We start from the raw sequence: 57,671 nt of genomic DNA, 5'->3' as shown, positions 1-57,671 counted from the left end.
GTTCTGACGGTGCCAATGAAATTGAAAACATCGACGTGGGTTAACAACTCCGTCGGGATCGAACGCGGTCCACTCGTGTTCTCTCTTCAAGTGGAAGAAGATTGGCAAGTACAATCGAATCCGATTGCAGCCGTGCCAGGATTGAATAGCACAGCGCTTGGGTTCAGCCAGTTCCGTGTGCTTTCCAAAACACCGTGGAACTACGGGTTATTGATTGACCGTGAACATCCGGAGGAATCCATTGAGGTTGTGCAGGGGCCAATGCCTGAGAATCCTTTCATCCAGGCGACTAGTCCAGTCAAGCTGATTGCCAAAGCGAAGAAGATTCCTGCATGGGGCAAATCGGCCAACAATGTAGAAGCCTCCGAACCGCCAATCGGGCCGCTGCTTTCGACAGAGCCGACGGAGAACATTACGCTGGTTCCATATGGGGCGGAGAACTTGCGGGTCAGTTATTTCCCGGAGTTGACCGAGAATCCGGACGCCGTCGCTTCCATTAAATATGAGGCTGAACAAGCCGAGTTGTTCAAAGCAAAAGTGAATACAAACAACAATTATGCATCCGGTAAAAGCTATGTAGGTGAAATTGACTACGCGGATAGCTATGTGAAGTTTGGGGATATTCAGGCCGCAGCAGCCGGTACGTATACGGTTGATGTCTGGTTTGCCAATGGCAGTGATTTTACAGCTGCGACAGGTAAAATGCTCGTGAACGGCAAGGAACAGTCGTTCAAGCTCCAAGGTACTCAAAACTGGGGCAGGTTTATGGCGATCCCTGTGAAAGTCGAGCTGAACGAGGGCTCCAACACGATCACGTTCATGAAAGGCACTGGTTTCTATGAGTTGGATTATATTGTCGTTAGACCGCTGCAAGCCGCTGTAACCGAACCATCTACTCCAGCTTCTGCGACTTTGACGGGACCTGCCGAAGTTCAGGCGAGTGATCCGTTTGACGTTGAATTAGGATTCACAAGCGTTACTGAGCGTGTTTATGCCGAGGATTTAAACATTAGCTACGACCCTAATCTAGTGGAATATGTAGGTGTAGATGAGCTGAAGGAAGGATTTAAAGTTGTAGATCAATTACAAACTCCTGGTAAGGTACGTATCATTATGGTTAATTTGGGAGCAGGTAATATCAATGATCACTTGTTGAAGCTGAAGTGGAAAGCCAAATCCATTGCCCAACCGAGCAGCACGAACATCACGTTAACGAAAGCTGTTATTGCTGATGCCAACGGCATAGAAACACAGCTCGATAGTGTTACGCACAGCTTGCAAATCGCAACTGTCGTTGACAAAGCAGCCTTGAACAATTTGATTGCTCAGGCACAAGATAAGCATCAAACCGCAACCGAAGGCTCAAGTCCAGGCAACTATCCTGTTGGCTCGAAGGCTGCTCTCTGGTCTGCGATTAGTCAAGCCAAAGCCGTCGCTGATAACACAGCATCGACACAAGGTGAAGTCGAGCAAGCGATCGTGGCATTGCGTGAAGCTTTGAACAGCTTCTTGAATTCAGTCCTAACGGCCAGCCCTGGAGATACGAATGGAGACGGCAAATATTCCATCGCGGATCTAGGCATATTAGCGGCCGCCTACGGGAAGTCTTCCAAGGACGCGGACTGGGAGAAATACAAACAATTTGATTTGTTTAACGATGATCAAATTGACATTAAAGATTTAGCGATCATGGCGCAAAAAATTCTGCAATAGGTGTAAGAGGGACGTTCCGGACAGACCACGAGGTGGATCTGTGCGGAGCGTCTTTCTTTGAATCGGATGGATAGATTGCGCTGAATCGGATTCTTGTCTGAAAAGTATAAAGGAAAACCAAATAATCTAAATACAAAAAGTGCTGTATCCATCATGATGAAGATAACCACAGCATGGTTACATAGGTGATTTAAGGGGGAGGATTTCGTTTGAACAGAGTATTTGCTTTTCAACACAAACAGATTCGACAAGTATGGGCGTATATGCTGCTCTTATGCATGGCAGTCACGTATTTGCCTGTTGCCTCGGTTTCGGCGGCAGCAGGAGATCCATTGCCTGTATTTCGAGAGGATTTCAGTGATGGCAATGCAGATGGTTGGACAACCTATGGGTCGGCGGATGCCGGGAACAGAGGAAGTTGGACGGTTAATGCGGCCAAGCAGTATAAATCGACTGGCGCACCTGGCTTAAAGACGGTGTATGAAAGCACAAATTTTAAAGATCTGGTCTATGAAGCGGATCTTCAAGTTGCCGGGATCAATGATGATCAATCGGGGCTTTTGTTCCGGGTCACAACGCTAACAGGTAACGTGCCGGATGGGTATAATGGTTACTTCGCAGCTCTGCGTGTGGACAAGACCCTTATGCTTTCGAGGGTAACCGGGGCGGGTGGCAATGAATATAAGGAATTGCAGAAAGTGCCGTATCCTTATGCGAGCGGCCATATGAAAGTCGTCGCGGTAGGCAATCACATTCAGATCTTCGTTGAGGATATGAATACGCCTAAGATTGACTTCATCGATAATGACGGCAAGCAGATTACATCCTCCGGTTCCATTGGTCTTCGAACATGGTGGGGCGGGGCGACCTTCGATAATCTTGAAGCAAAAGCGTATAGCGCTGCAGCGACGTTTGCGCCTGAGTTTAGCGTAACGTCCGGGGTTTACGACAGTGCGCAGCACGTTGCCATGACTTCGGCGACAGACGGGGCGACGATTCGGTACACGCTTGACGGCACACTGCCGAATGCGACTTCTCCCATCTACACGTCACCGATTGGGGTAACATCGGATACGATCCTTAAAGCCTATGCGGAAAAAGCAGGGGAAATGGTCTCGGATGTGGTGACAGCCTCGTACATCATTGCGCAGAGTGAGCAAGTCTTCGCGGATGATTTCAGCGATGGCGTTGCGGACGGCTGGACGAATTATATGGGTGCGGCAGTAGGTACCCCGACATCCTGGTCAGTAACACAAGGCGTTTACAGCTATATGGCTGTGAATCCAAGAGGTGCAAAGTCGGTCGTGGATGCGGTTTATCAAAATTTCGTGTTTGAAGTGGATGTGAATCCGCAGGATGCGATCGCGAATAATAGCGGAGTCATTTTCCGGGCGACGGCGCCGGCTGACGGCGTAGATAAAGTTAATGCATACTACGCTGGTATGAACGCTGCTGGAAAGCTTCAAGTCGGCAAAATGAGCACAGCGGGTGCGTCCGGCACCTGGACGGAAATCGCGTCAACGGTTGTGAGCGGTGTCAACCCGAATGCCTACAATCATCTGAAAGTGATTGGTGTTGGGACGCATTTCTACATCTATGTGAATGATAAGCTTGCATTTGATTTTATAGACGCAACGTACGCATCAGGTACTGTTGGGCTGAGAGCTTGGAACGATGATAAAGCGGTTACCTACGACAATGTCTCTTTGCAGCGCTTGACGGCGGTTGTGCTGCCAGTTGCAGCGCCGGCCATTAGTCCAGCATCGGGTACGTTCCCTAATACGCAAATCGTCACATTAACGAGCTCGACCGCAGATGCCGATATCCACTTCACTTTAGACGGCAGTTTCCCTACCGCTGCATCGCCTGTTTACAGTGGACCTATCACTTTGACGGCAACTACGACGGTGAAAGCTTACGCGACCAAAAGCGGCATGCTCGATTCAGCGGAGCAAAGCGCTACGTTTACGTTAGTCAGCCGTACTTTCTCGGATGATTTCGACGACGACAATGCGAACGGCTGGAAGACGTACCAAGGCACATGGAATGTATCCGGCAAAGCCTATCAAATAACGGATAAAGGCCCAGGATACAAATCCGTAGCGGATGGCACTTCGTTCAGCAACTTTGAATACGAAGCGGATATCACAATGAAAGACGGCGTAAATAACGATAATGCCGGTTTAATCTTCCGTGTTACGGATCCTAGCAATGGCGGAGATAATTTGAAGGGCTATTATGCAGGAATCACTTCTAATGGCCGTGTTCAATTGGGCAAATTCAACAACAACTGGAAAGAGCTGGCCTCCATTTTATATCCGATCCAGCAAAATAGAGCCTATCATATGAAGGTGACGGCAGTAGGCAGCCATATCGATATTTATATCGATGGTGAGCATATTGTAAGTGCGGTAGATACCTCCTATACGACGGGAGCTATCGGTGTCAGAGCGCACTATGTTGCGACCAGCTATGACAATCTATTTGTCAAAGACCTGGGCGAAGTTCAGATGCCGACCTATGACTGGTCTTGGGTAAAAGGCGCGGTTTTCGTGCCAACCAATGTGGTGAACCAGATTCAACAATGGAATGAGTACGATCATGACATCAACGATCGTGAATTAGGATATGCGCAAATGTATGGCATCAATTTTGTGCGGGTATTCGTGCATAACTTGTTGTGGAAAGATAACAGCGCCAAGCTGCTTGCCAATCTGGAAGATTTCTTGGCACTTGCCGACAAACATGGCATTAAGGTCGAGCTTGCTTTCTTCGACGATTGTTGGGATGACTATCCGGTCATGGGGCCTCAGTTGCCACCTAGATACGGTGCGCATAACAGCCGTTGGGTAGAAGGTCCGGGCGATGCAGTGAAAGCGAACTATGAGGCTAACAAGCAAGACTTGAAGGAGTATGTACAAGGTGTCGTAACAGCGCATAAAAACGATCCGAGAATTGCTTTTTGGAACATTTATAATGAACCAAGCAATGGCGAGACCGGTCTTATGGACCAAATCACGAAGCAAATTATGAACGATGCGCGGATTTGGATCAAAGAAATCGACACCGTGCACCCGGTGTCTTCAACAGCCGGCCAATTTAGCGGTGAAGCTACTTCGGACTTCATTACTTGGCATCCCTATGAGGCGGACTATCCGACTCCTTACGGGGTCAACAAGGGCATTCTTGCGGATGAAGCCATGAACCGTTCGACACAAACCGTTCCGGGCATCGTGGAACACTATGGGGATAAAGGCATTGGCTACGTCATGTGGGAGTTTGGTATTGGCCGGGATAACACACGTTTCCCTTGGGGATCGGACACGAATCCGATGACTTCGGAACCGACGATGCCTTTCCATGGAATCGCGTATCCGGATGGACATCCTTGGGATGTCAATGATATTAAAGCGCTGACAGGTGCTGCATTCGACACGCTGCCCCTATTCAACGTGAACTATTACAAAGATGATCAATTTACATCGTTAGCCAAATCTTCCATCACGCCAAAAATTGATTTTGACCTTGGGGATGAGAAGGGGACAGGAGCTTCCGATCCAAGCGTCGGAATTGGCGAAGACCATTTCTCAACACGATGGATGGGGACTGTGCAGCCTGCGAATACAGGAACGCACACGATCTATGTTGATAGCGACAACATCGCTAGAGTGTGGATTGGCGAGCTACTAGTCGTTAATAAAACAAGCGGTACAAGAGAAGAAAAAACCGGGACGATTACCTTAACAGCCGGCCAACAGTACCCGATTAAAGTCGAGTATGTGCATGCAACGGGCGACGCAAGCTTACATGTGAAATGGTCGCACGCGAATTTAATTAAACAAGCCTTAACACCTGTTTATTCAGGTAAAAGTGTGCAGTCTGTTACTTTGGATGCAGCAACATTAACTGTAAAGGTCGACGAAACGAAAAAACTGACAGCTACGATTGCGCCTGAAGATGCTTCTAGCCGACAGTTAACGTGGAGCTCCAGCCACACAGGTACGGTGAGAGTTGACAACAACGGATACGTGAAAGGGATTAACAAAGGAACAGCGACCATTACGGTTACCGCAGCGGGAGGCGTTAGCGCTTCAGCCGTGGTGACAGTTACGGATAGCGGTACGTTCAAAAACCCGATCGTCCCTGTGTCCAGTGGTGCGGGTTCGGCAGATCCGAGCGTTGTATTTAAGGATGGCTACTATTATTATGTAAAATCGGAGAATGACGGTTCGATTCAGGTAGCGAAAGCCAAACGCCTGCAAGATATCGGAATCGTACCTCGCGTAACGGTCTATACACCGCCTGTTGGACAAGTGTATTCGAAGGAACTATGGGCGCCTGAGATTCAGTATTTGAGTGGCAAATGGTACATCTATGTCGCAGCGGATGATGGCAACAATAATAATCACCGGATGTATGTGATCGAAGGCGATTCGCAAGACGCGCAAGGAACTTATACGATGAAAGGAAAGATTGCAGATGCCACAAACAAATGGGCTATTGACGGCACGGTCTTAACGAAAAGCGATAACTCCATGTACTTCGTGTGGTCTGGCTGGGAAGGCGACACCAATGTCAGTCAAAATTTATACATCGCTCCGATGAGCAATCCTTGGACAATTAGCGGCCCTAGAGTTCTGTTGTCTACGCCAGATCAAGCTTGGGAACTGATAGGCGCACCACCTAGCATTAATGAAGCTCCGGAGGTTTTGATGAAAGATGATAAGATTTTTATCGTCTATTCGGCAAGCGGCAGTTGGACGGATGATTATACGTTAGGCATGTTGACGAATACGGATGGCGATGTGTTGAATCCTGCTGCTTGGACGAAGTCGGGTCCTGTATTTAGCAAAACTCCGGGTGCCTTCGGTCCGGGACATAACAGCTTCACCAAGTCCCCGGATGGTACGGAGGATTGGATCGTGTACCATGCTGATCTTAAATCCGGCGGAAGCTGGGGCAATCGTAGCGTTCGTGCGCAAAAATTTACCTGGAACCAAGATGGCACGCCAAACTTTGGCATACCGGTGGCATATGGCTCGTTGGTTCAAGAACCATCCGGCACGCCGTCCGTCTCCCTGTACAGCTATGAGGCAGAGGACGCTGTTCTTGGCGGAAATGCAAGAGTCAACAGCTCGGACGACGCTTCCGGCGGTAAAGTAGTCGGTTATGTGGACACGGCTGGCAGCGACTATATCTTATTTAACGTCAACGTAGAAGAAGCGGGCACATATACCATGACGGTTATGGCTTCTAACGGAACGGGTGGCACGGTCATTTCCCAACACGATGTTTTCGTCAACAATGGCGCTAATCAAGTCATTGATTACAAACAATTCGGCTGGGGTCGTTACAATCCGTCTTCCATAACGGTAACGTTAAATCAAGGATTGAACACGATTAAGTTGACTAAAAAGACGAACTTTGCTGAGGTCGACAGGCTTATTCTTGAGCTTAAGGAGCCAGCAAATCCAACGGGGAATAGAGCTGCTCTCTTGGCAGCGATCGCTTCGGCTCAAAGGAAGCATGATCAAGCCGTTGAAGCTGCGCAAGATGGCTTCTACGCGGCAGGCGCCAAAGCGGCCTTGCAAGCAGCCATCGATCAAGCTGCGCTTGTTGCAGGCAATGGCGCTTCAACAGAGGAGCAGCTGATTGCGGCCATTAACATGCTGGCAGAGGAAGTTACTGCTTTTGAAGCGAAGAAAATCAATGCCGACCTTAATTCGGGAGGCTTTAGCGTGGGCGATTTAGCGATCGTTGCGGCAGCGTATGGCAAGAAGCAAGGCGATGCGGATTGGGACACGGCAGGGAAGAAAGCAGACGTCAACATGGATAACAAAGTGGATATCGCAGATCTTGTCATTGTTGCGAGAGCGATCATGCAATAAACAACTGTCCGGCCATACAATTGGCCGGACTTTTTGTATTTATTGGCGGGAGGAGGGCGCTTGGCAAAGTGTTGGGGAACTGTGGTCCGCTATTTGGACTAATTGCAGCCAATTGATGAGGTAGTGAGAACTATGGTCCGCTATTTCGTCATGATTGAGTGATATGTCTGCTTGATCGAGCGAATAGAGCCCTGTAGTTCCCCTCGGATGCCAAAAGCGGCTGTTTTGCCTGGAATAGCGTCCTGTAGTTCCCTTTGGTGGGAGAGTTCTAGCGGTTTTCATCCACTATGACGGAATAAAGCAAAAAATGACTTTTACGTGTAAAGACCTTTACCTGGTTAAATATTACACTAAGGTTGTAAATAATTATTTCGAGGAGGAACACAAATGGTACAAAGAAAAAGAGTCATGGGGGCACTTGTAACAGCAACGGTGTTAATGTCATTGGTCGCAGGCTGCGGGGCTAAAACAACAGAAACGACTTCCGCTACAACAGCGCCTCAAGCTACGAAGGCGGCAGAGGCAGCTAAAGCAGGAGATGGCAAAGTTACCGTTGGTTTCTCCCAAATCGGAGCGGAGAGCGGCTGGCGCGGTGCGGAAACGCAATCCATTCAAGATACAGCCAAGGCTGATCCTACGATCGATTTGAAGTTCTCTGATGCGCAGCAAAAACAAGAAAACCAAATCAAAGCCATTCGCTCTTTTATCGCCCAAAAGGTTGATGTCATCGCCATGGCTCCTGTCGTAGAAACAGGCTGGGAAGCTGTTCTGAAAGAAGCGAAAGATGCGAAAATTCCGGTTATCCTCGTTGACCGTGGCATCGACAAAAAGAATGAAGATCTATACACAAGCTTCATTGGTTCTGACTTTATCGTGGAAGGCCAAAACGCAGCCAAAGCAATGGCTGAGCACCTTGGAGACAAAGGGAATATCGTTGAGCTGGAAGGAACTGTTGGCGCGAGCGCAGCAACCGACCGTAAAAAAGGCTTTGACGATGAGATGAAAAATCACCCGAACATTAAAATCGTAAAATCGCAAAGCGGTGATTTCAACCGTGCAACAGGTAAACAAGTCATGGAAGCGATCTTGAAATCCCCTGAAGGTAAAGATATTCAAGGCGTATACGCTCATAACGATGACATGGCTCTAGGAGCAATTCAAGCGATTGAAGAAGCTGGTAAAAAACCAGGTTCAGACGTGAAAATCGTTTCCATTGACGGTATTAAAGAAGCTTTCGAAGCTGTCAAAGCCGGCAAGCTGAATACGGTTGTTGAGTGTAACCCACTTCTCGGACCTCAATTGTTCCAAGCGGCAAAAGACCTGAAAGCCGGAAAACAGCTTCCGAAATGGATTAAATCCAACGAAGATGTGTTCACAGGCCAAAAAGCTATCGACGCTCTGCCAAATCGTAAGTACTAAGATAAATAGAGAATTAAACGAAATCAAGAGTCAATCGGAGCTCTTGATTTCGTTCATCCAAGAATGAATAAAGGAGTGGAGAGGAATGCAGCAGCAACCCGTATTAACGATGACTGGCGTTAGCAAATTTTTCCCTGGTGTCAAAGCTTTAACGAATGTGGATTTTCAGCTTAAAAGAGGAGAAATTCATGCTTTGATGGGACAGAATGGCGCAGGGAAATCCACCTTGATTAAAGTTTTGACAGGTGTGCATGAGATGGACCAAGGCATCGTTACTTTGAACGGCCAGGAAGTGCATATTAAATCTCCAAAGGATGCGCAGGCTTTGGGCATCAGTACGGTTTACCAAGAAGTGAATCTGTGCCCGAATTTATCCGTTGCGGAGAATTTGTTCATCGGCCGCCAACCCCGTAAGCGCGGAGGAAGCATCGATTGGCACGCCTTGAACCATAAGGCGGAGGAACTGCTGGAGCGATTGAGCATCCAACTAGACGTAACGAAGCCGCTTTCCGAGTTCTCCGTAGCGATCCAGCAGATGGTGGCGATTGCTCGAGCAGTCGATATTTCTTCCGGGCTGCTTATTCTGGATGAACCGACGTCCAGCCTGGATCAGCAGGAGGTCAAGGAACTTTTCCGAATTATGAGGAAACTGAAGGACGAGGGGATGGCAATCGTCTTCGTTACGCACTTCATGGATCAAGTCTATGAGGTATCCGATCGCATTACGGTGCTAAGAAACGGCGAGTTGGTAGGCGAGTACTTAACGGAGGAATTGCCGAGAATTAACCTGATTTCCAAGATGATTGGCCGTGAATGGACGGATGAAGAACAGCAAAGCAAGATTGTCGGAATGAAAAAAGGCGAGGTGTGGGTGTCAGCCAAACAATTAGGACGTCGAGGTTCCATGGAGCCATTTGATATAACGGTTCGCAAAGGAGAGGTTTTAGGACTTGCAGGTTTGCTCGGATCGGGGCGTACGGAAATCGCAAAGTTGATTTTTGGCATCGATAAGGCGGATGAAGGTGCCATGACGATCGATAATGATAAGATCCGCACCATGTTTCCTAAGAAAGCGATCGAATACGGTTTAGCATTTTGTCCGGAAGATCGTAAGGTTGAAGGCATTATCGGGGAATTGACGGTTCGGGAAAATATTGTGCTCGCGCTGCAAGCCAAACGCGGAATCTTGCATAATTTATCGCTTCGCAAGCAGCAAGAAATCGCAGAGTATTATATGAAGCTGCTTAGCATCAAGGCTTCCAGCATGGAGCAAAGAATTGATCAGCTTAGCGGAGGGAATCAGCAGAAGGCGATATTGGCGAGATGGTTAGCGACAGAACCGAAGCTCCTCATTTTAGATGAGCCGACTCGCGGTATTGACGTAGGCTCCAAAGCGGAAATTCGCAAACTAATTTTATCGCTTGCAGCGGAGGGAATGACCATTTTGATGATCACATCGGAATGGGAAGAGATGGTTGGCTGCTGTGACCGCATTCTGGTATTGCGTGATCGGCAGATCATCGGTGAATTGAACGGGAACGAAATCGGTGAACAACGAATTATGCAGATGATTGCAGAGGGAGGGTATAAAAATGACGCCGCTAAAGAGCATGTTTCATAATGCGATTCGCTCCAAATTGTTTTGGCCCTCACTAGGGATCGCGGTAATTTTGCTATTTAATGCCCTGTTTACTCCTGGTTTTTTCAATATTCGGATACAAGACGGGCACTTATTTGGAAGTTTGATTGATATTTTAAACAGAGGAACACCAATCCTTATCATAGCGCTGGGCATGACGCTGGTTATTGCCAAAGAAGGAATCGATATCTCGGTAGGTTCCGTGCTGGCGATTGCCGCTTCCTTGGCCGCATTTCTGTTGCAGAAACATGTTCCGTTCGTTTTAGCCTTATTGGCAGGTTTGGGAATCGGCGTACTGTGCGGGTACTGGAATGGCTTACTCGTAGCGAAGTTGAAAATTCAACCGATGATCGCCACACTGATCTTGTTAACCGTAGGTCGAGGCATCGCACAGCTGATCTCCGGCGGAAAGATTATTACGATCTCCGATAAAGCTTACCGCTTTGTAGGAGGAGGCTATTTGCTCGGGTTGCCTTTTGCCGTTATTTTGGCCGTCGTTGTTTTTGTTGTTTTACATGTCATTACACGGAAAACGGCTTTTGGGTTGTTCCTGGAATCCGTTGGTTCCAACCGCGTTTCCAGTGAATTTGCCGGCATTAATTCTACACGCATTATGATGTCTGTCTATGTAATTTGCGGCTTTTGCGCAGCCCTTGCCGGCATTATTGTCAGCTCCAATATTACAGGCGCAGATTCTAACAATGCCGGGTTATGGTTCGAGCTCGACGCGATCCTGGCCGTTGTTATCGGCGGCACCTCCATGCGAGGCGGACGTTTCTACTTAGGCGGCACCGTGTTAGGCGCTCTATTCATCCAAACTTTAACGACGACGATTTACACGTTAGGCGTCCCATCGGAGTCGGTTATGGTTGTCAAAGCCGTCGTTATTATTCTTGTCAGCTTAGTCCAGTCTGACGTATTAAGAAGTATGTTCAGTCGTACGTTTAGCCGAAAAACGGGAAAGAAGGTGCTTGTTCATGAAAATGCCGCTTAAAATTACATCCTCCAACATCACCATTCTTGCCACGATTCTATTGTTCATTTCGCTATATGGAACAGGCTCCGCGATGTTTGACAGCTTTTTCTCCATGCAAGTCTTTTTAAATTTGTTCGTTGATAACGCGTTTCTGATTATTGTGGCGACGGGCCTTGCATTTGTCATTGTAACAGGCGGAATCGATCTTTCCGTTGCGTCGTTGATTGCTTTGGTCAGTGTCCTGTCCGCCGTTATGCTAAGAGCGGGCATTCATCCATTCGTTGTTATGCCAAGCGTGTTGCTGCTAGGCACTATATTTGGATTATTGCAAGGTTATCTGATTTGCCGTTTCCATATTCATCCGTGGATTGTCACGCTCGGCGGCATGTTTTTGGCACGTGGCACGTGCTTTTTGATCAGTCCGGAGAGTATCGTGATTGATAATCCCATTTACAGCGCCATTTCCAACTTCAGAATTCCTTTGCCAGGGGATGGGTCTATCTCCATTGGGGTTGTTGTCGCGTTAGTTACCGTCGCTGCAGCTGTTTATGTTTCAAGATATACGGCGTTTGGCCGAAATGTTTATGCAATTGGCGGGAATGAGAAATCTGCAGAATTAATGGGTCTTCCTGTGTATGTGACCAAATTAGCGGTGTATACGCTTAGCGGATTTTGCTCGGCATTAAGCGGAATCGTGTTTACCTTCTACATGCTGTCCGGTTATGGCCTTCATTTAATGGGAGGCGAGATGGACGCAATTGCGGCTTGTGTTATTGGGGGCATTCTCTTAACAGGCGGATTCGGTTATTTCGTAGGTCCAATGCTCGGTGTTTTGAGTGCCGGCGTTATTCAAACGATGATTATGTTTCAAGGGTCTTTAAGCTCCTGGTGGACGAAAATCGTGATCGGTTTTCTCTTGTTTGCCTTCATCGCCCTGCAGCGGGCCATCGTATCGAGAAGGGAAAGAAAGCGGAATCCGCATAACCCGAAAAAAACGAAAAGTACCGTCCAAAACGTAGTTCAGTTGTGATATTATAAGAACCAGATCAATTAAGAGGAGGATCGCAGTGAGAGCATATCTTCGTTGGTGGCACGATCGCAGCATACGTTTTAAGCTAAACTGCATCTTTCTCTTAATTATTCTTATCTCTATTCTTACGCTCAGCTTTTGGGGCATTCGAACATACAGCAGTTACTCCGAGAATCAAGCGGATCAAAGTACGTTGCAAATGATTCATCAGGTAGAAAGCAATGTGGATTACTATATCGAGCATCTGAAAGATGTTCAACATTACATAAGCCAGGATCCGGAAGTCGAGAAGTTTATGCAAATGAAGGGGCAAGAACCTTCTAAAGATGAAGTTGCACGGATTGACAAGACGTTGTCCATGTACACAGAGCGCAATAAAGAAATCATGGGCATTATGTTGGTTAATAAAAGCGGGTCATTTACATCGCATGATATGTTTCGCATTACGCGCGATTCCTTGGTCGAAGAAAGCTGGTTTCAGGATGCGCTGAAAGCACCTAATGATACGATGATCATTAGTAATCCGATAGGGCGTAACGTTTCGACGTCCCAAAATTACAGTTCCTACGATGTATTATCGCTCGTACACGCAGTAGTGGATCCCCAAACGGAAGAAGTGCTGGGGGTCGTTCTTATGGATTTAAGAATGGATATGATTAAATCCATCTTCGAAAATGTGAAGCTCGGCAAATCCGGCTTTATGTACATCCTGGATCACAAAGGCAATATTGTGTATGCGCCAACGAATGATATTGTGTACCGTATTCAGAGTAAATGGCTGCCGGACGGTTCTCAAGGAAGTTTAACGCAGCAGATTAAAGGGCACGATTATCGCATTTTGTTCAATGATTCCGCAACGAATAAGTGGAGATTCATTGGGGTTATTCCAAATGACGATTACCAGAGAGTTATCACGGATATTCAGCTGTACACACTCATCGTTACCTTCATAACGATTGTTTTAGCGTCTTTGTTGTCCGCTTATTTTACCGGTACATTGATCCGTCCCATCCGCAAGCTGATGAGTTTGATGAGTCATGTGAAGAACGGTGAACTCAATCAACGTTTCGTCTCCGAAACCAAAGATGAGATCGGACAACTGGGCAACAGTTTTAATCATATGCTGGAAGAAATTAATAATTTAATTAATGTGGTTTATGCGGAGCAGAAAAAAAAGCGGGAAGCTGAGCTGCAAGTCCTTCAAGCCCAGATCAAACCGCATTTCCTATATAACACGCTGGATACCATCCAGTGGATGGCGCAAGAATATGAAGCCGACGATATTATTGAAGTGATCGGTGCGCTTACGAATCTATTCCGAATTGGCCTCAATCGCGGAAACGAGTGGATTCCCGTACGGGATGAGGTGAAACACGCCGAGAGCTATATGATTATTCAAATGTCCCGCTATATGGATAAATTAGATTTTAAATTCGATATTCCGGAACATTTGTACAGCTATCAGGTTCTCAAACTTATTTTGCAGCCTTTAATTGAAAACGCGATCTATCATGGCATCAAGGCAAGGACAGGCAAGGGGAAGATCAGTATTTGTGCTGAGCTGGAGTCGGATCTGATTTGTTTTCGAATCACAGATGATGGAGCTGGCATACCTCCGGAAAAACTGGAGGAAATCAATCAAATTTTACGTGGGGAGAAAATGCGCGAAGATCAGTATGGAATTGGCCTGTTCAATGTGAATGAGCGTATTCAGCTCACTTATGGTACCGCTTACGGGATTCAGATCTATAGTGCCCTTGGCAAAGGTACAACAGTCGAAATCAAGCATCCAATGGTGCAAGCAGTGAAAAAGACAGGATGAGGTGACGAATATGTGGAAACTTATGATTGCAGACGATGAACCACGCATTCGAAACGGTTTATGTAAAACGCTTCCATGGGCAGATATGGGCATTGAGGTTGTTGCAGAGGCTGAAAACGGCAAAGAAGCGCTGGAAATCGCGGCTTCGGCTTGTCCTGATCTGATGTTTGTGGATATCAATATGCCCTTCATGAACGGCCTTGAGTTGATCGAAAAATTGCATAATCAAAATCCGAATTGCCTGGTGATCGTTATCTCAGGCCATGATGAATTTGCTTACGCCCAGCAAGCTGTCCGTCTCAATGCCTTTGATTATTTGCTGAAGCCTGTGCAAAAAACGGAGCTCAGCTCAGCCGTCAACAAAGCGCTCGAAGTGCTGATGAAAGATAGAGTGGAGCAAAAGCATACGCAATGGATGAACCATAAATTGGAGTTCAATGCGGAAACGATGCGGGAAGAATTTTTCAGCAAATGGATTACCGGAAAGCTAACGAAGGAGCAGTTTGAGGAAGAATGGCTGTTTTTTCAACCGCAGTTCCACGGGAAAATCAGTATGCTGCTGCTAAAACCGCTCGGCAAAGTGACAGCGAATGCCCCAAGCAAAATTTGGGACCCGGGATTGCTTGAATTTGCCATCAAAAATATTTTAAGCGAAATGCTTCCGCAGCTGCCGATTTCTACGGTTTTTAGCGCTGAAAAGGGCCGAATAGCTGCCCTTACACAAATTTCAGATCTTAACAGTATACGAGCCATATATCAAGAGTTTGAACGTGTAGTCATGACCTATTTGGGAGTCAGCATGCTGCTTACGCATTCGGTTGTTGAACAGCTTGAACAAGTGCCTAAGCATTATGAAGAGATGAATCAGGAACTGATTCGTGAAAGCGCTTTGACTCCTATTGTTATGATGACGAAGAAATATTTGGAAACTTACTATTATAAAGAAGACTTGTCCTTGTCTGAAGTGGCCGAACAGATGAACGTCAATGCCACGTACTTGAGTAAATTGTTAAAAAGAGATTTGGGCAAATCATTTGTCGATTGTCTGACCGATATTCGGATCAAAAAAGCCATTCAATATTTGAATGATCCGACTTCCAAAATGTATGAAATTGCGAAAAAAGTCGGCTACCAATCGCAGCATTATTTCAGCCATACTTTCAAAAAAATGACAGGCGTTTCGCCACTGGAATATAGAAAGCGTGGAGACTACTAGGATGAAGGTTCCCTCAAAAAAAGGTTACATTTGGCTGCTTATTTTTAGCTTGATTGGCCTGGTTGTGGTCATGCTCGTCGCAAGCCTCTTGCACCTTAAAGCGGTAAAAGATGAACCTGATTTTTTAATTGGCATTAGCCAACCGAACTTGAATGAACCCCGGCAGCTGCTGATGAACAATGAAATACGGAAAGAAGCCGAAAAGCACAAGAACGTTAAGCTTATTTTTACCGATGCTGCTGAAAATAGTGAGAAGCAGGTTCACGATGTCCAGAAGCTGATGAAGTACGGCATCGATCTGCTTATTATTTCGCTGAATGACTCAGAGAAACTCACGCCGATCGTGACGGAGGTTTATAAGGACATACCTGTGATTGTCCTTGGGCGAGGCGTCACCGGCTATGATTATTCGCTTTTTATCGGGTCGGATAATCTGTCGATTGGCAAAAAATCGGGTAAGTTAGCTGCTGACTTACTGGGGGGCGCTACAGCCGATGTTGTGGAGATCAAAGGAGCCGTCAGTTCCAGATCCGTTGAAGAAACGAGCCGTGGGTTTCGAGATTATTTGTCGCAATCACCATCGATTCAGGTGGATAAAGTCATTGTCGGAGACTGGCAACGGGATCGAACAGAGGACGAGCTGAAGCGTATTTTACCAAGTTCTCCCGGAATCAAGCTCGTATTTGCGCATAGTGATGCCATGGCGTTAGGCGCATATCGCGCGATTGATGCTTTAGGTTTGAGCAATGTGCAAATTATCGGTATTGATGGATTGGACACGGTAAATGGAGGATTTGATCTAGTCAAACAAGGCGTTCTCAGCGGGACGGTTACTAGTCCGACAGGGGGCAGAGAGTCCATTCAATATGCACTCGATATTCTGAACCGTGAGAAGGTCATTCCCAAAAAAATTATTTTGCCAAGCCATGTTATCACGCAAAAAAATACCAGAGAGCTAGGTGCAGCCAGTGACCCTGGTTTGAAACAGATTGCTTCACGTATGAGTGTGAACCCGAAAAAAATGAAGTTGGGCGTAGCAGTTGTAGGCTCTGAAAGCAGCTGGCGGGCAGCCAACACCGAATCGATTAAAAATGCGGCGGCTCAAGACCTCGGCATCGACCTTATTATGCAAAATGCCGAGGGCAGCCAAGAAAAGCAAATCGAGATTATTCGGAGTTTTATTCAGCAACGGGTGGACGTTATTGCCTTCACGCCGATTGTGGAGTCCGGCTGGGATGATGTGTTGGCGGAAGCCAAGGTTGCTGGCATACCGGTCATTTTGACGGATCGCAAAGTGAAGCTGGAGGATGACTCCTTATGGACGACGTTCATCGGTTCGGACTTTGTTGAAGAGGGACGGCGAGCAGCCCGATGGCTTGTGGAGCACAAGCCTGTGTCCGGGGAAACCCAGATTGTAGAACTTCAAGGAACTGCAGGTTCCGCACCTGCCATTGAGCGTAGACAAGGTTTTGAAGAGGTGCTCTCTCAGCATGACGGATTTCGTGTGATCGCTTCGGAAGTCGGGGATTTCACAACGGAAAGCGGTCAGCAGTTAATGGGGAAAGTGCTTCAAGAGGGGAAGATACCGCAAGTTGTTTTTGCACATAATGATGATATGGCGCTTGGCGCGATTAAAGCGATTGAACAGACGGGCTTGAAGCCAGGCAAAGACATCATTGTCATTTCCGTGGATGCAACGAAACTTGCCTTTCAAGCTATGCTTGCCGGGAAGCTGAACATGTCCGTGGAGTGCAATCCCTTGCTGGGGCCACAAATTATCAAAGCGGCCAAAGATCTCGTCACAGGCAAGGAAATTCCGGTGAATATTATTACAGCGGAAAGTATTTTCTCTCAGGAAACGGCTAAACGGGATGTTTCTACACGAAAATATTAATAGAAGACGGAGTGGCTTATGCAAAACTATATATGGTCAGGTAAAAAAGTCCGGTTACGCCCCGTTCTGGCTTCGGATTGGGAGAAATTCCATCTGAATGATTTGGATTCGGAAGGTGCGAGGCACTGTGACGTCATCTATTTTCCTAGATCGGAAGAAGGAACCAAAGCTTGGGCAGCGAATCAGGCAGCGAATGTTCCGGTCAGCGATAACGTCATGCTCGCCATTGAAACATTGGATGGTGATCTCGTTGGGAGCATGAGCACTAGCAGCTGCGATCGGCGGCATGGCACTTTCAAATACGGCGTAGCCATTTTTCGCGAACATTGGCGTAAGGGATACGCTTCGGATGCGATAAAGATCCTGCTGCGGTATTATTTCGAAGAGCTGCGCTATCAGAAGGTTACGGCGCATGTGTATGCCTTTAATGAGGGCTCCGTGGCGCTGCATGAGCGGCTTGGGTTCGCTCAGGAAGGCAGGCTGCGGAATATGATTTTCACGAAGGGGCAGCACTTTGATGAATGCCTGTTTGGCTTGACGAAGGGCGAATATGAGAATTTGTTGAAATAACACGTTGGCAAAGGGACTAAAGGACCTAGCGATTATCGCTAGGTTTTTTCGTTGTTTTATGTGGTAGGGGATTCCAGGGAACTAGCGTCCGCTATTTCTCCGCTAATGCACATTTTGCATAGGTGAGGGGAACTACGATCCGCTATTTTGCCGAATTTTCCTGTAAACAACGTCATGGAGGACAAATAAAGGTCTGTAGTTCCGCTCAGAGAGGGAACAGGTCGTTTTTCTGGAAATAGGGGACTCCAGTTCCCCTAAGTGATCCGTTTGGGGAGGGAGAGCGACACTCAAATGATAATGAGAATTATTTTCAATTATGATAAAATAGTTTTATATAGAGGGGAATGAAAGGAATGACAGATTAATGAGAATTAGCGACCATATCGTCTTGTGGAATCATGTTCTCATTCGAGTGATGGACGTTCGTCGTATGCTGCTTGAGCCTGGTGAAGTAATGCGCGGATATCGCGTGCCGACAAGCGCTTTCCTATATGTCACGGGAGGCAGTGGACAGCTGCACATAGATGGAGTCGAAAGCCGAATGAAACGATTTCATGTTCTGCATGTAGGGAAAGGAATTCGCCTGGACATTGAGGCTGTGGAGCAGCTGGAATATTTCATGGTCCTGTACAAGGCAACTTTGCCGCTTCCGAGCCGTATTGAGCTAGTCAATCTGATGGAACGCGAGAATCCGTTCCAGCTGCGCTATAGTTTATCGCCTAAGTTTCCGATTTCCTGGATGCAGAAACTGGAGCATATGCATCAAATCTGGCAGGCGCCTAGCCCACTCGATAAGTTAAAGGTGAAGACGCTATTTTATCAATTGCTGTATGAACTGGTAGAGCAGCTGCACGAACAAGGCGTCGACGTCATCCCTCCCGATCTCGTCAGCCAAGCTGTCTATTATATGGAGGAACATTATCAGGAAACAGTGACACTCGAAGAATTGGCCGATACGCTGGAGTGCACGACTAGACAACTGCTGCGTTTGTTTAAAAATCAAATGGATACAAGCCCCATCGAGTATTTAATCGGGCTGCGATTGAACAAGGCGAAGGAACTGCTCGTTTATACGGACAAAACGTTGAAAGAGATTTCGGAGAGTGTCGGTTACACGGACAGTTACTATTTTAGCCGGATTTTTAAAAAGCAGGAGGGTGTCTCTCCCAAAAGATTCAAAGAGCTGCATGCTTGGGAATGGCGTCGAAATAATCCATTCTTACTGTCGAGATATCCCATTGTGGCAAGTGGGCTTAGACGCTATAGTAGGAATGGTTATGAGAATCATTATCAAAGCAGGGGAGAGGGAGATTCACAGATGTATAAGAAATCAAGAGCTTGGATGACTGCCATGGTCGTCATCTGTTTCACATTATTACTTAGCGCATGTTCAACGGGGGCAACGACATCGCCGAACACGACGAGCAGCGTGACGCCGATACCCAGCGCTAGCAGCACTTCAACTCCAGCAGCTAATAAGGAAGCCGATGCTCCGCGGGTCATTAAACACGCGATGGGGGAAACAACGATTAACGGTACGCCATCTCGTGTCGTTATTCTCACCAATGAGGGGACGGAAGCGCTGCTGGCAGTTGGTGTAAAGCCAGTGGGAGCTGTTATGTCTTGGCTGGGCGAACCTTGGTACGACCATATCAAAAACGATATGCAGAATGTAACGGTCGTTGGCGATGAATTGCAGCCGAATCTTGAACTAATTGCCAGCTTGAAGCCGGACTTGATTATCGGGAACAAAGTGAGACAGGAGAAAATCTACGATCAATTGAAGCAAATCGCTCCTACGGTGTTCGCGGCTGACTTGGTTGGGGATTGGAAAGTCAATTTCAAGCTGTACTCAGAAGCTGTAAATAAGAAGGACGAAGGCGAGAAAGCGATGGCTGCTTTCGACAAGCGAGTAGCGGAAGTGAAAGGGAAGCTTGGCAGCAAGGCGGCAACCAAAGTTTCGCTGGTCCGTTTCTCAGCGTCGCAAGTGCGTATTTATCAGAAACAAACATTTGCCGGTGTATTACTTAACCAATTAGGCATCGCACGTCCTGAGTCGCAGGATAAGGAGAATTTCATTGAAGTTTTGAATAAAGAAAATATCGCCAAAATGGATGGCGACGTCCTGTTCTACTTTGTCACGGAAGCTAAAGGCAAGACAGATGCAGCGAATGTGGTGAAGGAATGGCAAAATGATCCGCTATTCAAAAACTTGAACGTAGCAAAAACGAATAAAGTCATTCAGGTAGATGAAGGAATTTGGAACTCCGCAGGCGGATATAAAGCAGCGAACCTGCTGCTCGACGAATTGATTAAATACTTCGATGTCAAATAATAACGCCGCTTTACTTGACACGCGCAAGAGAAAACTGGCGGGATTGACAGCGGGAGCTGTGTTATTGCTTGTGCTTGCTTTAGCGAGCGTATTGCTGGGGGAGCACATATTCCGGCTGGGCGATTTATGGACGAGTTACAAGCATTTCGACGGTTCAAATGAGCACTTGATTCTTAGAACTACCCGGGTACCGCGGGTTCTGGTCGCAGCTGCAGTAGGCGCGTCGCTTGCCGTAGCAGGCGCCGTCATGCAGGTGTTGACGCGAAACCCGCTGGCTTCGCCTTCCATCTTCGGCATTAATGCCGGCGCTTCTTTATTCATCGTCATCGGGCTGGTCCTATACGGATCAGCTCTTACGATGAATATGATGATTTGGATCGCTTTTGCCGGCGCGATTTTCGTTTCGCTCTGCGTCTATGCGATGGCGATACGCGACAGCTGGTTCGAGCCGGTTAAGCTTACGCTTGCCGGCGCGGCGATGGGGGCTTTTGCCACGTCGATTACGTCGGGCTTAATTCTGATTAACAAGCAGTCGCTGGACGCGGCGTTGTTCTGGATGATCGGGTCCGTTTCCGGGAGGAAATTGGACCATTTATTGTCCGTAGCCCCCTATATGGCAATTGGCTTAGGTCTTGCGTTTCTGCTAGCCGGCTCGCTCAATATTATGGTGCTAGGCGAGGAAAGCGCCCGGGGGCTGGGGCAGCGGGTGACGCTCGTACGGCTGCTTTCGTCACTTGCGGTCGTTTTGCTCGCCGGGAGTGCCGTGTCAGCGGCGGGTCCGATCGCATTCGTCGGACTAATCGTTCCGCACCTGAGCCGAACGCTGATTGGCCAGGATCACCGCTGGCTGCTGCCGTGCTGCGCATTAAGCGGAGCTGTGCTGCTTGTGGCTGCGGATCTGGCTGCGCGTTTCGTCTTGATGCCGAAAGAGGTTCCCGTCGGGATCGCCATGGCGATGCTTGGCATGCCGTTTCTGATCCATGCGGCGAGGAGGAAGGCCAATGATTAAATCGCGCTCGAGCAGATCGATTATGATCATCATCGGTTTATTTCTCGCGATGATTGTAATCTCGATGTTATGCCTTTCTCTCGGCAGTGTAGGCATCCCGATGAACGAGGTGTTCCGCACGTTGATCGGGCAGAACTTGGGCAGCTCCGACCTGATTCTGCTGAACTTTCGGCTGCCGCGAATTCTTGCCGCTATCTTGATCGGCGCGGCGCTGGCCGTATCGGGCACGTTGCTGCAGGGAGCCATTCGCAATCCGCTGGCTTCACCGGACATTCTGGGCGTCACGGGAGGCGCATCAGCTGGGGCAGTTGCTTTTATGACGCTGTTCACTGGCTACAGCATTCACTGGGTTCCGGTTGTTGCGATGGTGGGAGCGCTTCTCGCGGTCCTGATCAATTACCTCCTCGCCTGGAAAAGAGGGGTATCGACCTACAGGTTGGTGCTCATCGGCATTGGTCTCTCGGCCGCGATGGGCGCCCTTACCATGTTTCTGCTGATTAGCGGGCCGGCTTATTTGGCGGCTCAAGTGTTGAATTGGATGACCGGCAGCATTTACGGGACAAGTTGGAAGTATGTGCAAGTCATTTTCCCTTGGATTGCCGTCTTTATCCCGCTTTCGCTTCTGTATGCCAAGGAACTGACGATTCAGACCCTAGGCGAAGCGACGGCTCTGGGGCTGGGCAGCCGGCTGCAGTTTAGCCGGGTTATGGTGCTGCTCTATAGCGTAGCACTCGCAGGTGCAGCTGTTGGGGTAGCGGGGATGATTTCATTCCTCGGCCTCATGGCTCCTCATATTGCTCGCAGGCTTGTGGGCAACTCGTATTCGCTCGTCATTCCCGTTGCGGCTTTGACCGGCGCAATTTTGCTGCTGCTGGCGGATTTGGCCGGGCGGATGCTCTTTATGCCGCTTGATATACCAGCAGGGGTATTCACGGCGGGGATCGGAGCCCCGTTTTTCCTGTACTTATTGTTTAAACGCAAGGGGATTGGTTAATACGATCCGCTAAGTTAGAACCGTCATGAGGATATTCCTCTGACGGTTCTTATTTGTTTTGGGGTAGGTTTTGCAGGGATGGCGTAACGGCGCGGTCTGACCACGAATGCGGTTTTCATTGTACGAAAGCTTGTACGCATTGTTACATGGCCTTCATGGAAGTTTAATACATCAGCGAAGCAGCACTTTTTGTGGTATATTATTGTGAGAATGGTTATCACTTGCACGGGAGGGATTCGGAGTGATTCGTGATACGGACCACGATGTGTTTTTAGAAGGGACATTGCTTGAACTGGTCAAGCTTGAAGTTATAACGGATATAGCCGAGTGGAAGCGAACGGCAGAGGAGGCTGCTCATCACACTTTGCTATTTTTTGTGAAGGTGAGAGGCCAGCTTCATCTCAATCAGAATGAAATCCCGATACATGGCAAGGCGCTCTGTCTGCTGCTGCCTGGCATGAGTGTCCAAGGGCTGAAATTGTCAGGCAATGCGAATAGTATGATTTATCAACTGGAATTCGATCTATTTCGAATAAAGGAAAATACGCAATCCCGTAAAGTTTATGACAGGGAGCTTCATTTTCCCGTGCAGGGGAATCTGCAGACGGATTTGCTTCTATTTCAGCGTAAAATGCAGCTGCTTGCCTCCGCCTATGGGACTTCCAGCGTAAGGGAGCACTTGCGGCAGCAGTATTTGTATGCCTTGGTGGAGTTGATTCTGAAGGATCAACCGGCTTCAATTACGACGCCGAAGGATGCTGATGCATCGCTGCAGCTTACGATTCAATATATGCAGGATGCTTACCATACCGACATCAATCTCGATAAGCTTGCGGAGATCGCGGGGATGCACCCGGCCTATTATTCGCAGCGTTTTAAGCAGAAAATGAATAAGTCTCCGATCGAATTTCTCACGCAAATACGTATGAACAAAGCGAAGGAAATTCTGCTTGTCTCTGCCCCGCAGATACGAGATTTGAGCGGACGCGTAGGCTATCGCGATGAGTTTTATTTTAGCCGCCGGTTCAAAGAGAATTCCGGATATGCGCCCACACAGTATGCAAGTGAGCCGTTAAGCAGCATTATTTCGCTGTCGTACCCATATACAGATCACTTAATGACTTTAGGTATTGTACCGAGTGCGGCCCAATTTCACCGTAAATCCTATTTGCCGACGGAATCGATTTCGCTGACTTTGCCGCTTCACGCCGCAGATTCTTGGGAAATAGGCCGAAAAACTTTCCTTGAAGCGCAGCCGGGTTTGATTCTCTGTAAAGATAACGTTGTTTTGAAAGCCAGAGAACATATTGGGGACATTGCTCCTATCATTTCTGTTCCTTGGGCATCACAGGATGTCTTTGATCATTTGGAAGCAATAGCCGAACTTGTCGGTCGCCAGCAGTTAGCCAAAGAGTGGATGGAGCGTCATGCCTACAAAGCTGATCAGGCCAAGAAACAAGTGAACAAGAAGTTCGGAAGTCCGACGGTGGCGATATGCCGCTTGATGAACTCGGAGATGAGATTGTACGGTGCCAGAAATGTCGGACATATTTTCTATCGATCTTTACAGTTGTCTCCTCCTAGTCTTATTGCGGGCGAACTTAATCAACATCGAGAAGGGACGAACTTCAATTGGATTAACGTAACACCAGAGGATATGACCCAATATGAGTCCGATTATGTCATCTTCTTGAATGCCACGAAGCAAGCATCGGCTAAACTTACGCAGCAAATTGTGACTGATCCTGTTTGGCTGCGTCATCCGGCGATTAGGCAGGGGCGCTATTTCATGCTCCAGTGGGATGAATGGATGGTTTATGCGCCGCATGCGATACAACAGCTATTGGAGAGGGCGGTATCGTTGCTAAGCGATTCTTCGTTAACGAGTTCACCCGTCAATATGAAAATAATCCAAGGATAAAATCTATAAATATGTCATGGACGAATACAGAGGAGATTCCTATAATGAATTTATTGATAATGATTATCAATATTAATGAGAGATAGGGATCACGTCCAGGAAGTTGGGTCTTTCAAGCATGAAACGAATTACATATGGATTGATTTGTGCCATGGCTATAATCGCCTTACTCATCATCATGTTTACAGCAATTTCGTTCGGGGCTAAGGATTTGACCCTGCGGACGGTATGGGCAGCCGTATTTCAGTATAATCCGGAGCTAACTACCCATCAGATTATTCATGAATTGCGTTTGCCCCGCGTTCTCGGTGCGGCGGTTATCGGAGGCGGCTTTGCAGTAGCAGGTGCGTTGATGCAAGGAATAACGCGCAATCCTTTGGCGGATTCCGGTATTCTGGGCATCAATGCCGGCTCAGCCTTTATGGTTGCTCTAAGCTTTGCATTTTTTCCGAATCTGCCGTATTCGAGCCTCATGGCGGTCTCATTTGTGGGGGCAGCTCTCAGCACAGGTTTCATTTTCTTGCTGGGATCATCCACGCCCGGCGGTCTAACTCCTCTGCGTTTAACAATAGCAGGCTCCGTGGTAGCTGCTTTACTGCATTCACTGAGTACGGGGGTTGCGATTTATTATGACCTTAGTCAGGATCTAGCCTTCTGGTATGCCGGTGGTGTTGCAGGAGTGAAATGGCAGCATGTCAAACTGCTTGTGCCTATTATTCTTTTGGCAATTGCAGGAGCTCTTGCGATAAGCCGATCCGTTTCGCTGATATCGCTGGGAGAAGATGTTTCTGCAGGTTTGGGGGTCAAAACGAACAGAATCCGCTTACTAGGTATTGTTCTGGCGATTATCCTGGCCGGTGTGGGGGTTTCAGCGGTAGGTTCCATTGGCTTCGTAGGTCTGGTTATTCCGCACATCGCCAGAAAGCTCGTTGGTGTGGACTATCGGTTTATCATTCCACTTTCGTCTTTGCTTGGAGCGATTTTGATGGTAGTAGCTGATTTAGCCGCCCGGATGGTTCATCCGCCCAAAGAATTGGCCATCTCCTTAATGATTGCTTTGGTAGGCGTACCCTTCTTTCTGTATTTAGCCAGGAAAGAAAGGAGGAGTTTGTCGTGAGATCGCGTCGTCCTATTCCTCGCAAAAACAAGAGTATCTTGGTGGGCATTTGTTTGCTTCTCATAAGCTTGGCTGTCATCTTAATCAGTCTGAATACAGGCTCGATTCGGCTTTCGCCCATGGAAGTTTGGCGAACTTTTCTAGGATATGGGAGCGCGGATAATCAGCTCGTCTTATTCGAGTATCGCTTGCCTCGGATTCTTATTACGATGCTGGCGGGTATCGGTCTTGGCGTATCCGGCGCTCTCTTGCAAGGGATAACCCGTAATGGTCTAGCCGATCCGGGCATTCTGGGACTTCATTCGGGTGCTGCATTAGGACTCATTGTATTCGTCAGTTTCTTTCACTCCATGAAAGGAACACCGACTTTGCTCATCCCGATTTTCGCTTTTGCCGGGGGTGTCATAACCGCAATTTTGATTATGGCCTTGGCCTATGACCGGTACAAAGGAATTGTGCCCATACGGTTGATCCTTGTCGGCATTGCCGTTGCAGCAGGTTTTAGCGCTGTGACGCTCTTTCTGTCGCTACGATTGGATGATGCGACGTATAGTTTTACAGCTAGATGGCTGGTAGGCAACGTGTGGGGAAGAGATTGGGTGCATGTTATTGCACTGCTTCCATGGATTGGCCTGTTCGTTCCTTTCGCATTAACCAAGTGGAAAATTCTGAATTCTTTTTCTCTCGGGGATGAAACGACCTCCGGGCTGGGCATTGCCGTGAGTCGCGAACGCTTGCTTTTACTGTTGACGGCGGTTGCCTTGTCGAGCGCAAGTGTGGCAATGACCGGTGGTATTGGCTTTCTTGGCTTGGTGGCGCCGCATCTGGCTCGTCGATTGGTTGGACCGATGTACCAATATGTACTGCCGATTGCGGGCTTGGTTGGACTCGTTATTCTGGTGGCCTCCGACACGATTGGGCGCTCTATCTTTCAGCCTAACGCAATCCCGGCAGGTATTGTTGTAGCTGCTGTTGGAGCTCCGTACTTTTTATTTTTGCTGGCAAGAACGAAATAACCAAACAACGAAACAACGAAAACGTAAATAAAAAAGGGGTTTTTTATCGTGAAAAAGAAAAATATGGTCGTCCTGAGTATGATCAGTTCCTTATTCGTCCTGACCGCATGCGGTCAATCCGCTGCACCTAAAGAAGCAGCGTCCGCCGCATCAGCCGCACCTTCTGCATCGGCTGCAGCTGTGACGAGTACAACGAAGCCAGTAGAGAAAGAACCGCGTATTGCGTCGCTGTCCATTCATTTAACGAATGACTTGCTTGCGCTGGGCATTACGCCTGTAGGTTCCGTTATGGGTGGCGATCTTAAGGCCTTTCTGCCGCATGTCGCTGACCGTTTGCAGAACACCAAGAAGCTTGGCGTTGTAGCTGAGCCCGACATGGAAGCTTTATTATCCTTGAAGCCTGAAGTGATTTATTTGGATGAGGCTTTCTCAGGCAAGGATGTCGCGAAGTATGAAAAAATCGCAGAAACAGAAATGTATAACTTGGACGAAGGCACATGGCGCGACCATTTGAAGAAAATCGGTAAACTTGTGAACCGTGAGCAGCAAGCGGAGACTTACATCAAAGATTACGAGAAACAAGCTGCGAACGTAAAAGGACTTATTAACGCTAAGATCGGCGACGGGAAAGTGATGGCGATTCGTGTAACTGCGAAAGAGCTGCGTGTTATGGGGATGAAGCGTCCGCTGGGCCCTATTTTGTTCACAGATCTAGGATTGAAGCCGGCAAATAGTGTGGAGAAAATCAACAAAGCGTATGAAACGATTTCGCAGGAAGTTCTTCCTGACTATGATGCCGATGCGATTTTTGTTATTGTGAACAATGAAGATGGGGCGAAAAAGCTCTTTGAACAGCTGTCATCTAACCCGATTTGGAAAGGGCTTAAAGCGGTCAAAGCGGGTCATATTTACCCGATTGCTGATCAGCCTTGGCTGGATTACTCAGCCATTGGAAACAAAATGGCGCTTGATGCGGCAGAAAAGCTTTTCGCTAAATAAAGATTTATGAGTAAAGTAGCTAGGACGAGAGCCTGACGGAGATTTACCCGTTAGGCTGTTTGTTTTGCTCACGAAAGAGGGAACAATAAAATTAATTTTACCCGGGTAATATTGACCTTTTAATTTTACCCGGGTATAATTAGCAGGGTAATCAGAGAGGAGGTCAACATGTATATGCTAACGAGCTTGTACTGCACGGCATTTTTGGGCGTGAGAGTCGTCGCCAATGGTTTGATAGAGCACGTTGTTACTGCTGTGAAGGAAACTCTGGATGACAGGGACCTCACACAGTTGCTTTTATTTAACGATTCCACGGGGAAGCCATTAGATGTTGATTTTCGTGGCACGACAGTTGATGTGCTCAAACGATTGGGAGAACAGTTTGGTGACTTATCCAGTAAGGAAGAAGATCACCAACCTACAGGACGGGTCGGTCGACCCAAGTTGGGCGTTATATCCGGTGAGGTTACTTTATTGCCAAGGCATTGGGAATGGCTCAAGAGCCAACCTGGTGGGGCATCGGTAACATTAAGAAAACTCATTGATGAGGCCCGCCGCGCCGGAGTTGAACAGAGCAATGTCCGAGAGTCGCAAGAAGCAACTTATAATTTTATGACAGCTATGGCAGGGGACTTCCCTCAATACGAAGAAGCTCTTCGGGCATTGTATGCTAGTGATTTGGAGCGGTTTTACCATTTCATTCATGACTGGACACCTGATATTAGAAACCATGTCAAAAAATTAGCCGTTCATGCGTTCCCTGAAGGGAATTTATGACTGCGAAAGGAGACACTATGACAGCGTTTAAATCTATTCGTTATATCGAGCCATCACAACGTGCCGGCATGAGGTTCATACAACGAGGCATTGAGGGCAGCATCGTCATGTTGAACCTGCTGCGGTTTCGTGATGTTGCCGATTACACAGCCAATCCTGAACTAGCACCAAAGGACGCAATCAGCGGTGCCGAAGCGTTCAACCGCTATATTGAACACACCCTTCCATTTCTCCGTGAAAGCGGAGGTGAAATCTTGTTTCTTGGCGATGGTGGAGAGTTTCTGATCGGACCTGAAGACGAAAGATGGGATCTTGTTATGCTGATACGCCAGAGCAGCACGCAGTCGTTTCTTGCTTTTTCAAGTCATCAAGACTACCAGGCCGGTATCGGGCATCGAACTGCAGCGATCGAAGATTCACGCCTTCTGCCTATAACAGATCTTCCGATACCCAGTTAAATTGAAGGAGAACATGATTATGAACATTCTGAAAGTAAACGGCGTTGATTTGGCCTATGACAGTTTCGGCAACGAAAATGACGAGGCTATTATCCTAATCGCCGGACTTGGAACCCAGATGATCCGATGGACGGTTCCATTTTGCCAGACATTAGCAGCGCGGGGCTTCCGCGTGATCCGCTTTGACAATCGCGACGTAGGTTGCTCGACACACTTTAGCCATTATCCGACGCTGGATTTTGAAGCACTTGCAACTGCTCTCATGTCAGGGCGGCGACCGGACATCCCTTATACTCTCGATGACATGGCAGGCGACGCTATCGGGCTTCTTGACGCCCTTTCCATTGACCGGGCACATCTCGTTGGCAGGTCGATGGGCGGAATGATCGCCCAGATTGCAGCTAGTAGGTATCCTGAACGAGTTCTATCACTCACCTCTATGATGTCCAGTTCCGGGAATCCCACTCTTCCGCAAACATCCCCGGATGTCATGGCGATGATGACTACGCCGGCGCCGAACCCTTTTGAGAATGAAGCAGGATTTGTGGCGCACAGCCTCGCTTTTGCCAAACGCATCGCTGGCACCGGCTATCCGTTTGAAGAAGACGCTTATCAAGCACTCATTCTGGAGGAAGTCCAGCGAGCCTACGATCCGGGCAGTGTCGGACGACAAATTGCTGCGATCGCCGTCTCCGGTGACCGTCGTCCGCGGTTGGCGACCATAAAAGTACCAGCACTTGTCATTCATGGGGTGGACGATCCCCTGTTTGTCCCGGCGTGTGGCGAGGACACAGCTACTGCTATCCCGGGCGCTGAGCTGTTGTTGGTTGACGGCATGGGACACGACCTGCCGCACCAGTTGTACGATGTAATCGTTGATGCCATTGAGCGAACGGCTCGTCGCAATTGAGAGGCGTTAAATAAGGATTTATGAGCTATTTCTCAGTTGTTTTCATATGGCTGGGGGATAGCTTTTTTGCGTCTGGTGAGGTGGCCGTATGGTGAATTAGGTGGGAGAAAGTTGAAGGGTTAGTAAAGTAGCTAGGAAGAAAGCCTGACGGTGATTCACCCGTTAGGCTGTTTGTATTGCTCACGAAAGAGGGACCACAGGCTCATGCGGCAGCTTGAGGGGAACTGTAAGGCGCTATTTCGCTGAAAAGGTACAGTTTCAGGTGTGAGGGGAACTACAGTCCACTATTTTGCCAATTAGACCCGCAATGCGGGTCGCGGATGCAATATAAGACCCTGTAGTTCCCCTCTGCGAGGAAAAAGGCCAATTTCCTCCATATTAGAGGCCTCCAGTTCCCTTAATAGAATTTTCGCAATCTCCTTGGAAGACGAGGCGGAAATTAGTTACATCTTATGTAACTTTCAAGAGAACGCATCTCCCCTGAAAGCCCCTTCATATAATAGAGAAAAAATACATTTACATTTCATTTACGCCAACAATGGGGCAATATTTTTCCCAAGTGAGCAAGCAAAAGGTGGAAAAGAAGAAGTGCCATCACTGCTGAGATGATAGCGTTTTATTGAAAACAAAATGCACGTTTCACGCACAATGCATCATCCATTTTACGCCATTTTTTAACATCAGGAAGTTAAAATGCTTAACGCTTTCAGGAAAAATAAAGCAAATGTGCCGGATCAAGCACCATCGCTTTTACAATAACTACATGGTTAATTCCCCCAAAAATCATTGTATGTAAGATAAATTGACCGTATAGTACCGTTAGGAAAAAACCAATTTTATTTAGGAGGGAAACTAGTGAAAAAGAGTATCACGTTGACATCTCGCGTGCTTGCTGCCGTCATGATTGCGACCTCGTTGTTCGCAGCAGGGATTGCTCCTGCACAGCCAGCCTATGCACAGCCAGATGCCACGAACGTCTTTGCCACAGCAGGAGTTACTGTTTCCGCAAATGGGTATGTGTCTGACCAAGCAGCCCCAGCACATGCGATTGACGGTAATCCGACCAGCAACTGGGTTTACAAGGGGGATACGAATCCGCCTAGTCAGGAGAATCCTTATTGGCTGAAAGTTGATGCCGGTGCAGAAGCTACTGTGCATCAATTTGTACTTGCACATGCCGGTTATAGCGGAGCGCCTGACATCTACAATACCCGGGACTATACGATTGAAACCAGTGAAGATGATGTGCACTGGAATCCTGTCGTATCGGTTACAAATAATACATATGGCCTAACGACCCATAATTTAAGCTCACCGGTTACGGCTAGGTATTTTAAACTGAACATTACAGATCCTGGCAGTGCAGATCTAACAACAGGTGAATATTCAGCTAATATTTATGAATTCCAGGCTTTTGGATTTGTAGAAACCAAACCGCTTGTTCCTGTAGTTACTCCGCTTGCGTCTGGCAGCAATCAGGGTTTGCTTGGTGAATATTACTTAGGAAACAGCGATTTTAGCTTTGGAGCTTACAAAGCAACAACCGTTGATCCTCAGATTAATTTCACGAATCTCGATCCCATACTGCAATCCTGGACGGGGCAACAGGACCATGCGAATGTTCGCTGGACAGGGCAAATTATGCCGCCCCAATCGGGAGATTACACCTTTTACATGATGGGTGACAACGGATTTCGCTTATGGGTCGATGATAAGATTGTGATTGATCACTGGGTGAATGACTGGGACAAGGAGCAAACGGGCAATGTCGTCTCCTTGGAAGGTGGAAAGAAATACAATTTCAAAATTGAATACTTTGAAGATACAGGCGGTTCCAATTTGTATCTGCGTTGGTCGACGCCAAATATGGCCAAGATTATCGTGCCGAGCAATGTCTTCTACTTACCTCAAAACTACACGGGACCTATCGCAGGAAACATTCTGAAAGATGGTTCTGGCGCTTATCTGACAATGTCCTCGGATATGAATAACTTGCCCGCAAATCTAGGAGCTCACCTGACGGTTACAGCTGACGATCAGCCCATTCAGGTTCCTAGCGTTGAATTAGGCAGCACCCCATCTATGCTTAAACTAAATTTGGCAACGAAAGTTAAACCTAATCAGGTTGTTAAAATTTCGTATGACGGGCAAGCCAATTTGCAATTTGCAGATGGAACGGTTGTTGGGAGTTTCATGTACATTCCTGTGAATGATGTGGTCGATTACTCCCCGATTGCCATTGCGATGTCTTTCAATGGAAGTCCCAAAACGAACCGCTCGTTCGCTTGGTATACAAGTTACGAAAAACCGGATAATGCACCGGCTAACATAGCGGATAGCATTGTTGAGGTTGTAACGGCTGATAAAGATTTTGGCTCATCAGATGTGAAACGTTTCACTGGAAAGCCGGAAGAAACCAAAATTTTAAATCTCAAAATTACAAGTTCGACGAATGGCGCGTTTATTAGCCATAAAGCGTTGGCGGTGGGGTTAACGCCAGGAACTGCCTATAAATACCGGGTGGGAAGCGACGGCAACTGGAGCGAAACCGGCAGCTTTACAACGGAATCACTGATTGAAAATGATTATGAGTTCCTGTACATGACGGATTCGCAGGGTTCGAATTCACATGACTATGAAGTTTTTGCAGACACGATGAAGCAAGGTCTTGATCATTACCCGAACTCCAAGTTTATGGTGATGACAGGTGATGAAGTGGATGCCGGTTCTCTGGAGTCCCAGTGGCTTGATTATTTTGGAAAACCGCAAAGCATGTTTTTGAAGCTGCCAATCATGGCTGCGGTCGGTAATCACGAAGGGCCTTATAACGACAATTATTATTATCATTTTAATTATCCAAATGATTCCATTCAAAATCCTCTGCCACCAGGCAGCGTGTACTCGTATGACTACGGCGATGCCCACATTATGGTGTTGAACACGATGGATATTGGTTGGGATGACCGCCAGAAAGAATCTTTTAGTCAGCAAGTGGAATGGTTGAAAAAAGAAGTAGCCGAGACGGATCGGAAGTGGAAGGTCGTGGCTTTCCATAAGGCCATTTATTCACTCGGGAACCATGCGCTTGATTCTGATATTTTGAGTATGAGACAGATGCTTTATCCTGTGTTTGATGAGCTTGGTATCGACGTGGTTTTGCAAGGACATGACCACACGTTCATGAGATCTTATCAAATGTACAACAACGCACCGGTTACGAATGTGCAGAAAGATCAGAATGGGAATGCGCTGAATCCGGACGGTACCCTGTATATGATCAATAACTCAGCCGGTACGAAATATTATGATCTCCAAAATGGCGTTGATCGCTATTATGCTGCGGTCTACGAACAGCCGTATCAACCGATTTATTCGGGCATCCGTATGACGGAGAACAGTTTTACGATTGATTCGTATAAGTCTGGTCAGGAGCAGCCTTTTGATACGTATACGATTGTTAGAAACGACGCGAAACCAGCTCCTGTCGCACAATTGGCGGCGAGCAAGACGGCGGACGGTAAAGAGCTTCTGACGTGGATGGCACCTCAAGTTGCTAACCCTGAGGAAGATGCGGTCAGAGGTTTTAGAATTTACGAAGTAGACGGGAAATTAGGCATGAACTGGAGTACCTATGTGCCGGCTGTCAAAGACCAAGCGAATTATCAATTTGTTGTAACGGGTACACAGCCGGGGCAATCCTATAAATTTGCAGTCAAAGCCGTTGATAAACGGGACAACTCCGTAGCAAGCACAGTGAGCACAGCTTTAGCAGCACCAACTGCACCTGTGGTTGATGATGGACGCAACACGTTCGGTTGGACGAATGTTCCTGGTTATGCGAACACAGCTGATTATGAATATTCCGTTGACGGCGGAGCTAATTGGCTGCCTGTAACGGCTAATCCACAGCCGGTCGGAGATAACGATTATCCTGCGGGTGCCGTACAGGTGCGCATCAAAGCGAACGTTACATCAGGGTTAGCAGCCGGTCTTTCTCTGGCTTCGAATCTGCCGTTTACCACAAATTTCGTTGAAGATACGTATAAAATCACGGGTGAACTCAAAAGAGGAGAGCAATTGCAGCTCGATGTGACGCTGGAACCGCTGGCTAATTATAGCAGTGATGCTTATATCGTGTTTGAATTGCTGGAAGGCGACAAACCGATTCTCATGAATGCCATTCCGATCAAGCAAAACAAGTTGACATTCAAGCAATATTTTAACGTCGTAGGAGCGGAATACAAAGTAAAAGCATTCATTTTCAACCAATATGACAGTGAACTTCGCGTACCGCTTCAATTAGCAAGACCTAAGTTGTTCGAATAATGGAATGAAGAGAGGAACTGACGACGGTGAAAAAATATATAGCGGCCATTATGGCGTTGTTGTTCGTGCTCTCACCGGTTTCGGCTCGCGCAGCAGCTTCATTTACACTTGCCCTAAGTGTAGATGAAGTGCAGCGTGGCGGCGAAATCCAGCTGTCCGGGACGGTTGCGAACAATGCGAAAGATGTAGTGGTTAAAATTATTAGTCCTAATCAAACGACGTTTTATATTAATGCAATAACTCCTGTAGAGGGAAGCTATACTGCGAAGGTTACGATACCGGATGACAAGGATTTTGCACCTTATGGTTTCTACAAAGTGATTGCCGGTAGTGATAATCTAACGGAAACCAAAAATTTTATAATTATTGATCCGGATGGTAGCGGAACAGATCATGAACATGGTGATAATCAGACAGGAAACGTTGGAATCACACCAACAGACCCGAACACCATCCCAACAAATGCCGGTAAAACCGCAGATGGCATCGTTCAGCCCGAGAAATCCTCAGACGGACGCTACCTGCTCGGCAGTGAAACACTGAATCAGGCCATCCAGCAAGCCAAGGATTCCTCCGTTACGGTTCAAGTGCCGGCAGCAACTGGCGATGCAGGCACGGCGCTGGAGTTCCCAGCGAAATCCTTGCAGGATTTGAAGGATAAGAACCTGGATCTCATTCTTACCTATGAAAATAGTACGCTTCGTTTCCCGGCCAACGCCATTTCGGCTTCAGACGAACAGCAATCGCGCATTCGCATTGATCTGAATACAGTTTTAACATCGGATGCGAAAAGCTTGTTGAATCAATCGCTTCAGTCCAATCCGGATTACAAGACAACCGGCGTTATTCTTTCCGTTGAAATCAAACTGATTACCGGAGACAACACGGTTGAAATCCATCATTTGGACAAACCTGCTGTAGTAACGATGAAATTGACGGAAGAGCAAGAGAAGGCAATTAGATCCGATCTGGCCGGCGTGTATCACGTGAGCGGAGCTAATGTTGAATATGTGGGAGGAACTGTCTCCAAAGGAACTTTCACTTTCACGGCTGAGCATTTTTCCTACTATACAATTCTCGAGTATAACAAGACGTTCGCAGATCTCGCAGGACATTGGGCGGCAAAGTCTGTTCAGTCGCTTGCAGCCAAACATATCGTTGAAGGCGTAGATGAGCAGCATTATGAGCCAAATCGGAGCATCACACGGGCAGAATTCGTTACCCTGTTAATGCGTGCATTGAAATGGTCCGGTCATACAACTCCGCAAGCGGGTTCAAATCCGTTCTCGGACGTTGCAGTTAATGCTTATTACTCTGAACAAGTCATTGGCGCTGCATCTCTAGGTATTATTTCCGGTTATAACGGAGCATTCCGACCGAACGATATCATTACACGTGAAGAAGCTGTTGTCGCGCTTGTTCAAGCCGCCAAGTATTTCAACGTAGTGGGGTCGAATAAAGCTGAACCGGCTTTTGCCGATACAAATGATATTTCATCATGGGCTGCTGCTGCGGTCAATCAAGCTTGGTCAAAAGGATTAATTGAAGGAGATGGCGCACGCTTCAATCCGAAAAGTTCCGTTACACGGGCTGAAGTTGCGGTCATGATCACTCGGTTGCTGCCGAACGGTTCTTTATAAAACAAAGCGGGAGGACCCCATCGTAATGTGGAAACGCAAAAAAATAATTTCAGTTGTAATGACGGTATTGTTCTTATATAGCTTGCTGGCGCCGTTAGCATTGGAAGCCGTTGCTGCGGCTGCGAATCCCTCCATTCAAGGAATTGAAACCAGAAATGTGGCTTTGAATGCCACAGTAACAGCATCTGGACAATGTAATGTGAATGAGAGTCCAAGTAGCGCAGTTGATGGCAAGAATGACACGAAATGGTGCGATAATTCAGGTGTAGCCAATAAGTGGTTAGCACTCGATTTAGGCAAAGTGTATAACATCAATGAATGGATTGTAAAAAACGCTGGAATCAGTGAGTCGGGGAATTTCCCCTTCTGGAACACCAAGGATTTCCGTTTGCAAAAAAGTAATGACGGACAAACTTGGGAAGATGTCGATGTCGTAAAAAATAACGTGCAGACGATTCTTAACCGGTATGTCCCAGCGTTCTCTGCCCAGTATATCAGGTTCTTTGTGGACAAAGCGGCTTACGACAGCAACACGGTTCGTCTGTATGAGCTGGAAGTATACGGGGTGGATGCCGATCAACTTCCGGCTTACCCGGCGACTAATCTTTCCCCTGTGGATTACGTAGACCCGTTTATTAACACATTGGGAGATAACGGGCAGACGAATCCAGGTCCAACCACGCCATTTGGTTTGGTTTCCTTAGGACCGGATAGCGATGGCGGAGCATTCAGCGGATATTATTACCAGGATAAATATTTAAAAGGTTTCTCGCATCTGCGTTTTAGCGGCGTAGGCTGCAGCGGTGGGGGCGGTAACATCTTGATGATGCCGGAAACACGCTCTTTTACAAAAAATAGTGCTGAGTATAAGCAGTTGTATGATAAAAGCAGCGAAAATGCTTCTCCAGGCTATTATGGCGTGAAGCTTGCATCCGGAATTGGCGTTGAACTTACAGCTTCTCATAATGTTGGTTTCCACCGTTATACGTTCCCAGCAGCAGATACGGGTTCAGTACTGGTTGATCTTTCCAACTCTTATGCGGGTATGATTGATGCTAACCTGACTGTTGAAAATAACAACGAGATTTCAGGTATGATTCAATCCAAGAATGTGTGCGGACATGGGTATTACACCATGTATTACTCCATTCAATTTGACCATGATTTTGACTCCTACAGTTCTTGGCAGGGAGATGCAGTTGGAACAGAAGCTAAACGCAGCGGTTCCAACAGCGGCGTATGGGTGAATTTCAATACAAAAGACAATAAAGTGGTTCAAGCGAAGGTTGGTCTATCGACAATCAGCGTCGATCAAGCGAAATATGAACGTACGCATGATATCGCAAATTGGGATTTCGATGCTCAGCGGAGCCTTTCCAGAAGTAACTGGAGCAAAGAGCTGAACAAGGTTGAAATTACCGATGCTGATGAAACGAACAAACGTGTATTCTATACGCAGTTGTATCACACGTTCCTTCATCCCAATAATGTAACCAGCTCAAATGGGACATTTAAGGCAGCAAGGGATGAGAACACGATTCGCCAAACCTCTGAGTTTGGTAACGATTTTGACTATTACAATGGTTGGACGACTTGGGATGATTTCCGGAAATATTCCTTGTTCTCCCTGCTAGAGCCTAAGAAATACGAAAACATGGTGAAATCCATGGTTGACGTCTACAATACCCGTGGTTCCTATCAGCAGTGGGGGGAAGGATATTGGCCGAGCCCAACGGTAAGAAATGAGTTTAATGGAGCCGTTATTGTCGATGCTTATGCCAAAGGATTCACTAATTTCGATGTGTACAAAGCGCTCAAAGGCATGGCTGTTGATGCGGACAATTTCTCGATCAGCGACACCGAGATTTCCGGGAAACTGGAAAAGGCAAACAGCGCTTCCTTCCCAATGAAGTTAGCTCAGTTGATCGGAGATCGTGAAACTTACGAGAAATACAAAAACGCCGCTTTGTCTTATAAGAGCCTATGGAACGCCACTCAAGTCGATGAGAAAGGCGACCAACGCGGCTTCTTCACACCGAATGGACAAACCGTAAACAAACAAGATATTTTAGCCGTCGATAAATACGCTTATCAAGGCAATCTTTGGTCGTATCGTTGGTCCGTACCTCAGGATGTGAATGGATTGGCGAGTCTAATGGGCGGTAAAAAAGAAATGGCGGAAGAGCTTCAGCATTTCTTCAAAATCAACGAGTACATGGCGATTAACGAACCTGATTTACATGTTCCTTATTTGTTCAACTACTTGGGATATCCTTATTTGACGCAATATTATGCAAGAGAATATACAACGGAAGTCGTTACGCAAAAATATCACAACCATGGACCTTACGCATTCCCGATGAAATCCCGTGTTTATCGTGATGATCCAGAAGGATATTTGCTATCGATGGATGACGATGCAGGCGGTATGTCTTCGTGGTTTGTTTACAGCAGCATGGGCTTGTTCCCAGGAAATCCGGGGGAAGCGAATTACTTGATTGGTTCGCCTATTTTCTCTGAATTAAAGCTGCATCTGGATAATGGTAAAACTTTTACCATCAAAGCGAACAACGTTTCCAGTCAAAATCGTTTCATTAAATCGGCACAGCTGAATGGCAAGAATTTCGATCAAGCCTGGATTACTTACGACGACATCATGTCGGGCGGTACCTTGACATTTGAAATGGATGCCAAGCCGAATACAAGCTGGGGCGCATTGGCAAGCGCAGCACCTCCGACGATGGATTATAATGCCGACATTACCAACACATTAAGTCATCAAAAATTGATTGCCGAACAGTCTGTATGGAAATACCATGATAAAGGCCAGTACGCAGGCGATGGCTGGATGAACTTGGCTTTTGATGATAGTTCTTGGGCTTCTGGACCCGCTTTGTTGGGGTATGACAGTTTGGGCAGAGTAAAAACCAAAACAAGCTATGGTCCGGATGCGAACAATAAATATCCGACGACCTATTTTAGAAAAACGTTCGAAATGTCTGATGTGAATGATATTCTTGAATTGGATGCTAGTCTGATCCGTGATGACGGGGCAGTCGTATATCTGAACGGACATGAAATTATCCGTACGAATATGCCGACAGGTGAAGTGAACTACAACACCAAAGCAAATGCAACCGTAGGCGATGAGCGGGATCGCAATAGCTATGTGATTGACCCTTCGTATCTGGTGAAAGGCACGAACGTCGTGTCCGCAGAGGTTCATCAGGTGAATGCAACGAGCTCGGATATTGCCTTTGAGTTTAGTCTCGAAGCGGTGAAAAAGATGACGAAGCCAGTAGCGCCGACAGGAGCTGTCGTGGATGATAAAGCTAACACCTTCGGATGGACAGCTGTCCCTGGTTTCAATCAAGCAGCTGACTATGAGTTCAGTACCGACGGCGGCGCGAAGTGGAAACAGGCAACTGCAAATCCGCAGACTGTAGGACCGCTCGATTATGCAGCAGGCCAGATTCAAGTTCGCGTTAAGGCAAATGAAGACTCGAATATAACGTTTGGTCATGAATTGATCTCACAGGCGGCTTTTACATCAGACATTCAATGGGATGTTTATGATCTCAAAGCAGATGTAAGCCGGAATGGCAATATGGCCGTTAACGTCACGGGAACATTGAAAGGCGATTACGGCGATTCCGCTGTTGTTGTCTTCCAGCTCATGGATGAGAATGAGCGGGCATTAATGTCCAATAGCGTGCCTGTAGAAAAAGGAAGCTTTCAGCTTTCGCAGCAATTTAACGTAAACGCAAATAAATTCCAGATGAACGTTTATCTGGTCGATGCCTACAACGGGAATATCTATGATTCCCTATGGCTGGCGGAACCGATTGTCTCGAAGCCTGAGCCTGGAACTCCTTCAGGACCGAAGCCTCCGGTCGTTGTAGACCCTGAGCCGCTTCCGGATCCGCTTCCGTTACCTGACAAAACGGAGGATGAGGAAGAGCCGCCTACACAGGATGGCTTAACGATCCAGTTCGAGGATCGCACCGAATGGTCACCGGATGTTAATACTTTTAACAATGGCCCATTAAAAACAGAAACAGGGAATAACGGAACGGTTGTATCCAACACGTTTAACGGAGCTTGGCTTTCTTTTGACCAATTTAATTTTGGTACCAAAGGCGCTAATCAGATCACGGTTGAATATGATGCTCCGACGAATAAAGTGCCAGTGGACAGTAAGCTGGAAATCAGATTAGGCGCACTGGATGGTGAACTGGTCGGGACTGTCAACTTGACAAATTCCGGGAATGGTTGGGGAACCTATAAAACGGTGAGCGCTCAATTGGACAAAACCGTAACAGGGCTGCAGAAGGTATATGTGGTCATGAAAGGCAGCACAACAAGCGCTCTTCCCTACATTGGAAACTTCGACCGTTTAACCTTTGCAATGGGTAGAAATGACTTTGCGAAGCTGGAATTGGAAACCTATGATGATTGGTCGACAGACCTGAATCCGGGGAACTCACAACCCTTGAAAACAGAGGATCATAGTGGCAGGAAACAGGTAGCTAATACTTTTAATGGTGCATGGCTTGTTTATAAAGGAATGAATTTTGGCTCAGAAGGTGTTAACCGCTTGTCCATTGAGTATGCAGGTAACTCGACGAATACGGCAGCCGATTCAGCCGTCGAGGTTCGTTTAGGTGGAGTCAACGGTAAGTTAGTTGGAAAACTAGCAGCACCTCCGACAGCTAGTGGATGGGACACCTATAAGACGGTTTCCGGCGATTTAACTCAAAAGATTACCGGGATTCAAGATGTGTACTTCGTGCTCACGGGAACGACAAACGCGACATTGAAATACATCGGAAATTTCGATAACGCCAGCTTTTCGTATGCCAGTCCAACTAGAAGCGACTATGCTAATTTGGAGCTGGAGAAGTACGATGAATGGACAACCGCATTAAATGTGTACAACAATAATAATCCGCTCAAAACAGAGGATCAAAATAACAGGACTCAAGTAGGCAACACCTTTAATGGCGCATGGCTTGCGTATAAAAAAATGGATTTTGGCACGCAAGGTGTTAACAGCTTATCCATTGAGTATGTAGGTAACACTTCGAATACGGCGGCCGATTCAGCTGTCGAGGTTCGATTAGGCGGAGTTAACGGTACGTTAGTCGGGAAACTCGCAGTACCTCCGACAGCAAACGGGTGGAGCACCTACAAGACGGTTTCCGGCGACTTAACTCAAAAGATTACCGGTGTTCAAGATGTGTATTTCGTGTTTACGGGAACGACAAGTGCGACATTCAAATACATCGGTAATTTCGACAAAGCTAGCTTTTCGTATGTATACCCGATTAGAAATGATTATGCCAAATTGGAGTTGGAGAGCTTCAATGAATGGTCAACAGCTGTAAATGTGTATAACAATAACACACCGCTCAAAACCGAGAAACCAGCAAATACCGATAGGGAACAGGTTGCCAATACCTTTAACGGTGCCTGGCTTGGTTTCAAGAATATGAATTTCGGCAGCGAAGGCGTGGATCGCGTAGCCATTGAGTACTCAAGCAATAGCGGCAACTGCGCAGCTGATTCAGTTGTAGAGATTCGCTTGGGTGGCGTCAACGGTACGTTAGTCGGGAAACTCTCCACACCTCCGACGGCAAGCGGATGGGGAACTTACCAAACCGTGACGGCTGATCTCACTCAAAAGCTAACAGGGCTTCAAGACATCTATGTTGTCTTTACAGGAACAACTAACTCCACCAAGAAATACATTGGTAATTTCGATAATGTTAGGTTTTCTTTAAACGTACAGTAACATACAGGCTGTAAGTAAATAATGATGAGGGCTATTCCAAAGGTCAATGACCGAGGGGTAGCCCTATTTTCATAGCCAATTAGGCGAAAGGATTCGCGGTTTCAAGGATTCTGGATAATCTTTCCCCGATAGGAAATGATAAATGAAAGTAAACATCAGGAAGAGATCACGTGAATTTACATAAAGGAGTCAACCATATGGAGTCAACCGATATCCCATTGACATCGTCTGAAATAGGTAACTTGTGGATGACCTATCAAGAAAAAACCATGTTGCTTCGCTTTTTGGAATATTTCCTTGAAAACGCTGAAAATGAAGAAGTTAAACAAATTCTGAGAACAACGTATGACTTCAATGATCAAATAGTAGCAACGATCAAACAAATTTTTGAGCAAGCAGGAGCTGTCGTTCCGCTTGGATTTACGGCGAATGACGTCAATAAAGGGGTTCCCAAGTTATTTGATTATCTGTACGAACCGATGTTTTTGCATATGATCAGCAAGATTGAAGTTCCTCTTTTTGCTTTTCATTCTACCATGTCCTATCGGAAAGATATCAGAGAGCTTTTCAAGCAGCTAACAGCAAATTCACAAGAGATGTACGATCAGTGCGTGCAATTCCTGCAGGAGAAAGGAGCTTTATCGCGGCCCCCCTATATGTCCATGCCCACGGAAGTAACCTTTATTCAAAATGATAATTATTTATCTGGGTTCAATTTGTTTAAAGATAAGAGAGCGCTGAATGCAATTGAGATTTCGCTCTTACATCATTCGATTGAAACGAATCTTACAGGTATGCAGCTGATGATTGGTTTCGCTCAAGTGGCTCATGATAAGAAAGTGAAAGAATATTTTGTGAAAGGCATGAAATTGTCCAAAGAAGTTGAAACGACCTTGGGTGAATTTCTGCGCGAGGATTACATAGAGCCTCCTGCCACTCACGCGGGAAAAGCGACCAACTCTACCGTTTCTCCATTTTCCGATAAAATCATGATGTACCTCACCAATTTATTGGGCTCGTTCGCGGTTGGCAGCCACTCGCTTGGGGGGGCTTTCAGTTTGCGTAGTGATCTACCGCTTGCACTCGCAAAACTTGCTCAAAAAATTATTCCCTTTGTCAAAGATGGCGGAGAAATCATGATTGAAAATGGTTGGATGGAAGAGCCTCCACAAGTCGAAGATCGCAGACAGTTAACCAAATCGTGAGGGTCAGCAAATGGATACCGACTTAGCCACTCCAGTCATTGGATTGGCTTTTTTGCATCAAGTCGCGCTGGCAATTTGCGTGATTTTGCAATAAAATAGGTTGGTGAAGGAATGGAGGAATGGTTTTGAGCCAACGCTATCGAATTACAAGAGCTTTGCAAGTCAATGACAACTCGGAAGCTGTCATCACATTGGAAGAATGCAAACAGTATTTTGCATCCCAATCTGATTTTTCCTATACATCTGTGTTTACGATAACCGGTACAACCACGATGTCCATCGAGGGTGATTTCTTCATGTGGAGTTATGGCGACAGCAAGATTCCCTTCCGGCATTATCAGGGGGATGTTTACGTGTCAGGCACGAATGAAGCCGTGATTCCAAGGATGATGGAAGTTGCGAGCGATTTAAGGGCGGACATCGTAGGCGAATAATTTTGTCCTATTTTCGAAATTTCAAAAAACTTGTTTACGTTGCAATCGATATCTGATAATATTATCGCAACATTCAAATGCGACGAAGAGAAGAGTAAATAAATGAAATCTTTCACAGAGAGCTCCGCTAGCTGAAAAGGAGTAAAGAATTCTTTATTGAAAAAAGGCTCAGAGCAGCGCATCGGAACCGGGGAAGAAGGGGATGGTGTGCCAGGAGCTCCTGTTACAGAGCTAAAGTATCCGCATTACACCGTAATGCCGTACTTGAAGAGGCTAATATGGCGACATATTGGCGAATCTGGGGTGGTACCACGAGGAATCCAAATCTCGTCCCTGAGGCTGTATGAGTCTTGGGGGTGGGATTTTTTTGCTTTTATAAAAGAAATGCAGGTTACGCGCTGATTAGGTACACCAATTCAGACTTATTGAATAGTTTATCATACCATTTTGAAAGGATTTGAATATCACATGTCGGAAAAATTAAAAGTGGGTATTGTCGGAGGAACAGGAATGGTTGGCCAGCGTTTTGTTGAATTGCTGGATCAACACCCTTGGTTTAAAGTAACTGCAATCGCAGCTAGCAGCAGCTCTGCGGGTAAAACATATGAAGAATCCGTGCAAGGCAGATGGAAACTGGCTACACCTATCCCTGAAGGCGTGAAACAAATTGTTGTTCAAGATGCCTCGAAAGTTGAAGAAGTCGCTTCTCAAGTTGATTTCATCTTCTGTGCCGTCGATATGAAAAAGAATGAGATTCAAGCGTTGGAAGAAGCTTATGCCAAAACGGGCACGCCAGTTATTTCCAATAACTCGGCTCACCGCTGGACGCCTGATATCCCGATGGTGATCCCGGAAGTGAATCCAGGGCATATTGAAGTGATCGCGGCACAAAGAAAACGTCTCGGAACTTCAACCGGCTTTATTGCCGTTAAGCCTAACTGCTCCATTCAGAGTTACGTGCCGGCGCTTCATGCTTTGTTGGATTTCAAACCAACCCAAGTTGTGGCATCGACTTACCAAGCTATTTCCGGAGCGGGCAAAAACTTTACTGATTGGCCTGAAATGCTGGACAATGTCATTCCTTATATTGGCGGCGAGGAAGAAAAAAGCGAGCAAGAGCCGCTGCGCATCTGGGGCAGCATCGAAAACAATGCCATCGTTAAAGCGAGCTCCCCTTTGATTACAACCCAATGTATCCGCGTTCCTGTAACAGATGGACATTTGGCGACCGTATTTGCATCGTTCGAGAAAAAACCGTCCAAAGAAGAAATTCTTGCTCGTTGGCTGCAGTTCAAAGGCCGTCCGCAAGAGCTTGAGCTGCCAAGCGCACCGAAGCAGTTCATCACTTACTTCGAAGAAGAGAACAGACCGCAGACGAAACTTGACCGTGACATCGAGCGCGGTATGGGCGTTTCCGTAGGTCGACTGCGGGAGGATTCCATCTACGATTACAAATTCGTAGGATTGTCGCATAATACATTGCGCGGAGCGGCAGGCGGCGCTGTTCTGATCGCTGAACTGCTGAAAGCAGAAGGCTACATTCAAGCGAAATAAAAATGAAAAATAAAACAGCAAGCCTTCCTATTGAGGGGCTTGCTGTTTTTACTTTCTAAACATTTTAAAACCGTGAATCAATAGGAAATGCCGAATTTCTCGTCCAAGTCTCGCGAAATTTGCACGAGATCCCTCCAAATATGGTGACAGGACACATGGATGTTAGTCAGTTCTGTCCAGCCTTTATCTATTTCAACAATCATTTGTTCAATATCTTGATTTGTAATTTTTCTTTGTTCTGTATTGGTTCGCATCGGAAGCCCTCCATGACAACGTTTCATATCATATATTTTCGTCATGCTGATCCCATATGAGGGCGTGCATGCAGAGTTTGCAAATTCCTCGTGATAACAGCCGTTCCCCGGGGCACATCTCCCAACATAAGATTACTTAGGAGTGTGATCCCTTGTGACTATGAATAGACGTATACCCTCGTTTCATTTCGCCTATGTTACGAATTTCAACGACAATACCATCTCGGTAATTGATACCCGAAACCGAAAGGTCAAGGCAACGATTAAGACGGGAAGAGGTCCTTTTGAGATCGCAGTCACCCCCGATGGGAAACATGCGGTTGTCATCAATAAAACGGATAATACCGCTCAAGTCATCCAGCGAAGTACGAATAAAATTATTAGCACGATCCCAGTCGGAAAAAGTCCATCGGATGTAGGAACATCGCCTAAGTACGTGTATGTTACGAACGCAGCCGATAATACCGTGTCAGTTCTATGTATAAAGAAGAGAAAGGTCATTCAAACGCTAAAGGTAGGTAAGAGACCGGTAGGCGTAACTGTCACACCTCAGAAGGTAGGACAAAGTACTTTAGGTTTCGTAAGCAATCACGACAGCAATACGATTTCTATTTTTAATGCGAAATGTAATAAAATCATAGACACCATTCCAGCTGGAGTGGGTCCGGATCAAATTGCGTTTACCCAAAACAGCAGATTGGCTTATGTGACCACGAATAACAACGTTTTGGCCATTGGTACTAGAAGCAGAAGGATTCTTAAGAAAATTAAAGTCGGCTCAACACCTGTGGGAGTTGCGGTAACGCCAAACGATCGATTTGCTTATGTCGGTAATGAAGGAGATAACACGGTTTCCGTCATTATGCTTAAAAGAAATAAAGTGATAGCTACCGTTCCGGTAGGCAAGAAACCCGGCATAGTAGCTATCACGCAAAACGGCAAATTTGCCTATGTGGCTAATTTTGGAGAAAATACCGTCTCTATTATAAGAGTCCGGGATAATAAGGTCATAGACACCATAAAAGTAGGAAATGCTGCCTCGGGACTAGCCATTATCCCACTTTGATAAAGGAATTAGAACATTCTTCTAGCCGTGGCAAAACGTTTTTTCCATTTATCAGTAAAGTCTTCATAATGTACGCCTTGTTCTTTGGAATAAGTATGAAGAATCCGCCCGTCTCCTGCATAGATGCCAACATGCCCGATATCGAGCCCGCGTGCGTCAAAAAATAGCACATCACCTTTGCGGAGCTCATCTAGAGGGACTTCCGTTCCTTTCAATGCTTGGTTGTAGGAGACTCGCGGGAGATCGATTGACAAGGCTTGCTTGAACACATATTGAACGAATGAGGAGCAGTCGAATGTCTTGGTTTGACCGGATTCCGCCCCGAATTCATAAGGCGTTCCGAGAAATTTAGCTCCGAAAGCGAGCAAATCATCGGCTTTTTTATCCGCTGAAGCGACGTTGGCGTAATCCGTATACTGGGAGTCTGCAGAAAGGAAACCAATGGTTTTGTCCTTCGTCTGCACCTCCAACCAGTTGGCGTCCACTTCCCGGATGACATGAATGTTCTCGGTTTTCGGAATCATTCGAAGAACTTGAGCGCTCGTATTTGGAGCTTCCCGCAAATTGACGCCATATTCAATCTTGGTTTCATACTCATTCGCCGAGGAAATCGTAATCGATCGCGAATATTCATGCCATTTCACGAGATTGCCCAGCGTCTCGCTTATTAAACGAAGCGGAATCATCGTCGATCCGTCAATAATTTTACCCGCGATCGGCATATCCAGCTGGTCTTTATTTTTATAAGCCGTCATGTCGCCAATGCGGTATGTAAAAACGATATCATTTTTCGTAGCGGTAACTGTTCGAGTGTTGTCATCCCAAGCAACTTTTGCGCCTTCAGCCTCAAAAATTGCACGAAGTGGAACAAGACTGTAGCCCTCTTCGATAACAGGCGGCGTTTCAAAGCTCAATGGATGGCCATCGAGATAGACGGGAAGAGACGTATTTGTATCTGCATGAGCATTTGCTGCCGGGAGCATGCCCGTGAGCAGAAGCATCAACGCGGCACCTGTTTGCAAGCCATTTTTTATCTTCATATCCTAATACTCCTTAGCTGACTTTAGTAATGTTTAGACGCAGAAGAAAGCCTGTTTGTTGCTCTAAAATTTGTGGTAAATTAAGGATGTTGACTAAGGAGTCAGAAAAAACTGGGGGGATGGATGTGCAAGAGGAGTTTTCAAGAGCAAACAAGAAGGCTTGGGAAACGAAAGCGTATCAGGCTTGGGTGCAACATTTTGGGACACCGGCTGAACTTGCCGAAGAATTGAAACAGGAGCACAAACATCATCTGCGATACTGGTTAAAATACATAGGAGATCCAAATGGGAAGCGAATGATTAATCTTCTTGGTTCGCACGGGAGGAAAGCAATCTCTTTCGCAATGTTAGGCGCGGATGTAACCGTCGTAGACATCTCTGAAGAAAATCGCTTGTACGCCAAGCAAGTTGCCGATGCCGTCGGTGTGAAGCTCGACTATATTTGCTCGGATGTCTTGCAAATTCCGAATGAAGAGTCGCTTGGCCAGTTTGACATCGTGCTGATGGAGTTTGGCGTTTTGCATTACTTCACTGATCTTAACGCTATCTTTGAGGTGGTCCGTCGCAGGCTTGGGAACAAGGGCCGGTTGCTGTTGACCGACTTTCATCCTTTTGCACGAGCTTGGCTGAACACGGTTAATCTGACTCAACCAAGCGGCAATTATTTTGAAAAGGAGACCAGAGAAGGGGAAGTAGCGTTTGCTAAACTGCTGCCTGAGGAAGAACGCTCCGGATTGGAGAAGGTTCTCGTGCGAAGCTGGACACTTGGCGAGATTATCACGGCCATTGCGGCTTCCGGTCTCGTGATACGCGCATTGGAAGAGATTCCAAGTCCTTCAGACGCTAGGTTTCCTGAGTTTTATACGTTAGTGGCTGATAAGGTGGAGTTGGAATAGAAATAAATATGCCTTTGATGTGTCTGTACCGCTTAGCCATCATTATCGTTGTAGTGATCGATAAGCATACGCTGCATATCTGGGGGCGACACGCCGGCACTGTCTTGTATGATGATCTTCAACTTGTCCCAGCACGTCAGATTGATACTATCTTTTGGACGCAAGCGATTGAGGCGCAAGATCTTGGAGCCTATGAGGCAGACCATATTCTGCTGAGTGTGCCCAAAGATGAGATCTCGCAGGCGACGTGGCATCGGATGAGCCGATCTCAAGTATGGCAAGAACTGAAAGCTGTGAAAACGAAGCAAATACACGCGATTGCGGGTTATACCGGCTTACAAGCGCCGTGGAATGAGTATAATGCGTTTTGTCATGACCGGTTTCTTGATTACCTGTCTAAGTTATTGGACAATAAGCTTAACTTAACCTAGAAGAAAACCTGACGGATAACGTTCCGTTAGGTTTTTTTCGTTTTTTCGTTTCATATGCAGTGCATAACCAATATGCTTCAAGCAACTTCATAGTTCGGTTCAGCGGCCTTTTTTCGCGTAAATCCAAGCTTCTTCAGCTTTTTTTTGAACACATAGGAAACAGGTTGTCTGAAATGCATAGTGTGGCATGCCATCCTCAAGCATAATAGTCAGTAGTCATGGAAGACATGTGAGAGCACTGCGAAAGAGGGGCGGAGAATCTGATGAAGGAAGTAGGCCAATGGTCAGTCAAAACAGCGCGAACCATCATGAGGAGTACAAATGAAAGCGGCTATCACCCGGAACTTGAGCAAAGATGGATGTATGTGAATGGAATGACATTAAAAGCGTTGCTTCACGTTGGGGAACTGACGGGGGAGGACATTTACATCGAATATGCCATGAAACATATGGACTTGTTCGTTCAAGAGGAAGGTACAATCCGTACCTATACATTGGAAGATTACAATTTGGATCAAATTAACCAAGGCAAGGTGCTTTTTTCACTTTGGAAAAAGACGTCTGACGCGAAATACGCACAAGCGGCATCAGAACTCGTGCTTCAGATAAAAGGGCATCCGCGAACGAGCGAAGGCGGATTGTGGCATAAAAAGATTTACCCGTTCCAAATGTGGTTGGACGGCTTATATATGGCAACCCCGTTCCTGGCCGAGTATGCCAAGGTCTTCGATGCGCCGGAGCTGTTCGATGAAGCTGCGAAACAGCTGCTTCTGGTCGAGCGGCATACCCGCGATCGTCAGACAGGTTTGCTGCACCATGGCTGGGATGAAAGCGGAGAGCAGCGGTGGTGCGACTCCTCGACAGGGAAATCGCGACATTTCTGGAGTAGAGGCATGGGCTGGTACGCAATGGCCATCGTGGATGCGTTGGAGCATTTTCCGAAGAATCACCCGCAGCGAGGAACGATTATGGGCGTTTTCGAACGGATGATGCATGCGCTTGCGCGTGTTCAAGATCCGAATACAGGCTTATGGTATCAGGTTTTGGATAGAGGCGGTGAGGGAACCAACTATTTGGAAGCATCAGGGAGCAGTATGTTTGTCTATGCGGCTGCCAAAGGTGTGCGTTTGAAGTACCTTTCCGGTCCTTTCAAGGAAGTAGCCCAGAGGGGTTACCAAGGTCTATTGAATGAGCTTATCGATGAAGACGCTCAAGGCGTTCATGTTCATGGCATATGCCATGGAGCGGGGCTTGGCGGTAATCCTTATCGGGATGGAAGCTTTGAGTACTATTTAGGAGAAAAGGTTGTAAGTGATGTCTTGATGGGTATGGCGCCTTTTGTGCTGGCCAGTGTGGAAATCGAACGTTTACAGGGGGGTGACCTGAAATGAGCGTAAGTGAAAGCAAAGTCAGGCCGGTATGGGTCGCCGATTTGGGAAATGGCACCTATCGCAATCCGGTTCTATGCGCGGATTATTCCGACCCTGATGTGATCCGGGTCGGCGAAGATTTCTATATGACGGCTTCCAGCTTCGTCAGCACCCCGGGCCTGCCGATTCTCCATTCCAAGGATTTGGTGAATTGGACGTTAATTGGCCATGCCATTGATCAACTCCCTGGCGGCTATGATGATAGCGTGCGGCATGGGGACGGCGTTTGGGCGCCTGCGATTCGTTATCATGACGGGAAGTACTGGATTTATTTCAGCGCCCCGGATGAGGGCATCTATATGACAACGGCCGAGCATCCCGCGGGTCCATGGACACCGCTTCACATGGTGAAGGAAGTGAAGGGATGGATTGATCCTTGCCCTTTCTGGGATGAAGACGGGCAAGCTTATTTGGTGCATGCCTTCGCCAGAAGCCGCTGCGGCATCAAGAGCAAGCTGCAAATATGCCGAATGTCGCCGGATGGCATGGCGCTGCTGGATGACGGCATGATCATTTTCGATGGGACAGACCATCATCCGACGATTGAGGGGCCTAAGCTGTACAAGCGTGGCGGCTATTACTATGTGTTTGCTCCAGCCGGAGGGGTGGCTGTAGGTTGGCAAACCGTGCTTCGTGCTGAAAACATCTGGGGACCGTATGAGGATAAAATTGTACTTCATCAAGGCGATTCCCCCATTAATGGACCGCATCAAGGCGGTTATGTGGAGTTGGAATCGGGTGAGTTTTGGTTTATGCATTTCCAAGACCGCGAGGCTTATGGCCGGATTATCCACCTCCAGCCCATGAGCTGGGAGAACGATTGGCCGATCATCGGTCTTGATACGAACGGTGACGGCATCGGCGAGCCTGCTCTTGTCCATAAGAAGCCTGATGTAGGACGCGAATGGCCTTGTGCGGTACCCGAAACTAGCGATGAATTCGATCAGTCGGGTCTAGGCTTGCAGTGGCAATGGCAGGCTAACCATCGTCCGCAGTGGTACTCGCTCACCGCGAACCCCGGACATCTGCGGTTATACGCGCAGCCACTGCCCGCTGGCGCATCAACCTTGTACAATGCGATGAACATCCTTTGCCAAAAGCTCCCTGCCCCGGAATTTACGGCAACGGTGAAGTTAACGTTTACACCAAGCTCCAGCTCTTGCACTTGTTCCGGCTCTTGCTCTAGTTTCGACTCCGACTCGCTGGAAGAGCTGGCCGGCTTGACGGTTTTCGGATTCGAGTATCGTTATATCGCGTTAAAGTGGGCAGGGGAAGGACTTGAAATCGTCTTCGTTGAAGGAAAGGGCAGCAAGGAGAAATCATGCGAACAAGTAACGGCACGTGTGCCTGTCGCTGAATTAGCACGAACGATTTATTTCCGAACAGTAGCCGTAGAGGAAGCTGTATTCAGCTTTTATTATAGTTTAGATGGCGTAGCTTACCACCGGATTGGGGACGAGTTTGCAGCGGTTCCTGGCGGATGGGTTGGCGCTAAGCTAGGGCTGTTCTGTTTGCAAGACAAGCAGGCGGACGCTTGGGCAAGTCAAGGTTTCGTGGATATCGATTGGTTCCGATTCAACGATGAGAAAGAAGGGGCTTCCGTATGACAAGAGCACATGTAGAGCGCAGCGAGGCACAAAACGCATGGACCATGCCAGAAGTGCAGCTGCCGGAAATACCTGATCGCTTATTCAGGATAACGGAGTTTGGCGCTGTCGGTGATGGACATACCGACAACACGCAGGCATTCCAGCAAGCCATACGGGCTTGCTCCGAAGCTGGCGGCGGGAGAGTAGTCATCCCGGCCGGTTTATGGTTAACAGGCCCGCTTAAGCTGGCAAGCCGATTAGAGCTGCATACTGAAGCAGGCGCCTTGGTCATGTTCACGAAGGATTTTGCGCAGTATCCGCTCGTCATGTCCAGCTTTGAAGGCATTCCCTCGGTTCGCTGTCAATCGCCGCTAGACGCTGAAGGACTGGAGCATATAGCCATAACAGGCGAAGGGATTTTTGATGGAAATGGAGAAGCTTGGCGGCCGGTCAAACGCTGGAAAATGACGGCGCTGCAGTGGGACAGCTTGGTGCAATCCGGCGGAGTCACGGATGCGGAAGGCGAGTTCTGGTGGCCGTCGGTTGCTGCTATGAACGGAAGAGCACAGACAGAGAAGCTCGTTCAGGATGGTATCCATGATCCGTCCGCCTATGAGATTTATCGCGAATATCTCAGACCGAACTTATTAAGCTTTCGACGATGCAAGCATATTTTGCTGGACGGTCCTACGTTCCAAAACTCGGCTGCATGGTGCTTGCACCCATGGGCTTCCGAGCATGTTACTATTCGCAATGTCACGGTCAGGAATCCATGGTTTGCCCAGAACGGAGACGGCTTGGACTTGGATTCTTGCCGGTATGCGAACATCGAAAACTGTAAGTTTGACGTGGGAGACGACGCGATCTGCATGAAGTCGGGCAAGGATGAAGCGGGACGCAAGTTAGGAATTCCTTGCGAATACGTCACGATTCGCAACTGCATGGTCTATCACGGGCATGGTGGTTTTGTCATCGGCAGCGAGATGTCCGGCGGGGTTCGGCGGATTCGTGTGTCCGACTGCACGTTCATCGGTACCGATATCGGTCTGCGGTTCAAAAGCGCCCGCGGACGCGGAGGCGTTGTCGAAGAGATCGATATCAGCCGTATCCGGATGACCAATATTGCCGGGGAAGCAATCTCATTCCATCTGTTTTATGCGGGAGTGGAAGGCTCAGGCAGCGCGCAGGAAGACGTTTTTCCCGTTACGGAAGGCACGCCGGTTTTTCGCAAAATTACGATTGCGGATGTTACCTGCACAGGGGCTCAAACGGCGCTCATTGTGAACGGGCTTCCCGAAATGCCGTTGGAAGATGTGCGAGTCAGCAACTTTCAGGCGACTGCGGAGCGGGGAGTTATTGCACATTACGCCAAAGATATCGTGATAGAATGTTTACAATTGCAAACGAATAAAGGATCTGTGATCAAGCTGCATCAATGCCAGAATGTGGAGCTTAAGCGGCTTGAGAAATCACATGCAACATCAGGTGAAGGGATGTTGGTTGTAACGGGAGCAGACACTAAGAACATCCGTTATGATGAAACGGAGTAGCTGAAGGCATATCCACTTTTGCACTGCTGCGTATATGCAGCAGATAACTTGTATGCTTCAAACAACTTCCTCTCAAGCTATAGAGGATCCAGGTTTAGAAAACCCCTTATTCTGTAAGGGGTTTTTCGTCATACAGGCCAAAAGTTATCTAAACTGCATAGTTTGAAGCTGCATAGTCTGGTAATGTAAGCGATATCATAAAGCTTATCTCGCTTGATGGGTCTGTATGAATATGTAATACTAGTAACATTACCTGTTGGGAGGTTGTATGGATCTTGCATAAATATTTGCTTCGACTCCTGGGGTTTAGTCTGATCCTTGGTGCACTTCCTACTGTTTTTATCGGCATCGCTTCTTACTATTTAGCTACGAAAGATGTTGAAGCGAAAGTCAATGAAGCGAATATGCAATTGCTTCTGCAAACACAATTGCGCGTGGAGCAGACCGTCAAATCACTCGAAGTAACCACCTTGCAATTTATTAATTCGGCGCTGGTCAAAGAAGTGATGAACGAGTCTCTGACAGGTGAAGATTTTATCCGTGTACGTGAAGTCATGACGGGGCTGTATAATTTGCAAGCAAAAGCAGTCATTACGGAAGCTTATCTTGTGAATTTTGAGAAGGGTTGGGCCGTAACTTTAAATAACTTGAAGCAAATAGATCAACTCGAGAATAAAAATGAACTGCTGCTGTATGCCAAGCAGTCCGAGAGTTTATTTTGGAATACACATTTGGTGAATCAAGTACAGACTCCTCGCAGTGAAGGCGAAGATGACAGCCAGTCAGCGAGCTCGAGTTCTACAAATACGCTTAGTCTCATTTATAAAATTCCCATTGTTCCCAAGACGAACACACCCAGAGGCATGCTAGTCGTCCAAGTTTCTGCTGATGAGATACGTGGCGGACTTCATTCAAACAATCAATTGGGAACGAATTACGTGCTCGATCAGAAGGGAAACGCTTTTTTATCCAATCCTGAGGATCAAGACGCTTATCGGGAAATTAACAGGACGATTACGGATAAAATTAGCGACGCTACGGACAAAAGAGGTTTTTTTAAGGCGAAAATCGGAAATAAACAGGTTGGGGTCACTTATCTGACTTCGGGGTATAACGCTTGGACTTTCGTATCGGTCGTTTCCATTTCCGAAATGACGAAGGCCAGCAAAAAGATTGGCTTGCTGACGGCAGCAGCCTGCGCGCTAATCCTGCTTATTGTTTTGGCCTTTGCCTTTTACGGAAGCAAAAGGATGTATTCCCCAATCCGCAATCTACTAGAGGTGACAAGCTCATACGAAGTGGAGCCGTCAGTGATTTGCCAGACAGGCCGAAGAGATGAATTGACTTACATCCAAGAAAAATTCCAGTCGCTTGCGGTATCGCGAGGACGATTGGAGAAGCAGATGCAGGGGCAGTCGGTGCATTTGAAGGAGTTTTTCGTACTAAAGCTGTTCACAGGCCAAATATCCGATGAGGATTTCCAACATCGTTCGCACATGTACGGTTTTCCCACAGAATGGAACTCCCTCGGCGTATTGACCTTGCAAGTCGATCAGCTGCAGGAGACACGCTATCAAGAGCAGGATCGCGAGCTGCTGTTGTTCGCTATTAACAATATCGTTGGCGAGCTGCTGCCTGTCCAAACGAGGTTCAGTCCGATCCTGATGGGCGAATCGCAGGTCACCTTGCTGGCACTGGATACCGTAGACCCGCAGGAGCTGAAGCACTTGTTCTACCAAACAGCGGAGCTGATTAAGTCCAATCTGGCCAAATATCTCCAACTCCAGGTCAGCATTGGCATCAGCAAGCCGTATCATAAGCTATCTGAGACTGTTAAAGCTTACGGCGAAAGTCTTGCAGCCTTGAAATGCCGCATAAGTCTGGGGCCGGACATCATCATTCATTTTGAAGATATTGAAAGCAGCGAGCGAGCGGAGTCGGCGGTATATTCGCATCTGAAGCTTATGGAAGATCAACTGCTGCAAGCGCTCAAGGATGTACAGCTCGATCAAGCGATGGAAGTGTTTCAAACCTATTTATCCACGCTGCTGAATAAAGAAGGATTTGTTCATGAACATCACATTCTTCTCTTGCAGCTGATGTCACGTATATTGACTGTCGTTCAGGATCAAGGAATTTCAGTTAAAAAAGTGCTGGAAGGCGACTCCGCTGTGGAACGTCTGCTAAAGCTCCAAACAAGAGATGAAATCGCTATTTGGTTCAAAACGAGGCTGTTTGCGCCCATTATCGTTATTTTATCGGAGAAAGCAGACTCACAGTATTTGAACATTGCCGATCGCTTGGTTCGAATCATTCATGATCAGTACGATCAAGATATAACGCTAGAGTCCTGCGCAGCGCTGCTGAATTTCCATCCTGTTTATTTAAGCCGTGTTTTCAAAAGAGAAATGGGGATTCCTTTCAGCGATTATTTATCGGACTATCGAATGAACATGGCCAAAGTGATGCTGGAGACGACCACGTTAAAAATTTCAGAAATTGGTGAGAAACTGCAATATAAAAATATCAGCGCCTTCATTCGCAATTTCCGCAAAACATTCGGCACGACACCGGGCAGCTACCGGGAGTTGTTTGAAAGCAATAAATAAAAAAGAGCTGTTTCCTTCCGTGATGAAGATCACCCGAGGAAATAGCTCTTTTTTAAGTTTTCTGTGGCATACGCCGGGTTATGCAAGAGGTATGCTTGCAGCGGATGATGCTGAGGAGAGAGGCTTTTTATGGACGGAGTACACAAGTTATCTGCTAGGTATATCTATCTATGTGCCCATGGTTAATAATCAGGGCATAACGGTTTCGAGCTGGAAGGAGAAGAGAGCATGAAGGAGACGGCGATAGAAACAACTGCGCCTGCAGCCCCTGGGCAAAATCTTCGAAAAAGTGAATGGGTTAGAGACGTAATCAGAGATAAATGGCTCTATTATATGCTATTGCCCGGTGTTGCTTACTTTTTAATATTCAAGTATGTCCCCATGTACGGCATCATTATGGCTTTTCAGGATTACAAGCCTCATCTAGGTTATGCGCATAGCCCGTGGGTCGGGCTGAAACATTTTCAACGCTTTTTTAGCGAACCACAGTTTTGGATGTTATTTCGGAATACGGTGTTATTAGCGATTTACAATTTGGTATTTTTCTTCCCTCTACCCATTGTTTTAGCCTTGATGTTAAATGAGGTTAGAAAAGAACGTTTCAAACGTTTCGTGCAGACGTTTGTGTACATTCCCCATTTTGTTTCATGGGTTGTTGTCGTGGGGATATTTTACATGCTGCTTACGACTGAAAACGGAATTCTGAATGAACTCTTATTCCATTTAACGGGTAAAAAAATTGCCTTCCTGATGGAGCCGGAGTGGTTTAGAACGATGATCGTTTCTCAGTCCATTTGGAAAGAAGTCGGTTGGGGCACGATTATTTTCCTGGCGGCGCTATCAGGCGTTGATATGCAGCTGTACGAAGCAGCAAGAATGGACGGCGCAGGACGTTGGCGCCAACTCTGGCATATCACACTGCCCGCTATCTCCAGTACGATCGTTATTTTGCTTATTTTAAGGCTAGGCAACTTCTTGGACGCCGGTTTTGAGCACATCTTCCTTATGTTAGCGCCAACGAATCGGGAAGTTGGAGAAGTTTTCGATACTTATGTGTATATGAAGGGGCTAAGTCAAGGCCAGTATAGCTATAGTGCGGCGGTAGGCCTGTTCAAATCATTGGTCGGACTCATCCTTGTACTAGGCTCCAATTGGATGGCCAAAAAATTCGGTCAAGAGGGCGTTTATTAACGCCGCTTGAGAGGGAGGCTGCACAATATGCAGTACGATAAAACGCTTGGAAATCGCATTTTTAGCTTCGTAAATACCAGCTTGCTGCTCATTATCGCCATAATTTGCGTACTGCCATTTGTTTACGTCCTGGCGGTATCCTTCACAAGCCCAACAGAGGTTGCTAAGGGCGGGTTGATTTTATTTCCAAAAGAGTGGTCTCTATCTGCGTACAAATACATCTTTTCCACGGATACATTGCTCCGCAGTCTCGGAGTTTCGATCTATATTACGGTAGTGGGCACGATAATCAATCTTGTTTTTACCGCATTAATGGCCTATCCACTGGCTAAAAACAAGCTAAGAGGACGCCAAACGATCCTCCTTGCGGTGCTATTTACGATGCTGTTCAGCGGGGGGATGATTCCTACCTATTTCGTCGTCAAAGGCCTGCACCTTACGAATACATTGTGGTCTTTAATGATTCCAAGCGCCATAAGCGCCTTTAACCTGATCGTGCTCAAAAACTTTTTTCAGCAAATTCCCGACGGGCTGGAAGATTCGGCCAAAATAGATGGATGTAACGATATGGGTGTATTATTTCGCATCGTGTTACCGCTATCGATGCCGGCTATGGCAACGTTCGCTCTCTTTTATTCCGTGACGCATTGGAATCAGTTTTTTAACGCAATTCTGTATATCAATGATAACGGTAAATGGCCGATTCAAGTGCTATTGCGAGAAATCATCATGTTGGCGCAAAGCCGGATTGGCGACGCAGGGTTTGATGAAGCCGAGATTCAACCGCTGACCATTCGCATGGCTGTAATCGTCTTTGCCACGCTTCCGATTTTGTTGGTGTATCCATTCCTGCAAAAGCATTTTACGAAAGGCGTCTTGCTTGGCTCTGTCAAAGGGTAGGCGATCAGCTATTTACGCTCTGCCCGTTTCTTTTTAAGGAGATAGGCGGAGATCAAAAA

At 47.0% G+C, this 57,671-nt stretch carries 37 protein-coding genes and 1 other annotated feature (1 of these 38 only partly in view); of the genes, 35 read left to right on the top strand and 2 right to left on the bottom strand.

What is annotated here, in order from left to right; translation table 11 throughout:
* The 26 genes from AC3WTJ_RS25780 to asd form a co-directional block, all read left to right on the top strand.
* Positions 1–1,713, top strand: the final stretch of a protein-coding gene (locus AC3WTJ_RS25780; RefSeq protein WP_492524251.1) for a 3-keto-alpha-glucoside-1,2-lyase-like domain-containing protein. Its footprint begins 2,628 nt before the window's first position; only the last 1,713 of its 4,341 coding nucleotides appear in the window; the start codon falls outside the window, past its left edge; it ends in the stop codon at positions 1,711–1,713.
* Between the two features lie 209 nt (positions 1,714–1,922).
* Positions 1,923–7,601 carry a family 43 glycosylhydrolase gene (locus tag AC3WTJ_RS25775; protein ID WP_492524250.1) on the top strand — a complete coding sequence of 1,893 codons (5,679 nt, stop codon included), beginning with the start codon at positions 1,923–1,925 and terminating at the stop codon, positions 7,599–7,601.
* Positions 7,602–7,988: 387 nt separating this feature from the next.
* Positions 7,989–9,020: an ABC transporter substrate-binding protein gene (locus AC3WTJ_RS25770; RefSeq protein WP_407868223.1), complete on the top strand. Its 1,032-nt coding sequence runs from the start codon at positions 7,989–7,991 to the stop codon at positions 9,018–9,020.
* 85 nt (positions 9,021–9,105) lie between these two features.
* Positions 9,106–10,641: a sugar ABC transporter ATP-binding protein gene (locus AC3WTJ_RS25765; protein ID WP_492524249.1), complete on the top strand. Its 1,536-nt coding sequence runs from the start codon at positions 9,106–9,108 to the stop codon at positions 10,639–10,641.
* The gene (locus AC3WTJ_RS25760; protein ID WP_492524248.1) at positions 10,613–11,653 is read left to right on the top strand and encodes an ABC transporter permease; all 1,041 of its coding nucleotides are present in this window, start codon (positions 10,613–10,615) and stop codon (positions 11,651–11,653) included. The genes AC3WTJ_RS25765 and AC3WTJ_RS25760 overlap by 29 nt, the downstream gene beginning before the upstream one ends.
* Positions 11,637–12,665 carry a galactofuranose ABC transporter, permease protein YjfF gene (gene yjfF, locus AC3WTJ_RS25755; RefSeq protein WP_127450416.1) on the top strand — a complete coding sequence of 343 codons (1,029 nt, stop codon included), beginning with the start codon at positions 11,637–11,639 and terminating at the stop codon, positions 12,663–12,665. The genes AC3WTJ_RS25760 and yjfF overlap by 17 nt, the downstream gene beginning before the upstream one ends.
* Before the next feature lie 37 nt (positions 12,666–12,702).
* Entirely contained in the window at positions 12,703–14,487 is a 1,785-nt protein-coding gene (locus AC3WTJ_RS25750; protein WP_492524247.1) for a sensor histidine kinase, read from the top strand.
* Between the two features lie 10 nt (positions 14,488–14,497).
* Entirely contained in the window at positions 14,498–15,703 is a 1,206-nt protein-coding gene (locus AC3WTJ_RS25745; RefSeq protein ID WP_492524246.1) for a response regulator transcription factor, read from the top strand.
* A gap of 1 nt (position 15,704) precedes the next feature.
* On the top strand, positions 15,705–17,597 hold the full coding sequence (locus AC3WTJ_RS25740; RefSeq protein WP_492524245.1) for a substrate-binding domain-containing protein: 1,893 nt from the start codon (positions 15,705–15,707) through the stop codon (positions 17,595–17,597).
* 18 nt (positions 17,598–17,615) lie between these two features.
* Positions 17,616–18,167: a GNAT family N-acetyltransferase gene (locus AC3WTJ_RS25735; RefSeq protein ID WP_492524244.1), complete on the top strand. Its 552-nt coding sequence runs from the start codon at positions 17,616–17,618 to the stop codon at positions 18,165–18,167.
* Between the two features lie 364 nt (positions 18,168–18,531).
* Positions 18,532–20,502 (top strand): ABC transporter substrate-binding protein, encoded by a 1,971-nt coding sequence (locus tag AC3WTJ_RS25730; protein ID WP_492524243.1) that lies wholly within the window; start codon positions 18,532–18,534, stop codon positions 20,500–20,502.
* Entirely contained in the window at positions 20,492–21,511 is a 1,020-nt protein-coding gene (locus tag AC3WTJ_RS25725; RefSeq protein ID WP_492524242.1) for a FecCD family ABC transporter permease, read from the top strand. Before AC3WTJ_RS25730 ends, AC3WTJ_RS25725 begins: the two co-directional genes overlap by 11 nt.
* Positions 21,504–22,505 (top strand): FecCD family ABC transporter permease, encoded by a 1,002-nt coding sequence (locus AC3WTJ_RS25720; protein ID WP_492524241.1) that lies wholly within the window; start codon positions 21,504–21,506, stop codon positions 22,503–22,505. Before AC3WTJ_RS25725 ends, AC3WTJ_RS25720 begins: the two co-directional genes overlap by 8 nt.
* A 241-nt stretch (positions 22,506–22,746) precedes the next feature.
* On the top strand, positions 22,747–24,426 hold the full coding sequence (locus tag AC3WTJ_RS25715) for a helix-turn-helix domain-containing protein (RefSeq protein ID WP_492524240.1): 1,680 nt from the start codon (positions 22,747–22,749) through the stop codon (positions 24,424–24,426).
* A gap of 151 nt (positions 24,427–24,577) precedes the next feature.
* A complete protein-coding gene (locus tag AC3WTJ_RS25710; RefSeq protein WP_492524313.1) occupies positions 24,578–25,543 on the top strand; it encodes a FecCD family ABC transporter permease in 966 nt (321 codons plus the stop codon).
* On the top strand, positions 25,540–26,559 hold the full coding sequence (locus tag AC3WTJ_RS25705) for a FecCD family ABC transporter permease (protein ID WP_492524239.1): 1,020 nt from the start codon (positions 25,540–25,542) through the stop codon (positions 26,557–26,559). The genes AC3WTJ_RS25710 and AC3WTJ_RS25705 overlap by 4 nt, the downstream gene beginning before the upstream one ends.
* 63 nt (positions 26,560–26,622) lie before the next feature.
* Positions 26,623–27,558 (top strand): iron-hydroxamate ABC transporter substrate-binding protein, encoded by a 936-nt coding sequence (locus AC3WTJ_RS25700; RefSeq protein ID WP_492524312.1) that lies wholly within the window; start codon positions 26,623–26,625, stop codon positions 27,556–27,558.
* Between the two features lie 168 nt (positions 27,559–27,726).
* Complete coding sequence (locus tag AC3WTJ_RS25695; RefSeq protein ID WP_492524238.1) at positions 27,727–28,335, top strand: DUF2239 family protein; 609 nt, start codon at positions 27,727–27,729, stop codon at positions 28,333–28,335.
* A gap of 17 nt (positions 28,336–28,352) precedes the next feature.
* Complete coding sequence (locus tag AC3WTJ_RS25690; RefSeq protein ID WP_492524237.1) at positions 28,353–28,793, top strand: DUF1330 domain-containing protein; 441 nt, start codon at positions 28,353–28,355, stop codon at positions 28,791–28,793.
* Positions 28,794–28,812: 19 nt separating this feature from the next.
* Positions 28,813–29,703 carry an alpha/beta fold hydrolase gene (locus AC3WTJ_RS25685; RefSeq protein WP_492524236.1) on the top strand — a complete coding sequence of 297 codons (891 nt, stop codon included), beginning with the start codon at positions 28,813–28,815 and terminating at the stop codon, positions 29,701–29,703.
* Between the two features lie 855 nt (positions 29,704–30,558).
* On the top strand, positions 30,559–34,029 hold the full coding sequence (locus AC3WTJ_RS25680; RefSeq protein WP_492524235.1) for a PA14 domain-containing protein: 3,471 nt from the start codon (positions 30,559–30,561) through the stop codon (positions 34,027–34,029).
* Between the two features lie 26 nt (positions 34,030–34,055).
* Positions 34,056–35,669, top strand: coding sequence for an S-layer homology domain-containing protein (locus AC3WTJ_RS25675; protein ID WP_492524234.1), 1,614 nt, complete (start codon positions 34,056–34,058; stop codon positions 35,667–35,669).
* Positions 35,670–35,694: 25 nt separating this feature from the next.
* Complete coding sequence (locus AC3WTJ_RS25670) at positions 35,695–41,463, top strand: glycoside hydrolase domain-containing protein (RefSeq protein ID WP_492524233.1); 5,769 nt, start codon at positions 35,695–35,697, stop codon at positions 41,461–41,463.
* A 197-nt stretch (positions 41,464–41,660) separates the two neighbouring features.
* Positions 41,661–42,668 carry a DUF3231 family protein gene (locus tag AC3WTJ_RS25665; protein WP_492524232.1) on the top strand — a complete coding sequence of 336 codons (1,008 nt, stop codon included), beginning with the start codon at positions 41,661–41,663 and terminating at the stop codon, positions 42,666–42,668.
* A 125-nt stretch (positions 42,669–42,793) separates the two neighbouring features.
* A complete protein-coding gene (locus AC3WTJ_RS25660) occupies positions 42,794–43,102 on the top strand; it encodes a hypothetical protein (RefSeq protein ID WP_407868203.1) in 309 nt (102 codons plus the stop codon).
* Between the two features lie 73 nt (positions 43,103–43,175).
* Positions 43,176–43,440: a binding site (T-box leader), on the top strand.
* Between the two features lie 130 nt (positions 43,441–43,570).
* Positions 43,571–44,656 (top strand): aspartate-semialdehyde dehydrogenase, encoded by a 1,086-nt coding sequence (gene asd / locus AC3WTJ_RS25655; protein WP_315952685.1) that lies wholly within the window; start codon positions 43,571–43,573, stop codon positions 44,654–44,656.
* A gap of 77 nt (positions 44,657–44,733) precedes the next feature.
* On the opposite strand, the gene AC3WTJ_RS25650 is transcribed toward asd, so the two are convergent.
* On the bottom strand, positions 44,734–44,910 hold the full coding sequence (locus AC3WTJ_RS25650) for a hypothetical protein (RefSeq protein WP_492524231.1): 177 nt from the start codon (positions 44,908–44,910) through the stop codon (positions 44,734–44,736).
* 160 nt (positions 44,911–45,070) lie between these two features.
* Between AC3WTJ_RS25650 and AC3WTJ_RS25645 the strand changes: the two genes are divergently transcribed.
* Positions 45,071–45,976 carry a YVTN family beta-propeller repeat protein gene (locus AC3WTJ_RS25645; protein WP_492524311.1) on the top strand — a complete coding sequence of 302 codons (906 nt, stop codon included), beginning with the start codon at positions 45,071–45,073 and terminating at the stop codon, positions 45,974–45,976.
* Between the two features lie 8 nt (positions 45,977–45,984).
* On the opposite strand, the gene AC3WTJ_RS25640 is transcribed toward AC3WTJ_RS25645, so the two are convergent.
* Positions 45,985–47,016, bottom strand: a complete 1,032-nt coding sequence (locus tag AC3WTJ_RS25640; protein WP_492524230.1) for a stalk domain-containing protein — start codon at positions 47,014–47,016, stop codon at positions 45,985–45,987.
* Between the two features lie 125 nt (positions 47,017–47,141).
* Here AC3WTJ_RS25640 and AC3WTJ_RS25635 point away from each other — a divergent pair, with 125 nt between their 5' ends.
* The 8 genes from AC3WTJ_RS25635 to AC3WTJ_RS25600 all read left to right on the top strand — a co-directional run bounded on the left by AC3WTJ_RS25635 (position 47,142) and on the right by AC3WTJ_RS25600 (position 57,612).
* On the top strand, positions 47,142–47,912 hold the full coding sequence (locus tag AC3WTJ_RS25635; protein WP_492524229.1) for a class I SAM-dependent methyltransferase: 771 nt from the start codon (positions 47,142–47,144) through the stop codon (positions 47,910–47,912).
* Positions 47,913–47,920: 8 nt separating this feature from the next.
* Positions 47,921–48,343, top strand: coding sequence for a hypothetical protein (locus AC3WTJ_RS25630; RefSeq protein WP_492524228.1), 423 nt, complete (start codon positions 47,921–47,923; stop codon positions 48,341–48,343).
* Between the two features lie 263 nt (positions 48,344–48,606).
* Positions 48,607–49,734, top strand: a complete 1,128-nt coding sequence (locus AC3WTJ_RS25625; protein ID WP_492524227.1) for a glycoside hydrolase family 88/105 protein — start codon at positions 48,607–48,609, stop codon at positions 49,732–49,734.
* Positions 49,731–51,380: a glycoside hydrolase family 43 protein gene (locus AC3WTJ_RS25620; RefSeq protein ID WP_492524226.1), complete on the top strand. Its 1,650-nt coding sequence runs from the start codon at positions 49,731–49,733 to the stop codon at positions 51,378–51,380. Before AC3WTJ_RS25625 ends, AC3WTJ_RS25620 begins: the two co-directional genes overlap by 4 nt.
* Positions 51,377–52,912, top strand: coding sequence for a glycoside hydrolase family 28 protein (locus tag AC3WTJ_RS25615; protein WP_492524225.1), 1,536 nt, complete (start codon positions 51,377–51,379; stop codon positions 52,910–52,912). The genes AC3WTJ_RS25620 and AC3WTJ_RS25615 overlap by 4 nt, the downstream gene beginning before the upstream one ends.
* A gap of 275 nt (positions 52,913–53,187) precedes the next feature.
* Entirely contained in the window at positions 53,188–55,521 is a 2,334-nt protein-coding gene (locus tag AC3WTJ_RS25610; RefSeq protein ID WP_492524224.1) for a helix-turn-helix domain-containing protein, read from the top strand.
* 228 nt (positions 55,522–55,749) lie between these two features.
* Positions 55,750–56,712, top strand: coding sequence for an ABC transporter permease (locus AC3WTJ_RS25605; protein ID WP_492524223.1), 963 nt, complete (start codon positions 55,750–55,752; stop codon positions 56,710–56,712).
* A gap of 27 nt (positions 56,713–56,739) precedes the next feature.
* Positions 56,740–57,612, top strand: coding sequence for a carbohydrate ABC transporter permease (locus tag AC3WTJ_RS25600; RefSeq protein WP_492524222.1), 873 nt, complete (start codon positions 56,740–56,742; stop codon positions 57,610–57,612).
* Positions 57,613–57,671: the final 59 nt, after the last annotated feature.

It is taken from the genome of Paenibacillus sp. FW101-FHT12H11 (genome assembly GCF_058790355.1).
This window is presented reverse-complemented; position numbering and strand designations above follow the sequence as displayed.

Coding starts and splice junctions, on each gene's coding strand:
- AC3WTJ_RS25770 (WP_407868223.1), top strand. CDS start 7,989: ATGGTACAAAGAAAAAGAGTCATGGGGGCACTTGTAACAGCAACGGTG.
- AC3WTJ_RS25765 (WP_492524249.1), top strand. CDS start 9,106: ATGCAGCAGCAACCCGTATTAACGATGACTGGCGTTAGCAAATTTTTC.
- AC3WTJ_RS25760 (WP_492524248.1), top strand. CDS start 10,613: ATGACGCCGCTAAAGAGCATGTTTCATAATGCGATTCGCTCCAAATTG.
- yjfF (WP_127450416.1), top strand. CDS start 11,637: ATGAAAATGCCGCTTAAAATTACATCCTCCAACATCACCATTCTTGCC.
- AC3WTJ_RS25745 (WP_492524246.1), top strand. CDS start 14,498: ATGTGGAAACTTATGATTGCAGACGATGAACCACGCATTCGAAACGGT.
- AC3WTJ_RS25740 (WP_492524245.1), top strand. CDS start 15,705: ATGAAGGTTCCCTCAAAAAAAGGTTACATTTGGCTGCTTATTTTTAGC.
- AC3WTJ_RS25735 (WP_492524244.1), top strand. CDS start 17,616: ATGCAAAACTATATATGGTCAGGTAAAAAAGTCCGGTTACGCCCCGTT.
- AC3WTJ_RS25730 (WP_492524243.1), top strand. CDS start 18,532: ATGAGAATTAGCGACCATATCGTCTTGTGGAATCATGTTCTCATTCGA.
- AC3WTJ_RS25725 (WP_492524242.1), top strand. CDS start 20,492: ATGTCAAATAATAACGCCGCTTTACTTGACACGCGCAAGAGAAAACTG.
- AC3WTJ_RS25720 (WP_492524241.1), top strand. CDS start 21,504: ATGATTAAATCGCGCTCGAGCAGATCGATTATGATCATCATCGGTTTA.
- AC3WTJ_RS25710 (WP_492524313.1), top strand. CDS start 24,578: ATGGCTATAATCGCCTTACTCATCATCATGTTTACAGCAATTTCGTTC.
- AC3WTJ_RS25700 (WP_492524312.1), top strand. CDS start 26,623: ATGGTCGTCCTGAGTATGATCAGTTCCTTATTCGTCCTGACCGCATGC.
- AC3WTJ_RS25695 (WP_492524238.1), top strand. CDS start 27,727: ATGTATATGCTAACGAGCTTGTACTGCACGGCATTTTTGGGCGTGAGA.
- AC3WTJ_RS25690 (WP_492524237.1), top strand. CDS start 28,353: ATGACAGCGTTTAAATCTATTCGTTATATCGAGCCATCACAACGTGCC.
- AC3WTJ_RS25685 (WP_492524236.1), top strand. CDS start 28,813: ATGAACATTCTGAAAGTAAACGGCGTTGATTTGGCCTATGACAGTTTC.
- AC3WTJ_RS25670 (WP_492524233.1), top strand. CDS start 35,695: ATGTGGAAACGCAAAAAAATAATTTCAGTTGTAATGACGGTATTGTTC.
- AC3WTJ_RS25665 (WP_492524232.1), top strand. CDS start 41,661: ATGGAGTCAACCGATATCCCATTGACATCGTCTGAAATAGGTAACTTG.
- asd (WP_315952685.1), top strand. CDS start 43,571: ATGTCGGAAAAATTAAAAGTGGGTATTGTCGGAGGAACAGGAATGGTT.
- AC3WTJ_RS25650 (WP_492524231.1), bottom strand. CDS start 44,910: ATGCGAACCAATACAGAACAAAGAAAAATTACAAATCAAGATATTGAA.
- AC3WTJ_RS25645 (WP_492524311.1), top strand. CDS start 45,071: ATGAATAGACGTATACCCTCGTTTCATTTCGCCTATGTTACGAATTTC.
- AC3WTJ_RS25640 (WP_492524230.1), bottom strand. CDS start 47,016: ATGAAGATAAAAAATGGCTTGCAAACAGGTGCCGCGTTGATGCTTCTG.
- AC3WTJ_RS25630 (WP_492524228.1), top strand. CDS start 47,921: ATGCCTTTGATGTGTCTGTACCGCTTAGCCATCATTATCGTTGTAGTG.
- AC3WTJ_RS25625 (WP_492524227.1), top strand. CDS start 48,607: ATGAAGGAAGTAGGCCAATGGTCAGTCAAAACAGCGCGAACCATCATG.
- AC3WTJ_RS25620 (WP_492524226.1), top strand. CDS start 49,731: ATGAGCGTAAGTGAAAGCAAAGTCAGGCCGGTATGGGTCGCCGATTTG.
- AC3WTJ_RS25615 (WP_492524225.1), top strand. CDS start 51,377: ATGACAAGAGCACATGTAGAGCGCAGCGAGGCACAAAACGCATGGACC.
- AC3WTJ_RS25605 (WP_492524223.1), top strand. CDS start 55,750: ATGAAGGAGACGGCGATAGAAACAACTGCGCCTGCAGCCCCTGGGCAA.
- AC3WTJ_RS25600 (WP_492524222.1), top strand. CDS start 56,740: ATGCAGTACGATAAAACGCTTGGAAATCGCATTTTTAGCTTCGTAAAT.